The 54,345-nt window shown below is 57.1% G+C and carries 58 protein-coding genes and 2 tRNA genes (1 of these 60 only partly in view); 33 read left to right on the top strand and 27 right to left on the bottom strand.

The features are described from left to right. Positions 1–1,115, top strand: partial view of an NAD(P)/FAD-dependent oxidoreductase gene (locus ACR0AH_RS19280; protein WP_480593299.1) — the 3' portion only. It extends 217 nt beyond the left edge of the window; the window shows 1,115 of its 1,332 coding nt (coding positions 218–1,332); its start codon lies off the left edge, out of view; the stop codon is at positions 1,113–1,115. Between the two features lie 3 nt (positions 1,116–1,118). Here the strand turns inward: ACR0AH_RS19280 and ACR0AH_RS19275 are convergent, their stop codons facing one another. Next, complete coding sequence (locus ACR0AH_RS19275; protein WP_170733610.1) at positions 1,119–2,051, bottom strand: MBL fold metallo-hydrolase; 933 nt, start codon at positions 2,049–2,051, stop codon at positions 1,119–1,121. A 116-nt stretch (positions 2,052–2,167) separates the two neighbouring features. Here ACR0AH_RS19275 and ACR0AH_RS19270 point away from each other — a divergent pair, with 116 nt between their 5' ends. Both ACR0AH_RS19270 and gltX read left to right on the top strand, forming a co-directional pair. Further along, on the top strand, positions 2,168–2,602 hold the full coding sequence (locus tag ACR0AH_RS19270; protein ID WP_480593298.1) for a DUF1801 domain-containing protein: 435 nt from the start codon (positions 2,168–2,170) through the stop codon (positions 2,600–2,602). Positions 2,603–2,662: 60 nt separating this feature from the next. Beyond that, positions 2,663–3,988: a glutamate--tRNA ligase gene (gltX, locus tag ACR0AH_RS19265; protein ID WP_170733612.1), complete on the top strand. Its 1,326-nt coding sequence runs from the start codon at positions 2,663–2,665 to the stop codon at positions 3,986–3,988. Positions 3,989–4,003: 15 nt separating this feature from the next. Here the strand turns inward: gltX and ACR0AH_RS19260 are convergent, their stop codons facing one another. After that, a complete protein-coding gene (locus ACR0AH_RS19260) occupies positions 4,004–4,615 on the bottom strand; it encodes a gamma-glutamylcyclotransferase family protein (RefSeq protein WP_480593296.1) in 612 nt (203 codons plus the stop codon). Positions 4,616–4,709: 94 nt separating this feature from the next. Here ACR0AH_RS19260 and ACR0AH_RS19255 point away from each other — a divergent pair, with 94 nt between their 5' ends. Further along, entirely contained in the window at positions 4,710–5,156 is a 447-nt protein-coding gene (locus tag ACR0AH_RS19255; protein ID WP_170423813.1) for an Rrf2 family transcriptional regulator, read from the top strand. Positions 5,157–5,158: 2 nt separating this feature from the next. Here the strand turns inward: ACR0AH_RS19255 and ACR0AH_RS19250 are convergent, their stop codons facing one another. After that, positions 5,159–7,687, bottom strand: a complete 2,529-nt coding sequence (locus ACR0AH_RS19250; protein WP_480593295.1) for an ABC transporter permease — start codon at positions 7,685–7,687, stop codon at positions 5,159–5,161. Beyond that, complete coding sequence (locus tag ACR0AH_RS19245; protein ID WP_170395925.1) at positions 7,684–8,379, bottom strand: ATP-binding cassette domain-containing protein; 696 nt, start codon at positions 8,377–8,379, stop codon at positions 7,684–7,686. Before ACR0AH_RS19245 ends, ACR0AH_RS19250 begins: the two co-directional genes overlap by 4 nt. A 69-nt stretch (positions 8,380–8,448) precedes the next feature. On the opposite strand from ACR0AH_RS19245, the gene ACR0AH_RS19240 reads away from it, so the two are divergent. Next, the gene (locus ACR0AH_RS19240) at positions 8,449–9,069 is read left to right on the top strand and encodes an arylesterase (RefSeq protein WP_170733641.1); all 621 of its coding nucleotides are present in this window, start codon (positions 8,449–8,451) and stop codon (positions 9,067–9,069) included. 10 nt (positions 9,070–9,079) lie between these two features. Further along, positions 9,080–9,694 (top strand): SOS response-associated peptidase, encoded by a 615-nt coding sequence (locus tag ACR0AH_RS19235; protein ID WP_170733614.1) that lies wholly within the window; start codon positions 9,080–9,082, stop codon positions 9,692–9,694. Here the strand turns inward: ACR0AH_RS19235 and ACR0AH_RS19230 are convergent. Both ACR0AH_RS19230 and ACR0AH_RS19225 read right to left on the bottom strand, forming a co-directional pair. Continuing rightward, a complete protein-coding gene (locus tag ACR0AH_RS19230; protein WP_170395928.1) occupies positions 9,691–10,245 on the bottom strand; it encodes a L,D-transpeptidase in 555 nt (184 codons plus the stop codon). The two genes, ACR0AH_RS19235 and ACR0AH_RS19230, sit on opposite strands and share 4 nt — an antisense overlap. A gap of 167 nt (positions 10,246–10,412) precedes the next feature. Further along, on the bottom strand, positions 10,413–10,619 hold the full coding sequence (locus tag ACR0AH_RS19225) for a cold-shock protein (RefSeq protein ID WP_010442474.1): 207 nt from the start codon (positions 10,617–10,619) through the stop codon (positions 10,413–10,415). A 327-nt stretch (positions 10,620–10,946) separates the two neighbouring features. On the opposite strand from ACR0AH_RS19225, the gene ACR0AH_RS19220 reads away from it, so the two are divergent. Then, on the top strand, positions 10,947–11,495 hold the full coding sequence (locus ACR0AH_RS19220) for an REP-associated tyrosine transposase (protein WP_170512969.1): 549 nt from the start codon (positions 10,947–10,949) through the stop codon (positions 11,493–11,495). Between the two features lie 290 nt (positions 11,496–11,785). On the opposite strand, the gene ACR0AH_RS19215 is transcribed toward ACR0AH_RS19220, so the two are convergent. Further along, the gene (locus tag ACR0AH_RS19215) at positions 11,786–12,322 is read right to left on the bottom strand and encodes a hypothetical protein (RefSeq protein ID WP_170514035.1); all 537 of its coding nucleotides are present in this window, start codon (positions 12,320–12,322) and stop codon (positions 11,786–11,788) included. A gap of 52 nt (positions 12,323–12,374) precedes the next feature. After that, entirely contained in the window at positions 12,375–14,042 is a 1,668-nt protein-coding gene (ettA, locus tag ACR0AH_RS19210) for an energy-dependent translational throttle protein EttA (RefSeq protein WP_480593293.1), read from the bottom strand. 138 nt (positions 14,043–14,180) lie between these two features. Between ettA and ACR0AH_RS19205 the strand changes: the two genes are divergently transcribed. The 3 genes from ACR0AH_RS19205 to dacB all read left to right on the top strand — a co-directional run bounded on the left by ACR0AH_RS19205 (position 14,181) and on the right by dacB (position 16,850). After that, positions 14,181–14,651: an MOSC domain-containing protein gene (locus ACR0AH_RS19205; protein ID WP_170395935.1), complete on the top strand. Its 471-nt coding sequence runs from the start codon at positions 14,181–14,183 to the stop codon at positions 14,649–14,651. Positions 14,652–14,683: 32 nt separating this feature from the next. Then, positions 14,684–15,304, top strand: a complete 621-nt coding sequence (locus tag ACR0AH_RS19200) for a nicotinate-nucleotide adenylyltransferase (protein ID WP_480593292.1) — start codon at positions 14,684–14,686, stop codon at positions 15,302–15,304. A 67-nt stretch (positions 15,305–15,371) separates the two neighbouring features. After that, a complete protein-coding gene (gene dacB / locus ACR0AH_RS19195; RefSeq protein ID WP_480593290.1) occupies positions 15,372–16,850 on the top strand; it encodes a D-alanyl-D-alanine carboxypeptidase/D-alanyl-D-alanine endopeptidase in 1,479 nt (492 codons plus the stop codon). Here the strand turns inward: dacB and ACR0AH_RS19190 are convergent. Next, a complete protein-coding gene (locus ACR0AH_RS19190; protein WP_170395941.1) occupies positions 16,847–17,269 on the bottom strand; it encodes a tellurite resistance TerB family protein in 423 nt (140 codons plus the stop codon). The genes dacB and ACR0AH_RS19190 overlap by 4 nt on opposite strands. Before the next feature lie 239 nt (positions 17,270–17,508). Between ACR0AH_RS19190 and ACR0AH_RS19185 the strand changes: the two genes are divergently transcribed. The 4 genes from ACR0AH_RS19185 (at position 17,509) to ACR0AH_RS19170 (ending at position 23,051) form a co-directional block, all read left to right on the top strand. After that, the gene (locus ACR0AH_RS19185) at positions 17,509–18,417 is read left to right on the top strand and encodes an alpha/beta fold hydrolase (protein ID WP_480593289.1); all 909 of its coding nucleotides are present in this window, start codon (positions 17,509–17,511) and stop codon (positions 18,415–18,417) included. Between the two features lie 187 nt (positions 18,418–18,604). Continuing rightward, entirely contained in the window at positions 18,605–20,179 is a 1,575-nt protein-coding gene (locus ACR0AH_RS19180; RefSeq protein ID WP_480593287.1) for a lysine--tRNA ligase, read from the top strand. Between the two features lie 48 nt (positions 20,180–20,227). Continuing rightward, positions 20,228–20,629, top strand: coding sequence for a DUF4864 domain-containing protein (locus ACR0AH_RS19175; RefSeq protein ID WP_480593286.1), 402 nt, complete (start codon positions 20,228–20,230; stop codon positions 20,627–20,629). Positions 20,630–20,765: 136 nt separating this feature from the next. Further along, positions 20,766–23,051, top strand: a complete 2,286-nt coding sequence (locus ACR0AH_RS19170) for a glycosyl hydrolase family 28-related protein (protein ID WP_480593285.1) — start codon at positions 20,766–20,768, stop codon at positions 23,049–23,051. Between the two features lie 38 nt (positions 23,052–23,089). Here the strand turns inward: ACR0AH_RS19170 and ACR0AH_RS19165 are convergent, their stop codons facing one another. After that, positions 23,090–23,773: a hypothetical protein gene (locus ACR0AH_RS19165; protein WP_480593283.1), complete on the bottom strand. Its 684-nt coding sequence runs from the start codon at positions 23,771–23,773 to the stop codon at positions 23,090–23,092. Between the two features lie 134 nt (positions 23,774–23,907). Here ACR0AH_RS19165 and ACR0AH_RS19160 point away from each other — a divergent pair, with 134 nt between their 5' ends. From ACR0AH_RS19160 to ACR0AH_RS19150, 3 genes are all read left to right on the top strand, one after another. Continuing rightward, a complete protein-coding gene (locus tag ACR0AH_RS19160; protein WP_170395957.1) occupies positions 23,908–24,234 on the top strand; it encodes an antibiotic biosynthesis monooxygenase family protein in 327 nt (108 codons plus the stop codon). Between the two features lie 65 nt (positions 24,235–24,299). Next, on the top strand, positions 24,300–24,707 hold the full coding sequence (locus ACR0AH_RS19155) for a universal stress protein (RefSeq protein WP_480593282.1): 408 nt from the start codon (positions 24,300–24,302) through the stop codon (positions 24,705–24,707). 36 nt (positions 24,708–24,743) lie between these two features. Next, entirely contained in the window at positions 24,744–25,223 is a 480-nt protein-coding gene (locus ACR0AH_RS19150; protein WP_480593280.1) for an excalibur calcium-binding domain-containing protein, read from the top strand. Between the two features lie 66 nt (positions 25,224–25,289). Here the strand turns inward: ACR0AH_RS19150 and ACR0AH_RS19145 are convergent, their stop codons facing one another. Next, positions 25,290–25,520 carry an aspartate aminotransferase gene (locus tag ACR0AH_RS19145; RefSeq protein WP_170396104.1) on the bottom strand — a complete coding sequence of 77 codons (231 nt, stop codon included), beginning with the start codon at positions 25,518–25,520 and terminating at the stop codon, positions 25,290–25,292. A 100-nt stretch (positions 25,521–25,620) separates the two neighbouring features. Between ACR0AH_RS19145 and ACR0AH_RS19140 the strand changes: the two genes are divergently transcribed. After that, positions 25,621–25,974 (top strand): MmcQ/YjbR family DNA-binding protein, encoded by a 354-nt coding sequence (locus ACR0AH_RS19140; RefSeq protein ID WP_170423840.1) that lies wholly within the window; start codon positions 25,621–25,623, stop codon positions 25,972–25,974. 5 nt (positions 25,975–25,979) lie between these two features. Here ACR0AH_RS19140 and ACR0AH_RS19135 read toward each other — a convergent pair whose 3' ends face one another. Next, positions 25,980–26,687, bottom strand: a complete 708-nt coding sequence (locus ACR0AH_RS19135) for an ORF6N domain-containing protein (RefSeq protein ID WP_480593279.1) — start codon at positions 26,685–26,687, stop codon at positions 25,980–25,982. A gap of 214 nt (positions 26,688–26,901) precedes the next feature. Between ACR0AH_RS19135 and ACR0AH_RS19130 the strand changes: the two genes are divergently transcribed. Further along, positions 26,902–26,979: transfer RNA gene (locus ACR0AH_RS19130), tRNA-Arg, on the top strand. 102 nt (positions 26,980–27,081) lie between these two features. On the opposite strand, the gene ACR0AH_RS19125 is transcribed toward ACR0AH_RS19130, so the two are convergent. Then, a complete protein-coding gene (locus ACR0AH_RS19125; protein ID WP_480593277.1) occupies positions 27,082–27,564 on the bottom strand; it encodes a GNAT family N-acetyltransferase in 483 nt (160 codons plus the stop codon). Between the two features lie 13 nt (positions 27,565–27,577). Continuing rightward, a complete protein-coding gene (locus ACR0AH_RS19120; RefSeq protein WP_170395965.1) occupies positions 27,578–27,889 on the bottom strand; it encodes an ETC complex I subunit in 312 nt (103 codons plus the stop codon). Positions 27,890–28,043: 154 nt separating this feature from the next. On the opposite strand from ACR0AH_RS19120, the gene ACR0AH_RS19115 reads away from it, so the two are divergent. The 3 genes from ACR0AH_RS19115 to ACR0AH_RS19105 all read left to right on the top strand — a co-directional run bounded on the left by ACR0AH_RS19115 (position 28,044) and on the right by ACR0AH_RS19105 (position 31,650). Beyond that, a complete protein-coding gene (locus ACR0AH_RS19115) occupies positions 28,044–28,514 on the top strand; it encodes an SRPBCC family protein (RefSeq protein WP_170647074.1) in 471 nt (156 codons plus the stop codon). Positions 28,515–28,591: 77 nt separating this feature from the next. Beyond that, on the top strand, positions 28,592–30,778 hold the full coding sequence (uvrB, locus tag ACR0AH_RS19110; RefSeq protein WP_170733624.1) for an excinuclease ABC subunit UvrB: 2,187 nt from the start codon (positions 28,592–28,594) through the stop codon (positions 30,776–30,778). Between the two features lie 77 nt (positions 30,779–30,855). After that, positions 30,856–31,650 carry a hypothetical protein gene (locus ACR0AH_RS19105; RefSeq protein ID WP_480593275.1) on the top strand — a complete coding sequence of 265 codons (795 nt, stop codon included), beginning with the start codon at positions 30,856–30,858 and terminating at the stop codon, positions 31,648–31,650. 95 nt (positions 31,651–31,745) lie between these two features. Here the strand turns inward: ACR0AH_RS19105 and ACR0AH_RS19100 are convergent, their stop codons facing one another. Further along, a complete protein-coding gene (locus ACR0AH_RS19100) occupies positions 31,746–31,988 on the bottom strand; it encodes a TFIIB-type zinc ribbon-containing protein (RefSeq protein WP_170408258.1) in 243 nt (80 codons plus the stop codon). 440 nt (positions 31,989–32,428) lie between these two features. Between ACR0AH_RS19100 and ACR0AH_RS19095 the strand changes: the two genes are divergently transcribed. Further along, complete coding sequence (locus ACR0AH_RS19095) at positions 32,429–32,764, top strand: hypothetical protein (RefSeq protein ID WP_480593273.1); 336 nt, start codon at positions 32,429–32,431, stop codon at positions 32,762–32,764. A 111-nt stretch (positions 32,765–32,875) separates the two neighbouring features. On the opposite strand, the gene ACR0AH_RS19090 is transcribed toward ACR0AH_RS19095, so the two are convergent. Beyond that, complete coding sequence (locus ACR0AH_RS19090; RefSeq protein WP_480593271.1) at positions 32,876–33,943, bottom strand: AraC family transcriptional regulator; 1,068 nt, start codon at positions 33,941–33,943, stop codon at positions 32,876–32,878. Between the two features lie 76 nt (positions 33,944–34,019). On the opposite strand from ACR0AH_RS19090, the gene ACR0AH_RS19085 reads away from it, so the two are divergent. From ACR0AH_RS19085 to ACR0AH_RS19070, 4 genes are all read left to right on the top strand, one after another. After that, complete coding sequence (locus ACR0AH_RS19085) at positions 34,020–35,417, top strand: amidohydrolase family protein (protein WP_480593269.1); 1,398 nt, start codon at positions 34,020–34,022, stop codon at positions 35,415–35,417. An 86-nt stretch (positions 35,418–35,503) separates the two neighbouring features. Continuing rightward, entirely contained in the window at positions 35,504–36,208 is a 705-nt protein-coding gene (locus ACR0AH_RS19080) for a DUF3299 domain-containing protein (protein WP_480593267.1), read from the top strand. Further along, a complete protein-coding gene (locus ACR0AH_RS19075) occupies positions 36,205–37,383 on the top strand; it encodes a carbohydrate porin (RefSeq protein WP_480593265.1) in 1,179 nt (392 codons plus the stop codon). The genes ACR0AH_RS19080 and ACR0AH_RS19075 overlap by 4 nt, the downstream gene beginning before the upstream one ends. Positions 37,384–37,452: 69 nt before the next feature. Then, complete coding sequence (locus ACR0AH_RS19070; RefSeq protein WP_480593263.1) at positions 37,453–39,327, top strand: amidohydrolase family protein; 1,875 nt, start codon at positions 37,453–37,455, stop codon at positions 39,325–39,327. Positions 39,328–39,345: 18 nt separating this feature from the next. Here the strand turns inward: ACR0AH_RS19070 and ACR0AH_RS19065 are convergent. Beyond that, a tRNA-Val gene (locus tag ACR0AH_RS19065) sits at positions 39,346–39,421 on the bottom strand. A gap of 408 nt (positions 39,422–39,829) precedes the next feature. On the opposite strand from ACR0AH_RS19065, the gene modA reads away from it, so the two are divergent. Genes modA through modC form a run of 3 tightly spaced genes read left to right on the top strand, consistent with a single transcriptional unit; the run spans position 39,830 to position 42,379 of the window. Beyond that, positions 39,830–40,594, top strand: coding sequence for a molybdate ABC transporter substrate-binding protein (modA, locus tag ACR0AH_RS19060; RefSeq protein WP_170733630.1), 765 nt, complete (start codon positions 39,830–39,832; stop codon positions 40,592–40,594). A gap of 4 nt (positions 40,595–40,598) precedes the next feature. Further along, positions 40,599–41,291: a molybdate ABC transporter permease subunit gene (gene modB / locus ACR0AH_RS19055; protein ID WP_170423885.1), complete on the top strand. Its 693-nt coding sequence runs from the start codon at positions 40,599–40,601 to the stop codon at positions 41,289–41,291. Then, positions 41,288–42,379, top strand: a complete 1,092-nt coding sequence (modC, locus tag ACR0AH_RS19050; protein ID WP_480593261.1) for a molybdenum ABC transporter ATP-binding protein — start codon at positions 41,288–41,290, stop codon at positions 42,377–42,379. The genes modB and modC overlap by 4 nt, the downstream gene beginning before the upstream one ends. A gap of 3 nt (positions 42,380–42,382) precedes the next feature. Here modC and ACR0AH_RS19045 read toward each other — a convergent pair whose 3' ends face one another. Both ACR0AH_RS19045 and ACR0AH_RS19040 read right to left on the bottom strand, forming a co-directional pair. Beyond that, positions 42,383–43,306 (bottom strand): Hint domain-containing protein, encoded by a 924-nt coding sequence (locus tag ACR0AH_RS19045; RefSeq protein ID WP_480593259.1) that lies wholly within the window; start codon positions 43,304–43,306, stop codon positions 42,383–42,385. Next, entirely contained in the window at positions 43,303–43,815 is a 513-nt protein-coding gene (locus ACR0AH_RS19040; protein ID WP_170408881.1) for a toxin-activating lysine-acyltransferase, read from the bottom strand. The genes ACR0AH_RS19045 and ACR0AH_RS19040 overlap by 4 nt, the downstream gene beginning before the upstream one ends. A gap of 188 nt (positions 43,816–44,003) precedes the next feature. Between ACR0AH_RS19040 and ACR0AH_RS19035 the strand changes: the two genes are divergently transcribed. Next, positions 44,004–44,420 (top strand): hypothetical protein, encoded by a 417-nt coding sequence (locus ACR0AH_RS19035; RefSeq protein WP_170396038.1) that lies wholly within the window; start codon positions 44,004–44,006, stop codon positions 44,418–44,420. Between the two features lie 3 nt (positions 44,421–44,423). On the opposite strand, the gene hemF is transcribed toward ACR0AH_RS19035, so the two are convergent. The 4 genes from hemF to clpS are packed head-to-tail and all read right to left on the bottom strand — an operon-like array spanning position 44,424 to position 47,465. Beyond that, positions 44,424–45,308 carry an oxygen-dependent coproporphyrinogen oxidase gene (hemF, locus tag ACR0AH_RS19030; protein ID WP_480593257.1) on the bottom strand — a complete coding sequence of 295 codons (885 nt, stop codon included), beginning with the start codon at positions 45,306–45,308 and terminating at the stop codon, positions 44,424–44,426. Between the two features lie 5 nt (positions 45,309–45,313). After that, positions 45,314–46,114, bottom strand: a complete 801-nt coding sequence (locus ACR0AH_RS19025; RefSeq protein WP_170613015.1) for an SDR family oxidoreductase — start codon at positions 46,112–46,114, stop codon at positions 45,314–45,316. 37 nt (positions 46,115–46,151) lie between these two features. Beyond that, entirely contained in the window at positions 46,152–47,114 is a 963-nt protein-coding gene (locus tag ACR0AH_RS19020; RefSeq protein ID WP_480593255.1) for a class I SAM-dependent methyltransferase, read from the bottom strand. Positions 47,115–47,123: 9 nt separating this feature from the next. Continuing rightward, a complete protein-coding gene (gene clpS, locus ACR0AH_RS19015; protein WP_170396046.1) occupies positions 47,124–47,465 on the bottom strand; it encodes an ATP-dependent Clp protease adapter ClpS in 342 nt (113 codons plus the stop codon). 94 nt (positions 47,466–47,559) lie between these two features. Here clpS and ACR0AH_RS19010 point away from each other — a divergent pair, with 94 nt between their 5' ends. After that, a complete protein-coding gene (locus ACR0AH_RS19010; protein ID WP_170613019.1) occupies positions 47,560–48,261 on the top strand; it encodes an HAD family hydrolase in 702 nt (233 codons plus the stop codon). A gap of 281 nt (positions 48,262–48,542) precedes the next feature. After that, positions 48,543–49,913, top strand: coding sequence for a D-alanyl-D-alanine carboxypeptidase family protein (locus ACR0AH_RS19005; protein WP_170396050.1), 1,371 nt, complete (start codon positions 48,543–48,545; stop codon positions 49,911–49,913). Positions 49,914–49,979: 66 nt separating this feature from the next. Here the strand turns inward: ACR0AH_RS19005 and ACR0AH_RS19000 are convergent, their stop codons facing one another. From ACR0AH_RS19000 to ACR0AH_RS18985, 4 genes are all read right to left on the bottom strand, one after another. After that, complete coding sequence (locus ACR0AH_RS19000) at positions 49,980–51,227, bottom strand: hypothetical protein (protein WP_480593253.1); 1,248 nt, start codon at positions 51,225–51,227, stop codon at positions 49,980–49,982. A gap of 130 nt (positions 51,228–51,357) precedes the next feature. Beyond that, positions 51,358–52,119 carry a LamB/YcsF family protein gene (locus ACR0AH_RS18995; RefSeq protein ID WP_480593251.1) on the bottom strand — a complete coding sequence of 254 codons (762 nt, stop codon included), beginning with the start codon at positions 52,117–52,119 and terminating at the stop codon, positions 51,358–51,360. Between the two features lie 12 nt (positions 52,120–52,131). Then, positions 52,132–53,127, bottom strand: a complete 996-nt coding sequence (locus ACR0AH_RS18990) for a 5-oxoprolinase subunit C family protein (RefSeq protein WP_480593249.1) — start codon at positions 53,125–53,127, stop codon at positions 52,132–52,134. Continuing rightward, positions 53,124–53,873, bottom strand: a complete 750-nt coding sequence (locus ACR0AH_RS18985; protein WP_480593248.1) for a 5-oxoprolinase subunit B family protein — start codon at positions 53,871–53,873, stop codon at positions 53,124–53,126. The genes ACR0AH_RS18990 and ACR0AH_RS18985 overlap by 4 nt, the downstream gene beginning before the upstream one ends. Positions 53,874–54,345: the final 472 nt, after the last annotated feature.

Raw genomic sequence — 54,345 nt, 5'->3', positions numbered from 1 at the left:
AGATCCCCCTGATGCAAGAGGCACTTAGAATCTGGCAAGGGCTGGATGCGCGATTGGGACGCGCCACAGGCTATGTTCAATCAGGAATCGTGTTTGGCGCATCTGGCGCACGAGACGATGAAAACCTGACGCGATGGCTGGACCATGTTGAAGGGCTGCAAACAGGTGCTCGCATGGTATCCGGCCCTGAACTGGACGGGTTGCTGTCGGATAACAGTATGAAACTGCGCTCAGCGCTTTACATGCCGCAGGACGGGCGGGCCGAGCCGCAATGGGCGGCCCCCGCAATCGCCGAGGCGGCGCGCGACCGTGGGGCCGCGATCATGACGCAATGCGCGGTGCGAAGTGTCGATGTTGCTGCGGGCCGGATCGCAGGTGTTTTCACCGAACGCGGCCGCGTAAGGTGTAGTCAAGTTGTACTTGCAGGCGGAGCCTGGTCTCGGCTGTTTGCGGGGAACGCTGGAACCGCTCTGCCACAGCTCAAAGTGCTCAATACGGTAATGCGGACCTCTCCGGTTGCAGCAGGGCCAGAAGTGTCGCTTTGGAGTGATGATTTTGCCATTCGAAAGCGCTCGGACGGGGGATACACCATAGCTTCGGGTCACGAGAATACAGTGGATATCGTTCCTGACAGTTTCCGACTCGGGTTGCAGTTTCTGCCCGCATTCCGGCAAGAGTGGCGGTCCTTAAGGTTTCGCCTTTCGAGACGCTGGATGGTCGAGGCGAATGAGGATCGAAGCTGGCTGCCGACCGATGTGACACCGTTTGAACATTGCCGAGTACTCGACCCGGAACCTTCCCAGAAAGTGTTGCGAAGGGCGTGGGCCAACGCCCGCAAGGCGTTGCCTGCGCTTGATAGTGCGGAGATCGTGCAAAGCTGGGCCGGCCTGATCGATGTGACCCCGGATGCGATCCCGGTCATCTCGAAAGTGGACGCGGTGCAGGGCCTGCATATTGCGACCGGTTTCTCCGGCCACGGTTTTGGCATCGGTCCTGCCGCAGGTCGATTAGTGGCGGACCTTGTTACGGAAAGCACGCCTTGCGTTGATCCGACCGCCTTTCGCCTGTCCCGTTTCACGGATGAGTCAAAAGTGCGGCCGGATGCTGGTTTTTAGCCTCTAACCCATCATTTGATAGCTGACCGGCACGAACCGGAACCCGTCGCCACGGGATTCGACATACCCAGCGGCCGGGAAAGGCATGTGATAGCCGATCATAGGCACTTTGTCCGCAGCCAGCATGCCCAGCACATTCCTGCGCGATTCCGTTGCAGCGGCTTTGTCCATGTCGAATCGCACTTCCCATTCAGGATGTGCAAATGACCAGACATAGTGATTTGCAAGATCCGCCGTCAGGACCAGACGCTGACCGTTACTTTCTAGGTGATAGACCATATGGCCCGGAGTATGACCAAACGCTGCCATACCGGTGACGCCGGATGCGACTTCACCACCATCCCCGATAAAGGTCATCTTCTCTGCCATCGGGGTGACTTTGGCTGCAACCAAATCACCCACTCGGTTGCCCGCGTCTTGCGCTGACCAAAAGTCGTATTCGGGTGCTGCTGTTACATAACGCGCATTGGCAAAAGTCGCGGCATCATTGGTTGTCATACCACCGATATGATCGGGATGCATGTGGGTAATGACCACCACATCGATCTGATCAGGCGTTACGCCGGCGTCGGCCAACGCGGCCTGAATTCCACCTTGGCCAAGCCCAGTATCAAACAGGATCATCTCGGACCCCGTATTAACCAGCGTTGGTGTGAAGAAGAACTGTGCAACATCTGGCGAGATGAAGTTGTCAGCCGATACACGGGCGAAATCTTCATCCGAGGCGCCGCCGCCGAAAATGTCTTGCGCACCATCACGAGGCAGGCTGCCATCCAACAAGGTGGTGACGGTGAAATCGCCCAGTTGAAACGATTTTGCTATTGTAGAGTTGGCTTTGGTCTCGGTACCTGCGGCCAGAACAGGCGAAGTAGCTGCCGCAAGCGGCAGAGCCGCAACCGTTCCAAGCGCCGCCCGGCGAGTCAATCTGATGGTCATGGTCGTTCTCCCTGTCAGAGCATGTTTGACTGAATTAGGTCAGTCTGGGCCTGTGGCCATACTATGGCACTGTTATATGGGCTGCGTGGTTGAACATTACGTGTTAATTTTTGTTCATGCCGCGATCTGCGAATAAAACCGTACACACCGAGCAAAACGTTGCTGATTTTCTGGCGAGTATTCAGCCGACCCGCAAGGCGGAGGAGGCGCACGCGCTGGACAGGCTGTTTCGTGAAACCACAGGTTATGCGCCAGTAATGTGGGGGACGTCGATCATTGGCTATGGTCGATATCACTATCGCTATGCGTCAGGGCGCGAGGGCGACTTTCTCGCAACTGGGTTCTCTCCGCGCAAGGCGGCGCATTCCATCTATATCATGCCCGGGTATGCTGACTTCGGAGATGTCTTATCAAGACTGGGCAAGCACAAGCTGGGTAAATCCTGCCTCTATATGAATAAGCTACCGGATATCGATCTCGACGTGCTTCGTGAACTCATCAAAGCCGGGCTCGAACGCTTAGATGGCATTTGGCCGGTTGAACCAACCTGAAAGCCTCTTCTGGACAAAAACGCGCCCATGTGAGATGAGCCGCGCCAACAGGAGACTTCCATGACCACGACCCGTTTTGCCCCGTCGCCCACCGGTTACATCCATGTGGGCAACCTGCGCACCGCCCTGATGAACTATTTGATCGCCCGCAAAGCCGGCGGTACGTTCATCTTGCGTATCGATGACACCGATCCTGAGCGGTCGAAGGAAGAATATGTCGACGCGATCAAGCAGGATCTGGAGTGGTTGGGCCTGCATTGGGACCGGGTTGAGCGACAGTCGGAGCGTCTGGACCGCTACGCCGAGGCCGCCGACAAGCTGCGCGAGATGGGCCGGTTCTATGAGGCGTTCGAGACGCCCACCGAGCTCGACCTCAAGCGCAAGAAGCAACTGAACATGGGCAAGCCGCCGGTCTATGACCGTGCAGCGCTGAACCTCAGCGGCGCCGAGAAAGAAGCCCTGCGCGCTGAGCGTGGCAATGGCGTCTGGCGGTTCAAACTGAACCACGAGCGTATCGAATGGAACGATGGCATTTTGGGCGACATCTCGATCGATGCAGCTTCAGTATCCGACCCGGTGCTGATCCGGGGCGATGGTCAGGTTCTCTATACGATTGCCTCTGTGGTCGATGACACCGAGATGGGCGTAACCGATGTCGTGCGCGGCTCGGACCATGTCACCAACACCGCAACGCAGATTCAGATCATCGAGGCGTTGGGCGGCACCTGTCCGCGTTTTGCGCACCACTCGTTGCTGACTGGCCCGCAGGGAGAGGCGTTGTCGAAACGCTTGGGCACTCTGGCCTTGCGCGATCTGCGAGAGCAGGGCGTGCAGCCAATGGCCTTACTGAGCCTGATGGCGCGTCTGGGGTCGTCAGATCCGGTTGAGTTGCGCTCGGATATGTCAGAGTTGATCGACGGCTTTGATGTTACACGCTTCGGTGCGGCCCCAACCAAGTTCGACGTGCAGGACCTGTTCCCGCTGACCGCGAAGCACCTGCAATCGCTACCGCTGGCCGATGTGGCCGATGCCGTTGCTAAAGCAGGTGTACCTGCTGAACTGGCCGAGCCTTTCTGGACCATGGCGCGCGAAAACATCACGACGCTAAGCGATCTCGAGGGATGGTGGGAATTGTGTCGTGATGGGGCCGAACCCCTGATCGCTGACGAGGACCGTGAGTTCATCGCTCAGGCTGTCTCATTGCTGCCCGAAGGCCCATTCGATGGGGAAACTTGGGGCACATGGACCAAGGCCGTGAAAGAGGCCACAGGCCGCAAGGGCAAAGGCCTGTTCATGCCGCTGCGCAAAGCGCTAACGGGGATGGAGCGCGGGCCCGAAATGGCGACCTTGCTGCCGCTGTTGCAGGTGATCCGCGCTCGCGGCTGACTTCAGGGTCAGTGCTTAGAATACGAAGGAGGCAGGTAAATCACCTGCCTTTCTTTGTTCTCCGGGTCGCAAAACTTGCGCCGAAACGCGTTGCAGGCGGTCATCCACGAATTCGGTCTCGGCCTGCTTCAATTGTTGGTGACGGGGATAACGGGGCTCGGCGCGGTCGTTCAAAATCGGAGCATCCCAACCATCGGTTGTTGCAAAGAAGCGATCGGCGCTCTCTGGTCCAAAAGCCCGCAGATACCCTTGCACGACAACATCAATATAGCTGAGCAATAGGGGATGGTGATTGCTGGGCGGGGTGTGTCGATCATGCGGGACTGCGTAGACAGCGATTTCCACCTCTTGCGTCAGAGTGTGCGTGACCGACCGTGTGGCTGGAACGCGGTCATAAGCCCATTCTCTTTCATCCAACGCGGCCCAGTCGTTTTTAGGAACATGGGCGATCATACCATCGATCTCGGAATCAGCATCCGGCACAGCGGTCAAAAACGCCACCGGGCGCAGATCCGTGTGCCGCCATGCGCGTCGCCAACCTTTCAGTCGCGCTGGGCGCGGGTCGGGGAAATCATGCGTCGATAGGTTCACGAGGCTGCCATAGCCGAAGAAATAAGGGTCTGCCATGCGGGTCGCGTCCTTCTTTGACGATTGATGTATGTCAAACAGTCTTTTTACGAGACATGCAATAAAGCTTCACCTTGAGATTCGGGAGGCCCTAATGCGGATTACCAAACGGACGAATATCGCGGTGCGTGTTTTGATGTATTGCGCCGCACATCAGGAACGGCTGGTCACGAAGGCCGAGATCGCCGATGTCTGTAATATTTCAGAAAACCATCTGGCACAGGTGATCAACCAACTGAGCCAGCTAGACTATCTCAGCACACAACGCGGCCGCAATGGCGGCATGACGCTGGCGCGCCCGGCGGATCAGATCCGGGTCGGGTCCGTGTTTCGCCATGTCGAAGGCGGATTGCCGATTGCCGAGTGTTTTGCGGATGCTGACAACACCTGCCCACTGACCGATGCCTGCCGCCTCCGGTTGGCGCTGCGGGATGCGGCTGAGGTGTTTTATGCGTCGCTGGACGAAATCACGCTCGATGCGTTGGTGTGCGACAATGACCAATTGCTGAAAATATTGCAGCCTGTCGCTTGTATGCGCTGAACTCAGTCGCTGGCGCGCAGTATGCGCGCAGGGCGTACTGAAAGCGGGCGCAGGGCAAAGACCATCCCCGCGCCTAAGGTAACGCCAACACCGGCGATGACGATCCCAAGCGCGGATGGCCAGATGACCGCGAACTCTGTGTCGAATATATAAGTAGCCACGGCCCAACCGCCCAGAATTCCGGTCAGCAAAGCAACGCAACCTGCGGCTGCTCCCAAAAGGATTGCCCGCAGGGCAAAGCTGCGCAATATGCGCCCACGGTTGGCACCCAGAGTCTTGAGGATCGCTGCCTCGTACCTACGCGCCGGTTCGCCCGCTGCCGCCGCACCGATCAACACTAAAAACCCGGTCAACAGAGAAACCCCTGCGCCATATGACGTGGCTGCCGCAAGCCCTGCCAGCAGGCCTGATACCCGGTCGATGGCGTCTCTGACCCGGACTGCCGTGATGTTGGGGAATTGACCGGCCAAATCACGCAGAATGGCGGCCTCGGCCTGTTCTTCGGCATAGACGGTAGCGATGAAGCTATGCGGGGCACCAGCCAAGGCAGAGGGGTTCATCGACATGACAAAACCCATTCCTGCAGTGGAGAAATCAACTTCGCGCAGCGATGTGAGTTCAGCTGTGATATCGCGGCCCAGGATATTAACGGTCAGCTCATCGCCCAGTTTCAGGCCCATCTCGTCGGCCTCTTCTGCGGCAAAGCTGACTTGCGGTGGGCCGCTGTAGTCCTCTGGCCACCAAACCCCGTCAGTCACGCGGGCATTCCGTGGGGGGCGGGCAGAGTAGGTTACGCCCCGGTCGCCGTCCAGAACCCAGTGATCGCCTGCAATCTCGTGCGCGGGTCGCCCATTGATTTTGGTAATGATCCCACGCAGCATCGGAGCGCTTTCTACCCGACTGACGGCAGGGTCAGTGTCGAGACGTTCGCTGAACCCGGGCATCTGATCCTTCTGGATATCGACGAAGAAATACGAGGGTGCGACCTCAGGCAAGTTGCCCGAAATCGCATTGCGTAGCGTGCCGTCGATCTGCCCCACCGCCGCAAGGACCGAAAGGCCGAGCCCAAGGGACAGGACCACCGATGCTGCGCCTTCGCGTGGGTCAGAGATGGCGGACAACGCCCACCGCAGGGCTGGACGCCCTCTGGCCCAAGGAGCGCCCGCGCGGGCCAATTTGCGAATGGCAAAGGCAGAAAGGGTCAGCAAAGTGAGCGCCCCCGCCAGACCTGCGCTTGTCCAGAGAGTCAACCGGGTTGAACCGCTGAACCAAGCGGCGGCTCCGATCAGTACGGCCAGGCCAATTGCAGTCGCAATTACATAAATCAAGCGCGGGAAGCTGCTTGCCGAAGTCAGCGCATCCCGGAACAATGTTGCCGCACGCACCTCCTCGGTTCTGGCCAGAGGCCAAAGCGTAAACAGGAACGCGGTTAGCACACCATAAAGTGCGGCCTCGAACAGGGGCTGCGGATATAGCGAGAATACAGCAGGGATCGGCAGTTGGGTTTCGATAACCGGTGCCAGCAGCATTGGAAGCGCCGCGCCCAGGGTCAAACCCATGACGATACCAACGCCTGAAAGAACGGCGATCTGGATCATGTATGTCTGAAAGATTGTGGCCCGATCAGCGCCCAAAGTCCGCAATGTCGCAATGGTTTCCGTTTTCTGGGACAGATAGGCGCGCACGGCAGCCGATACGCCGATCCCCCCAACCGCCAATCCGGATAGACCAACCAGCACCAGAAACGCGCTGAGGCGCCCTACAAACTCGGATATCCCCGGCGCACCATTGCGGGCATCAGTCCAGCGCATGCCGGTTCCCTCGAAGGCCTGCCTGGCCTGCTGCGACAGCGCCTCCAACTCGGCGGTTTGCGGCAAGTTCATCCTGTATTTGGTGGAAAACAAAGTACCCGGAGCCAGCAGGCCCGATGATTGCAAATCCTCGGTTCGAACCAACGTGCGCGGTCCCAGCGAGAACCCATCTGCCGCACCATCCGGTTCGTGTTCCAGCGAGGCCATCAAAACGAACCTCTGCGTGCCGAGATCAAATTGGTCCCCAATCGCAAGGTTCAGGCGGTCAATCAGGGACGGAGCCATCACGGCGCCGGGCAGCCCATCGGCGCCCGCCAAGGCCTCGGGCAAAGAAACTGCGGGTTCCAGAGCCACCGATCCCAACAGCGGATAGGCCCCGTCCACGGCCTTCACCTGAGTTAACGCCCGTTGCGCGCCTGCGCCATCACCCGTGACGGCCATGGACCTGAAATCGACGACCTCCGACACTGCTTGCGCGGTGTCCGCCATCCAGTCACGTTCCTCATCATTTGCAAAGCGATAGGTGAACTCCAGCTGGGCATCGCCGCCTAAGAGCGACGCGCCCTCTTGTTGCAATCCGGTCTGAATGGCTTGGCGCACCATGCCAACCGCAGCAATTGCTGCAACACCCAAAGCCAGGCAGGCCAGAAACACCCGAAACCCGCGCAACCCACCGCGCAGTTCGCGCCGGGCCAGGCGACCGGCCAGACGCAGGCTCATTCGGCGGCCTCACGCTGGGATTCCTCGGCGATACGCCCATCGCGCAAGCGCACAACGCGGTCGCATTTCTGAGCCAGCGTATGGCTGTGCGTGACCAGAACCAGAGTTGCCCCGTGACGGTCCCGCAGTCCGAATAACAGATCAATGATTGCTGAACCGTTGGTTTCATCCAGATTTCCCGTTGGTTCATCTGCCAGTAATATATGCGGGCGCGGGGCCGAAGCGCGGGCCAGCGCCACACGCTGTTGCTCGCCGCCTGACAACTGCGCCGGGTAGTGATCGATACGATGTGAAAGGCCCACGGCCTCCAACTCGGCCGCGGCGCGCTGGAAAGCATCTTTGTGTCCCGCGAGTTCTAACGGGGTCGCCACGTTCTCAAGCGCGGTCATCGTCGGGATCAAGTGGAAATTCTGAAACACTACGCCCATGGCATCTCTTCTGAACCGTGCCAGCGCATCTTCGCTCATTTTCGTTAGATCTTGACCCAATGCGGTAACACGTCCGCCGGTTGCCTGTTCTAAGCCGCCCATCAGCATCAGTAGCGAAGACTTTCCGGAACCAGAGGGACCGATCAGCCCCAGAGTTTCACCCTTGCTCACAGTCAAAGTGATGTCGTGCAGGATATCCACTCTTCCGGCATTGCCATCCAGCGATAATGCGGCATCTTGGAGGGTGAGAACGGGTGTCGTCATCGATCAGGCCATCAAGAGGGGTACAGTCCATTGGGATATGGCGCGATACAGAAGCTGCGCAAGGGTTTGATGTCAGGCGTGTTCATCTGTTGCGGATTTGCCGCGACGGCTGAGCCGGTGGTGATTGCGGCGCTCGGAGATTCCCTGACACAAGGATATGGACTTCCGCAACAAGACGGGTTTGTGCCCCAACTGCAACGCTGGTTGCAGGAGGAAGGGGCGGATATTCAGCTTATCAACGCCGGTGTTTCCGGGGATACGACCGCAGGAGGAGCCTCCCGCGTTGATTGGACTCTGACGCCAGAGGTCGATGGCATGATTGTAGCCCTCGGCGGCAATGATCTGTTACGCGGTATCGATCCGGATGTGTCGCGCGCCAATCTTGAGGCAATCCTGAACACCGCTGAAGCTGCGAATGTCGAAGTTCTGCTGATCGGCATGCAAGCCCCCGGGAACTATGGGTCGGATTACAAGCAAAGTTTCGATGCCATGTATCCGGAACTGGCGCAGCAGTATGGCGCGATCTATGCGGAAAGCTTCTTTGACGGGCTCACGACCGAGGGCGATCCTGCAGTCGCGCGCCAGTTCATGCAATCTGATGGCATCCATCCAAATGCCCAAGGCGTTGCGCTGATCGTTGACGCGCTAGGACCTTTTGTACTGGCTTTAGCGGAGCGCGCTACCGATTAGGAGGGGTCCTATGCCAGGCCGGTTTTTTCTCACACGACCAATTGGCGAGATAGTTAAGTTCCTGAATGTGAAAGATAACGTAGGGCCTCAGCCCCCGCGCAGAAATATTCAACCGGGTCAGGAGGTGACGGTATTGACCGGTGAAGGCTTGAAGATGATGCGATGGGGGATGATCCCGGTCGGCAGGGTCAATGCGCGCGGACGTCCGGTGATGGAGACCATTATCAACGCTCGCTCTGAAACGGTTTTTGACAAAAGCGCATTCGAAGGTGTTGGGCGCGCAGTTATACCAGTTGATGGCTGGTACGAGTGGACCGGAGAGAAACGGCGCAAAACTGCATGGCGTATCGCAGCGAAGGATGGCATACCGCTGTTATTTGCTGCAATTACGGATAGTTGGGAGGCCCCTGGTGGGCAGCGTGTGGATCAGGTCGCCGCAGTCACCTGCGAGCCAAATGCCGATGTAAAGCCGATCCACCACCGTATGGGTGTGTTGCTGGGGTCGCAGGATGTGGATTGCTGGTTACATGGATCCGAAGAAGAGGCACAGAAGCTGATGCGCCCATGGCCAAAAGGTCGCCTGAGGATTGAACAAGCCGACGATGTGGATTGGTCGGCGGCTTAGACCACAGTCACCACGGTTCCAATCGGCACCCGGTTGTACAGATCGATTACATGCTCATTCAGCATCCGTATGCAGCCGTTCGAGGCCGCGCGACCGATGGTTTGCGGTTGTGTGGTGCCATGGATGCGGAAATAGGTGTCGACTCCGTTTTGGAACAGATACAAAGCGCGCGCGCCCAGTGGATTATCGCTCCCTCCGGGTTGGACATAGTCGTTGTCCTTGAACCGACCATAGGCCACCGGGTCGCGTTCGATCATCTCATCGGTCGGTCGCCAGGTGGGCCATTCCTTCTTTACGTCGATAGTTGCGGTTCCTGTAAACTCCAGTCCGGCTTTGCCGACGCCGCAGCCATAGCGGATCGCTTTGCGGGGTTCGGTTATGTAATAAAGGTAGAAGGAACGGGGAACGACCAGCAGCTGACCGGGTAGGAATTGCTTTTTGACCCGCACGAATTGTGGCGTGGGATCATACTCGACCGCTTTCTTGGCGCTGACAACGCCCGGAAGCAGGCTGACGGCAGTACCGGCCAGAAATACGCGGCGTGTGAACATGGTGACATCCCTCAAATGACCAAAGAAATCATAACGCTAGTTTTGAAATGATAGCGGATTTGGTCAATCACCGGGGAGGAATAACCCGATTGTGATGTATTCCCTATGCCACACACGGGGCGCGGGCATAGCGGAGAGGGCGGGAAAAATCCCGCCCTTTGAATGGCTTAGGCCAGTTCGATATTGTCGGCGCTTTCGCGGCCGTCACGACCAGCGCGCAGCTCGTACGTGACCTTCTGGTTGTCGGCCAGACCGGTGAGGCCCGAACGCTCGACAGCCGAGATGTGTACGAAGATGTCTTTGCCGCCATCTTCGGGTGCGATAAAGCCATAGCCTTTGGTGGTGTTGAACCATTTTACGGTGCCTGCGGGCATATCCGTTGTCTCCTGTTTAGTGCTGCCCACGTGGATGCGGCAGCCCGGCGTCGTTGTCTGTATCGATAGACTGAGCGCCGTAGAAGGAGACTGCAGGTCGAAATAGAAAAACGTAAGCCTCTTGGATATGGCATCGGTCAGACGGTGTGGCAAGGGCGGATTGTATGGATTGTACAAGGGTTTGAGGCGGAATCGTCCGTCTTGTACAAAAATCCGCCGATGGTTCTGGTTATTAGTTAGCAGAGCTTTGATAAGGTCCGGTTATTTATCTGGCGCGTCGGAGTGGCATTCAGAATCCGTTAACCCTCGTCATGATCAAGTTACAGCATGAGCGATTATCGACGCGTCCGCATTCCCGGGGCCAAGTATTTTTTCACCGTGTCTTTGGCCGACCGGTCGTCGGATTTGCTGGTGCGAGAGGTGGCGCATTTGCGGGCCGCCTTTGCAGTGACCCAGAGGGAGCGGCCGTTCTGGTGCGATGCGCTTGTGGTGTTGCCGGATCATTTGCACGCGGTGTGGACCTTGCCGCCGGGGGATGCGGATTATTCGACACGATGGGGTGCGATTAAGGCGCGGTTTACGCGTGGGGTGAAGGCGTCGGGAGTGGTGGGGTGGAACCCCACCTTACGCACAGATTCGAAAATTGCGAAAGGGGATGCCGGGATTTGGCAGCGCCGGTTTTGGGAGCATGCAATTCGGGATGAAACGGATTATCGCAATCATATGGCATATTGTCGGGGGAATCCGGTGAAGCACGGGTTGGTCGAGCGCCCCACCGATTGGCCGTATTCGTCAATCCATCGCGATATTCGTGCAGGTCGGGTTGATCCGGAGTGGAGCGGTGTGGTCACCGATGGCACGTTCGGAGAGCCGTAGGTTGGGGTCTTACCCCATCATTTGAGAGGTTGGAGTTTGCAAGTGGTTTGGTGCGCGGGAACAGATCGTGCGAGTTTTCGGGTATGATCGTTGAGTGAGAGATGGGGTGAAACCCCATCCTACGCTTGCGACGTATGCTTCAAACAGCGGTTGTGGTTTGTAGGCCGGGCTTCAGCCCGGCATTCATCTAGACCCGCAAGCCGATTATATGGGTTGGTGCAATGCGATGGCCGATATTGGCGAAGTCGCGGCTGTTGCGCGGCTTGCCGGGCTGAAGCCCGGCCTACTTGCTATTTTTCTAGAAGTTCCGCACATGTGTCACCGATTTTGCGATGGTTTGCATCTAGATTTCCTCGGCGATAAAAATCCTCGACCAAGCCAGCTGCGAAGCAGGAAACAAATGCACCCTTTTGAGCCTGCTCTATCGAAAATCCGTCCTCAACCAACTTGTCGTGCAATCTGGAAACAGACACAATGTAAACGTCAGAGTCCAACGTTTCGCCGAAAACCCTGCTCGATAACTGATAGAAATGCGTATCAACAATTGACAAGACAGTTTGGAATGAACTGTACAGTTTTGCCGGAACAAAATCGATGTCTTCGCGGTTTTCGATGAAAGCAACAATCACATCAGACATTTCTGGATCTACCCATTTGTCTGAGAAATCAAACTTTTCCTGCTCACCGTCGTGCTTCTGCAAGAAATAGGTGAAATCCGCTGGCGCGGCAAAGGTGGTGACCCTCTTTGGCGCTTCAGCCAATGCGCCACTTGCGCCGCAAACTAGGAAAGCAGAAATCTGTGCGCAGCGCGTCGCAAACCTAATCATTAAGAAAGCATCGCCATTTCTGCTGCTTCAACAATACGACCCGCATCCAGCCTTACCGCGCAAACTTCTTATGCTTCAAACGCTTGGGCTTCAGCGCGTCCGGTCCCAGACGGCGCTTCTTGTCCTCTTCGTAGTCTTCGAAGTTGCCCTCGAACCACTCCACATGCGCATCGCCCTCGAACGCCAGAATATGCGTGCAAATCCGGTCGAGGAAGAAGCGGTCGTGTGAGATGACGACGGCGCAGCCGGCGAAATCGACCAGTGCGTCTTCCAGCGCGCGCAGAGTTTCGACGTCGAGGTCGTTGGTTGGTTCGTCGAGCAGCAAGACGTTGCCGCCCTCTTTCAGCAGGCGGGCCATGTGGACGCGGTTGCGCTCACCGCCTGACAGCAAAGATACCTTTTTCTGCTGGTCGCCGCCCTTGAAGTTGAAAGACGAGCAATAGGCGCGGGAATTGACCTGCGCGTCGCCCAGTTGGATGATCTCGGCACCGCCGGTGATCGCCTCCCACACGGTATCGTTGTCGGCAAGGTCATCGCGGGACTGGTCGACATAGGACAGCTCGACCGTGTCGCCCAGCGTGATGGTGCCGCTGTCGGGTTGTTCCTGACCGGTGAGCATCTTGAACAGGGTCGATTTACCGGCACCGTTGGGGCCGATGACGCCGACGATGCCGCCGGGGGGCAGGGCAAAGTCCAGCCCTTCGATCAGTTGCTTGTCGCCCATATGTTTCGAAAGGCCCTCAACCTCGATCACCTTGCCGCCGAGGCGCTGGCCGTTGGGGATGACGATCTGGGCGCGGGTCAGCTTTTCGCGTTCGGACTGGTCTGCCAGTTCGTTATAGGCGTTGATCCGGGCCTTGGATTTGGCCTGACGGGCCTTTTGGCCCTGACGCATCCATTCCAGCTCGCGCTGCAGGGTCTTCTGCTTGGACTTGTCCTCACGGGCTTCCTGTTCGAGGCGTTTGGCCTTTTGTTCCAGCCATGCGGAATAGTTGCCTTCGTAGGGAATGCCGCGACCCCGGTCGAGTTCCAGAATCCAGCCGGTGATGTCGTCCAGGAAATAGCGGTCGTGGGTGACGATCAGGATGGTGCCCTTGTAGTCGATCAGGTGTTGTTGCAGCCAGGCGATGGTCTCGGCGTCCAGGTGGTTGGTCGGTTCGTCGAGCAGAAGCATATCGGGCGCTTCGAGCAGCAGCTTGCAGAGCGCCACGCGGCGTTTTTCACCGCCCGAGAGGTTGGCAATGTTGGCATCGTCCGGTGGGCAGCGCAGCGCTTCCATCGAGACATCGATCTGACTGTCGAGGTCCCACAGGTTTTCCGCGTCGATCGCGTCCTGCAGGGTGGTCATTTCTTCCATCAGCTCGTCCGAGTAGTTCTCGGCGATCTCCATGGCAATCTCGTTGAACCGGTCGACCTTGGCCTTTTTCGCGGCCACGCCCAGCATGACGTTCTCGCGGACGGTCAGCGATTCATCCAGCTGAGGTTCCTGCGGCAGATAGCCGACCTTGGCGCCTTCGGCCGCCCATGCCTCACCGGTGAAGTCCGTATCGAGGCCCGCCATGATCTTCATCAGCGTCGATTTACCCGCGCCGTTGACGCCGACGACACCGATTTTCACGCCGGGCAGGAAGCTCAGGTGGATGTTTTCAAAGCACTTTTTGCCACCGGGATAGGTCTTGGAGACACCCTGCATGTGGTAGACATATTGATAGGCAGCCATGTCGCGTCCTCTGGGTCGGGGAAATCAAGTTGGAACGCTGGATATCCGAGGCGAGCGGGCGGGGCAAGCTGGTGGTTTTGTGAATTTTCTGTGGTCGTTTGATCCGGTAGAACCAACACGACAAGGAGTGGTGGGGTTTTGGCAGAACTTGCGGAACTGATTGCCGGTTGGGCGCAACCGGGCCGGGTGACATGGATCGGTGTACGTCCTGGCCGCAGAGCGGAATTGGATGGGCGCAACGAGGTTTGGGTCTCAGCCGATGGGCTCGACGGCGACCGCAGCCGGGCGGGCAAGCGGGCGGTGACTTTGATCCAGCAGGAACATCTGGCGGCGATTGGCTCTTATCTGGGGCAAGGATCGGTTAAGCCTGAGATCCTGCGGCGCAATCTGGTGGTTTCGGGGATCAATCTGGCGGCGCTAAAGGGGCGGGAGGTGCAGGTCGGGGAGGCCGTTTTGCGCTTTACCGTGATATGCGCTCCGTGCAGTCGGATGGAGGAGGCGTTGGGCAAAGGCGGCTATTCTGCTGTGCGGGGGCATGGGGGATGGTGTGCCGAAGTAGTGCAACCGGGGCAAGTCAGGCTTGGCGATGTGGTGCAGCCGATTGATTGACAACACCTCTCAGTTCTGAACATCAGCAGAGGATGGAACGCAGTACCATTCCATATGCGGGGCCCGGGCAGGTCGTGGGGTTGTTCGGAGGGTCATTTGATCCTCCGCATCAAGGCCATGTGCATGTGACGCGTGAGGCGATGAAGGCGTTTGGGCTGGATCGGGTGTGGTGGCTGGTGTCGCCGGGCAATCCGTTGAAGGAGCGGGGGCCTGCGCCTTTGGCGCGGCGGATGGCGGCGGCGCGGGATGTGATGCAGCATCCGCGCGTTGAGGTCACGGATATTGAGGCGCTGACGGGGACGCGGGCGACGGCGGATACGCTGTCGGCGTTGCGGCGACTTTATCCGCAGGTTCGGTTTTTATGGCTGATGGGGGCCGACAATCTGGCGCAGTTTCACCGCTGGAAAGATTGGCGACAGATCATGGACAGCGTGCCGGTGGGCGTTGTGGCGCGGCCTGGGGACCGGATTTCTGCTCGGATGTCTCCGGCGGCTCGGCTTTATGCCAAGTACCGTATCGACGGGCAGGCGCGGCATTTGATGGGGCGGGCGGATGCTCCGGCGTGGTGTTTTGTGAACGTGCCGATGGTTGACGTCAGTTCGACCGAGTTGCGCAATCGCGGGAATTGGAGCGATGGGGTGTTGCCCGAATGACTCCACTTGGCGCATAATCTTAATCAAGTGATTGTCTGCGTTTAAGCTCTGGGATTCTAATAGACCCATGGTCGATCGAATTTCGCGTCGTTTGTTTCTGGGTGGATTAGGGGCGTCTCTGGTTCCGGGCACAGGTCTGGCCGAGGCGCCTTTGGTGTCTCTGCGCCCTGTGCTGCGTGGCCCGCAACCCAACGGGGCTGAGCGGCTGGTTAAGGCGGCGGGGCTGAAGGGCGAGGTTGTTTTTGCCGTGGCCGACGTGGAAACCGGAACGCCGCTGGAGGTGTTCGGCGAGGGCCAAAGCCTACCACCAGCCAGCGTCGCCAAGGCGCTGACCGCGCTTTATGCGCTGGATGTGCTGGGTCCGGAGTATCGGTTCGAAACGCGCTTGATCGCGGATGGAGCGGTGGAAAATGGTATTCTGAAAGGCGACCTGATCCTTGCGGGTGGCGGTGATCCGCTGCTGGATACAGACGCGCTGGCCACAATGGCAGCCAATCTGCGCAAGGCCGGGATCACCGAGGTGAAGGGCGCGTTCAAGGTCTATGATGGTGCGCTGCCCTACGTCTTCAGCATTGATCCGGGGCAGCCGGATCATCTGGGCTATAGCCCGTCGATCAGCGGGATTTCCCTGAATTTCAACCGTGTGCATTTCGAGTGGAAACGCGAGGGCATCGGCTATGATGTAACCATGGATGCGCGCAGCGCGAATTATACGCCTTCGGTAGATATGGCATCGATGCGAGTCGAGAGCCGCAGCCTGCCGATTTACACCTATCAGCCAAGCGCGCGACAGGATCGCTGGACCGTGGCCAAAGGCGCGCTAGGCAATGGCGGGGCACGCTGGCTGCCGGTACGCAAGCCTGCGCTTTATGCCGGAGATGTGTTCCGCACGCTGGCACGCGTGAATGGGATCGTGCTGGGCCGGGTGCAGGTGACGCGGCAAGCACCGCAAGGGACCGAACTGGTGGTGCATCAGAGCGATCCGTTGGAAAGCATCCTGAAGGGGATGCTGAGATATTCGACCAATATAACCGCCGAAATGGTGGGTTTGGCGGCCACCAAGGCGCGCGGGGTTGCGCCGCAGAGCCTTGAGGACTCGGCCGCAGAAATGAACCTATGGGCGGCAGAGCGTTTTGGCGCGGATGGGATCGCGATGGTCGATCATTCCGGACTTAGCGGTTCCTCACGTATGGCCCCCGCCGGTCTGGTCAATACGCTGGTGGCGGCGGGGCAGTCAGAGGAGCTGCGGCCGTTGCTTCGGTCCTTTACGCTGGCCGACAAAAACGGGCAGCCGGTCAAGGATCATCCGATCAAGGTCGATGCAAAAACGGGTACTTTGAACTTCGTCTCGGGTCTTGGCGGTTACATGACAACGGCAGATGGAGTGGATCTGGCCTTTGCGATCTTCACAGCCGACACCGCGCACCGCGCCACGATCCCGCGTGCGTCGCGCGAGCGCCCGGACGGCGCGCGGGCTTGGAACCGGCGGTCTCGCAAATTGCAACGCAATCTGATTGAGCGTTGGGGTACGCTCTACGGTAGCTAGGTTGTATGCCGCGCCCGTGCCCCGCGTTCGATAGCGGCAGCGTGCAGGCGGTCGATGCTGAGTTCGTACCGGATTTCTTCCAGCAGACGCAGTTCGGTTTCGGCCAGAGTGCCGTCAGCGGCGGCCACATCACAGGCCAGCGCGTAGGCGGTTTCGTTCAGGCGTTCGGGCAGGTTGTCACGGATCAGTCCGAACAGGGCATCCAGCCCGTCCACCTGCTCAAACAGATCAAACACGATCTGCGAGACGCGGCGGGTTCGGTCGATATCGTAACCCGCGAACACCGGCAGCATGTTGACCGCGCCTTCGATCTTGACCAGCTCTGCGGTTCGGATGTTCTCGTCCGAGGCGGAAATCGCCACCATGATCGCCACAAGGCAATCCTGCGGGGACATCGGATGTGGGGTTTGCTCGGTCATGGTGTCGTCCTGAATGAAACGTTTGTTGCCGCACGATAGGAGCGGGTGCGGGGAGGTTCAACTGGTAGTTTTGGGGTGCAATGAATGCGATCAATGAAGGTGGGTGATTTCGGCTTTGATGTAAACGTCCGTTGAAAACTCAATCTGACATCGGCGTTTCATTATGCGGACCAATAGTTATGGTGCAAAAGAGGTGAGATCGGCTCGTACTCTTGGATTAAATCTATGCCAGCAGTCCAATGAACTCACCACACAAAGTTATTTCGTTTTTGGAGAACAACTTGACCAATCATATAACTCTTAGAGATGGCAGAACGCTTGCATTCAGCACTTACGGCGACCCAGATGGAACTCCAGTGATTTTCAGCCATGGGTTTTCCGACTCTCACGTAATTCGTCATCCTGACGACAGTCTGACCGCTTCGCTCGGCGTACACTGGATTTCCGCCGACGAACCGGGTGTTGGAGGGTCGAGCCCGAAGAAGGATCGGAGAATGGTGGATTGGGGCGCTGATATGGAGGATCTGGCGGATCAACTTGGCCTCGATACATTCAATGTAGCGGGCCATTCCGGAGGCGGCCCCCACGCTTTGGCTGTAGCATTTCACATGCCTGAACGTGTGCGTAAAGTTGCGCTCGCTTCTCCTGTGGCACCATTCGATGAGCCCGGTGTCACCAAGATGCTGGTACTGAAGGATCTGAAAACCATCGCAAAATTGCGCCACCTGAGCTTACTGATCCGATGGGCAGAGCGTATTGGCGCTAATAGTGCTTTGAAAGACATCCCTTCATATGTGGAGTCTGTCGTTGACCAAATGCCCAATGAAGCCAAAACAATGCTCCGCAATCCAGAGCAGCAAGCCTTGTTCGAAGAAAACTTTCGTCTTGGTTATCTGCAACACGAGGAAGGAGTTTTCGAAATGACGATGGCTCTTTGGGACTGGGGCTTTTCGCCAGGTGACATCCAGCAACCGGTGGAAATGTATTATGGTACGGCGGACGACATTATCTCGCCGGATATGCCGCGACACCTTTGCTCCGAACTTCGCGACTGCACAGCGCATGAGTGGTCGGGTGCGGGACATTATGGCTTTGTGGATCGCGAGCGGTGGACCGAATTTGTCGGCGCGGTCGCTAGTTTGTCTTAGCAAGTCAAAGGCGGCAATCCCACGTTGCGGACATTCGTAATTCAGAGCAGATATTGATGGCATGGTATTCATGCTCATAGAGGCATGAAAATCACTACCCTTTATTGACTCATACTGCACCTGCACAATAACAGGGGCCGGTCCGGGCGCATGGGGTGTCTGGCACGTTTCCCGATGGAGTATCCAAATGTCTGACCTGCGTGAAACCGCGATGACGTCCAAGGCGTGGCCGTTTGAAGAGGCGCGGCGGTTGCTCAAACGGTACAAGCAGGGCGCTCCGGAAAAGGGATATGTGCTGTTTGAGACGGGCTATGGCCCCTCGGGTCTGCCGCATATTGGCACCTTTGGCGAGGTTGCGCGGACCACAATGGTCAAGCGCGCGTTTGAGGCGCTGTCGGATATTCCGACCAAGCTGATCTGTTTCTCGGACGACCTGGACGGGATGCGGAAGGTGCCGACCAATGTGCCGAATCCCGAAGCGCTGCAGGATTATTTGCAATGCCCGCTGACCTCGGTGCCGGACCCGTTTGGCACGCATGACAGCTTTGGAGAACATAACAACGCCATGCTGCGCCGGTTCCTCGATACCTTCGGGTTCGAGTACGAATTCTATTCGGCGCGTGAATTTTACCGCTCGGGCCAGTTTGACGAAATCCTCAAACGCGCCGTTGAAAAGTATGATGACGTGATGGCGATCATGCTGAAAAGCCTGCGTGAAGAGCGTCAACAGACCTACTCGATTTTCTTGCCGATTCATCCCGAGACGGGGCGGGTTCTGTATGTGCCGATGAAGAAGGTTTGCGCCGAGACCTTCACTGTCACTTTCGACGATGAGGATGGCAAGGAATGGACGCTGCCCGTGACCGGCGGAAACGTCAAGCTGCAGTGGAAGCCGGATTTCGGTGCGCGCTGGGCGGCGCTGGGCGTTGATTTCGAGATGTATGGCAAGGAACATGCCACCAACGAAAAGATCTATGACGCGATCTGCCGGGCCTTGGGTGGTCGTGCGCCCGAGCATTTCTCGTATGAGCTGTTCCTCGATGAGAACGGGCAGAAGATTTCGAAATCTTCGGGCAATGGTGTCTCGATTGATGAATGGCTGACCTATGCGCCGACCGAGTCGCTGGCCTATTTCATGTACCAGAAGCCCAAGACGGCGAAGCGGATGCATTTCGATGTGATCCCGAAAGCTTATGATGAGTATCATCAGCAATTGCGGGCCTACCCGGGGCAGGACCTGAAGGCGCAGTTGAACAATCCTGTGTGGCATATCCACGGTGGGAATGTACCTGAATCCACGCTGATGGTGCCCTTTGCGATGCTTCTTAACCTCGCGTCGGTTTCGGGAGCCGAGGATAAAGAGGCGCTGTGGGGTTTCATTCGCCGGTATGCGCCTGAGGCGACCGCCGAGACACATCCCGATCTGGATGAGGCGGCGGGCTTTGCGGTGCGTTACTTCAACGATTTTGTCAAACCGACGCGCCAGCACCGCGCGCCGACGGATCAGGAACGCGAAGCGCTGGAGGCGTTGAAGGCGGCGTTGGAGGCCTATGACGGGCCGATGGAAGACGAGGCACTGCAATCGGTGGTCTATTCCATCGGGCGCGAGCGGTTTGATCCGATGCGCGGCTGGTTCACGGCGCTTTATGAGGTGCTGCTGGGGGCGTCGCAGGGGCCTCGGTTCGGTGGGTTCATCGCGCTTTATGGCGTGCCGGAGACGATAGCCCTGATCGACAAGGCGCTGGCCGGAGAACTGGCCTGATTTGACCTGACCTCGCGTGGGGCTACTCTTGATTCAGGAGGTGGTCCCATGCGTCGATTATTGCTTGCCCTATCCCTGAGTGCCGGACTGGCATCCGGAGCTTTTGCTCAGAGTGACGAGATCGAGGCCAATATCTCGGCGCAGATACAGGCGTTCAAGGCGGATGACTTTGCCACCGCTTTCACTTTTGCCAGCCCCAATATCCAGCGCATGTTTGGCGATCCGGATAATTTCGGGGTCATGGTTCGGCGCGGTTATCCGATGGTCTGGCGGCCAGCGGATGTGCGGTTTCTGGAGCTGCGGGAGATTAACGGAGCCCTGTGGCAGAAGGTCATGATCACGGATGGTGACGGACGGGTGCATCTGCTGGATTACCAGATGATCCAGCAAGAGGGCCTTTGGAAGATCAATGGCGTGCAGTTGCTGGGTAATTCTGACCCGGCGGCTTAAGGCAACACCACCGTCACGGTGGTAAGAGCCGCGATTAATCCCTTTTCGATACTCAGACCCATGCGCTTGGGCTCATGGTCCGGGCGGTATCGGGTTTTGGCGCGCGTGCTTGGCGCGATTGGGAAAGGGATTTTACATGAACAAGGCAATCACCGACGGCATCGTGTTCATACCGCCCGCCTATGCGGCTGGTCTTGGTGTCTGGTCCAGCGGCGACGGCACGCCGGGCTCTCCGACCTATGAGGGGTCGGGTACGGGCGTATTTGTCCCGGCGGACGCGGATTTTGCGGGCTGTCTGGAGATTTACAAGACGGCAGAACCGCAGCGGCTGCGCTATATGGGGCAAACGCCTTTGTTGCCCGGCTGCTATCTGCAGATCAAGGCGCGGGTGAAGGCGATCAGTGGGCCGCTGCCCGAGGTGCGGATCGCGGGCTGGGCCGGTGGTGCCGGAGATGCGCATGTGGACGGGTTGGTCGAGCAGGGCCCCGCGGTGCAACTGACCGGCTATGGCACAGTGCATGAGGTGACGGCCATCGTGGGCACAGGGCTGCGCCCCGGTGTGGATATGCCGTGGGGCAATGCGGCGCTTTACGGTCACTTTGGTCTGGATATCGAAGGTATGAACGGTGCGGTGGTGCGGGTCGATGATATCGAGATCACAGATGTGACCTCGGTCTTCCTGCGGGACATGATCGGTTTGGTCGACGTGCGCGATTTTGGGGCGGTGGGCGACGGCGTTACCGATGACTCGGCGGCGTTTGAGGCGGCGGATCAGGCGGCGAACGGGCGCAAGGTTTATATTCCGCAAGGTGAGTTCCGGCTGGAAGAGAACACTAATATGGCATCCGAGGTCTCATTCGACGGCACCGTTACTATGCCGGTCGACAAGATGCTGCTGCTGACCAAGAATTTCGATCTGCCGACCTATATCACCGCCTTTGGTGACGAGATGCTGGCGTTTAAAAAGGCGTTTCAGGCGCTGTTAAATAGCTCGGACCATGAATCGCTGGATCTGGGCGGGCGCAAGATTGCGGTGACCGAACCCATCGATATGGCGGCGGCTGTGCCGAACCGGACGGGGTATGCCACCCGTCGGGTGGTGCGCAACGGGCAGTTTGACGTCAAAAGTAGCTCGAATTGGGATACCGAAACCTTCACCTCGGTCGCGACCTACAGCCCGTCTGATCCTGATACGCTGACCAACGTGGCCAATGTGGTGAATATACCGGTGGGTTCGCTGGTCACCGGCAGCGGGGTCGGGCGTGAGGTTTATGTGCGGTCGAAAAACGAAAGCACCGGTGAAATCACGCTGAGTGCGCCGACTTATGATGCCGCAGGGACGCAGACCTTCACCTTCACATCGTTCAAGTACCTGCTAGATTTCTGCGGTTTCAGTGCGCTGCAGAAGTTCAACATGGAAGGGATCGAGTTCCAGTGTAACGGTCGGTGCAGCGCGATCCGGCTGTCTCCGGGCGGGAACACTTTTGTACTGAAAGACTGTTTCATCAGTCGCCCGAAGGACCGGGGTATCACATCAATCGGGCGCGGATGTCAGGGGATGCTGATCGATGGCTGTCAGTTCCTATCGACCGAGGAAAGTCTGGACGTGCCGGACCGAAGCTCAATCGCGCTGAACGCCAATGCCAACGACGTCAAGCTGCGCCACAACCGGGCCACGCGATTCCATCATTTCGCGGTGCTGAGCGGCGACAACAATCTGGTGCTGGGCAACCACTTCTTCCAGGGCGACAACGTCGCGAACGGGGTGCGCAACGCCGGGTTGGTGATCATCGGCGGCTATAACAGTTCGTCCATCGCCGAGAACTATGTCGATAACTGTTTTATCGAATGGACCAACGAGCACGATGCCAACCCGGATTACTTCACCAGCTTCTCGTTCAGCGCGCTGAGCATCACGGATAACATCTTTTATGCCAGCGATGTTGCCCCCTGGTTCAGCTATCTGGTGATCCGCCCCCATGGCACGGGGCATTTCCTGAACGGGCTGACCGTGACCGGCAACAAGTTCCGCGTCAACAACGTGCGGATTGACCGAGTGGACCGGGTCGATACCAGTTTTGCCGATCTCGACCCGGAAAGGCACAAGAGGGTGTGTTTCGAGAACAATACGTTCCACGGCATCGATACGCCTTGCGCCAATCCATTGCGGCTGCAGCACACGCAAAGCTCACCGTCATCAGCCTGGACCGTCAGTTCGCAGGGCCAATTGCCGTTCGGGGGCAGGGCGCGCGGGTGTGATGCGGTTGTGGCTCTGGGAAGCCTCAGGACATCGTTGAATGCGGTGCGATATACCGCGCCATATGTCGAGCTGCGACAGGGATCGGGCCAGAGCGATATCCGCCTGCGCTGGTCCGAAGGCTTGCGTGGTGCGGTTTCGACCATTCTGCGGATTGATACCTGATTGATGTGGTGGGCCGCCTGAATGTAGGCGGCCCATCTCTAATAGCTGCGCCACAATCCAAATTTGATCCCGATGTTATCATCAGCCGAATTGCGCTCGGCACCCAGAACCCAGGTGAGTCTGCCCGTCTTTGGGCGATACATCAGCGAAGGTCGCACCCTCCAGTACCATGGTCGGTCCGAAACATAAGAAGTTTCGATCTGCAGGAGCGGGTCAAACCGTCGACCCGAGGACAGACCGGCCGTGAAATCCAATTTGCGGATCACTGCCTCATGGGTGCGGTTTTCGAGCGCTGCGTCGACATTGATCCATCCGCCTCCCAATCCGGTTTGAATGCTTTTGCCGTAGGAAAGTGTTGCTTTGTACATTGCCCAACTACTGTACTGGCGATGGTGTGCGCCAACGCCGAACTCGGCCGCCAGACGCCCTGCTGACCCCATGTCTGCAACCGGCACGCGGGCAAAGACCAGCGCGTGCCCATACAAATCCTGATACTCCTCGGCATCCAGTCCGATCGTGAGTTTCGGTCGCAATCCCCACTCGGTATAAAGCGAGGATTTGTACTTGTAGACGTCTTCCTCTTTGAAAGCGGTCACAGATAACGCGGTGAAGCTTGACCCCTTCTCGCGGAGCCACGCACCGGACCATGCCGGAGTGCACACCATAAAAAGCAGCGGAATGACGAGAACCAGACGAGCCATGGGGGCAGCATCGGCAGACATGGTTAACGGATGGTTAGTTTCTTGTTCATCTTCGAGAAAGATTTTTTGATCCAAAAACATTGTCTATGTGCAGGAAAAGGGTGGCGTTTTCAAAAGCTGTGCTAGGCTCGGGTCAGCTTTAAAGGAGGAGCCTTATGCCGCAGATTTCCAAAACCAACAGCTATCAGACTGTCATCACCACCTTCGAGATGACTCCCGGAACCTGCCAGGACCTTCTTGAGGCGCTGACCGATGCTTATGCCGAGTTCATTTCGAAACAGCCGGGTTTCATTTCAGCCGGATTGCATGTGAATGATGCCCAGACGCGGATTGCCAATTATTCACAATGGGAGCGCCGCGAGGATTTCCTGGCGATGTTGCGCACGCCGGAGATGCGAGAGCGGAATCGCAGGGTTAACGAGCTGTGCAAGAGCTTTGAACCAGTGATGTACGACGTCGCCGAGACATTCGGTGAGACCTGATCTGAGTCAATGCACGGCCGCCACCGGTCGCGCAGAATAGCGGCACAACTACGGAGGCGCGAGCCATGTATCATAACATTCTTGTTCCCATTTCCTTTGATGCTGAACGGGACAGCTCGGCAGCGTTGAAGCTAGCAGAACTACTGTCGACGCCCGAGGCTGCGGTTACGCTGCTGCATGTGGTAGAGCACATTCCGGATTATGCGATCTCGTACATGCCCGCCGAGTATCTGTCCGAAGCCCGCAAGGCCATCCAGACCGAGCTTGATGTTCTGGCGGCGCGCGTCCCGAATGCGAAGGGGCTGGTGGTTGAAGGCCATTCCGGGCGAACGATTCTGGACTGGGCCGAAGTGAATAAGCCTGACCTGATCATCTTGGCTTCGCACCGCCCGGGGATGCAGGACCTGTTGTTGGGTTCAACCGCGACCCATGTGGTGCGCCACGCCAAATGTGCCGTGCATGTGGTGCGATAAGGTCGAGCTTTTTCCAAGCCGACCCCGATTGCGGCCATGGCTTTGCCACATACCGCGTGTAAGACCTATGGCATGACAACCGGGAAACAAACGAAAGACACCGATCCGAACCCTCGTCTTACACGGCGGCAACGGCGGGCAGACGCGTTGCGCAGGCAGGCTCTGTCTCCGGTGCGTATTCTACTGATGGTGCTGGCCTTGCCCTTAACCACAGGAATGATCGCAATCGGTGTCTACCTGCGCGTTTCAGACTACGAACGTCATGAAGCGGTGATCCATCTGATGGCACTGGCCGGGTGTGATGCTGTGGAGATGCTGGGATTCGGGCCTTTTCGCGAAGGAAGGCCCGGATATCATAAGCGCAATGACCCCGATGGCGATGGTGTCGCCTGTGGCTCGTTTGCCTTGCAGAAACCACGCAATGTCGCGATGCCGGGAGATATCCAAGCCAATCCCCGGAATCTTCAGACCCCGAAACAGCGCACTGTCGGAACGGCAAAGTTTTTGAAGCCTTGAATCGGTGGGGGGCGAAATCTTGAAAAGATTTCGGGGCGCTTTCTTTTCAAGAAAGCGTTGCGTGGCTCAGGTGAGCCAACGCACGGGTGCGCGGTTGCAGAAGATTACGATCTGGCCCGAGTTTTCCGCCACTTGATAACCGCGACGATTGATTTCGGCCATAAAACGCTCCATCCCGGCAAATCGCTCTATATCGCGCGCCTTGCGACGGATTACGCCACCTTGCTGCACCGCCTTTGAGGCGAATAGATCACTGAGCCAAACCTCAGGCGAGAGGGGAGAATTGCAGTTATACATCACCTATGATTTGGCGCAGCTAGGTTAATGCCGGGTAAAGAAAGTTGCGCCCGCAAAGCGGGTCTTGCCTTGTCCTGACCAGAGCGCCACAGTCGCCGCGATGACTCGTGATGAATTCAATGCCTTTTGCTCGGACCTCAAAGCCACCAGCCATGTCGTGCAGTGGGGCAACGCAGATGTCTGGAAAGTAGGCGGCAAAGTCTTTGCCATCTGTGGTTGGAACGACGGAAAGGATGCGTTTACCTTCAAGGCTACCGATCTTGCCTTTGAGGTCCTCGGAGATGAGCCAGGTATCCGCCCAGCGCCCTATCTGGCATCGCGAGGTATGAAATGGCTGCAGGTTTACGATGAACGTGGCATGAGCGACGCGTCGCTGCGAGATCATATTGTAATCTCATACGATCTGGTCGTAGCTAAGCTGACCAGAAAGGCGCGGGCAGAGCTGGGCCTTTAAGGCGGTCAGTCTTTCATGGCGTGCAGCAGCTCAAGCAGTTTTTTCCGGTCATCATCGTCGGCATAGTCTCCGCTGGCCAGCCGTTCGGCGATGCTGAGGCGCAGACGGTCATGTTGTGTGCGAACCTCTTCGCCCGCCGTTTCCGCGAGGGTCTTCATGATCACTGCCACCGCCTGCTGCCGTTTGGTGGTGGGATTGGCGATGTAGTCCACAAGGCTTTGCTGTCCGGAATCAAGGATGTTTTCGGCCAGATCACGCAGTTGATCCCCATTTGGAAGCAACGGCGTAGGGGCATCTTGCGGTGGCAGAATCTCAGGCGGGTTGCGCGGGGTTTCCGCTAGCGCATTGGTGCCGTCAACAAAGGCTTCGGTGATCATCCGCGTGATCCTGATCGCGCGCGGATCTTTAAACAAAGTCGAGGCAATAGCTACGCCGTAGTCGGTATAGACCCAGGGATTGACCCGTCGGCCACCGCGGCCTTCGGGTTTTGAGATCACATTCTGTGATTGCAAATCCGCGACCTCAGCGTCGGAAAGCTGAAAGCGGTAGCCTTCGAACAGATCCTTATTGCGCGAGACGGCCTGATTGAAGGCGCTGACGGATTTTCCGTAAAACTGCGCCAGATCTTCTGCCAGAACCACGCGTACACCGCGCACCCGATGAATGGCGTTTTGGACCTCTTGAGGTCTGGGCAGGTGTTCCGGGTTCGTCATCATATCCGTTTGGAATCACAATTTGTGATTTCAAACGTGACGCAGGGCGCGCTGGGCTGCAAGTTTGAACTGCAGGTAGGTTCGATGTCTCTTGCCGAGAGGTCTGCCAGATTCGGCCAATACCCTGATGGAAATAACCTTTTTGAAAGAACAAGCTTGCCCCCTATCAAGTTGACAATCCTAATGGATTGACTGATACAAACGGAACAAGACCGGGCCGTTAGCTCAGCTGGATTAGAGCAGGGAACTTCTAATTCTCAGGTCGGGGGTTCGAGTCCTCCACGGCTCGCCATTTTTTCAGATGTTTTTCGAAACGGGGCAAGGGTACGGCCCTTATATCTGAATTCAAAGCGGTCGGTCAGACTGCACCAAGCGGGTGCATTCAGCTTTTCCCTCAGCGTTTTGGGCTGGACGTAAGGTCCAACCGCATAAACGCGCTGTTTGGATCAGCGTCATAGCCGTAGATCGGACCGCAATAGGAATATCCCAATGTTTCATATAGCTTGCGTGCTGCGCCATATTCCGAGAGATGATTTGCGCCAGTTTCCAGGACAAGTGCGGAAACGCCCTCGGCTCGGGCCAGATCGGCAAGATGGTTCATGATCACACGCGCCAATCCTCGGCCGCGCGCAGCAGCAACCACGTGCACCGATTTAACTTCGGCAGTGCCATCCGGCAGCGCCTTAAGCGCACCACAACCCAAGGGCTTACCCGCCTCATAAATAGCCCAAAAGCGAATGCCCGGCTCGCGCAGGGCATCAATGTCCAGCGTATGATTTGAGGTTTGCGGTGTCGCGTCCCAGCTATGGGCGAGATGCGCTTGAATGATCGGGCGCAGATCCTTGGCGCCGGGGTCTGCTTGGCGGATGTCGATCATTCACAGGGCCTTGTCAGTGGGTCCAGGGAGCGCGCCGGTCAGTGGCGAAATTCTCACCATAGCCGCGCGCCCGCAGGTTCGGCTTGCGCTTGTGCGGCTCGCATACCTGCGCGTCGATGCCGTTGTCTTTGGCATAGTCCAGCGCCTCTTCCTTGGTATCGAACTTCAGACGCACCTGCGTTTGGGTGTCATTGGACGAGGTCCAGCCCATCAGCGGATCGACCTCACGCGCAGAAGCCGGGGCGTATTCCAGAACCCATTTGCGGGTTTTGGCCATCCCCGAGGTCATCGCGTTTCGCGAAGGCTGGTAAATCCGTGCGCGCATGTCGCCTCTCCGTACTCACTTGGCTGAAGCTGTTTATGCGTCAGAGCGCGCGCCGGGACAAGATGACAATTGTCGCGGGTCGCATGGACTGCCTAATGACAGGTATTGTCATTAGTTCGGGGTAGAAAGCGCGCAGACATAAAAGGACAGCAGGATGCTTCATCAAGAACGCCACCTCGACATCAACGCCCGACCCAATGAGATTTGGGCTATCCTCCGCCGCTTTATGCATATCGATGAGTTTGCCCCGCAGGTGACATCGGTTGATGCTTTGACTGCCGGATCGGATGGTGTTGGGTCACAGCGCCGGTGTCACTTCGCGAACGGCACATCATTGGTCGAAGAGGTGACGGATTGGCAGGTTGACCGCGGCTACACCGTGCGGTTGTCGCAGATGGCGATGCCTCTGCGCGAAGCACAGGCGGCGATTGCCATCACACGGCTGTCCGACACGCGCAGCCGTGTTATCTGGAGTATGGATTTTCGTATGAAATATGGACCGTTGGGCTGGTTAATGGGACAAACCCTGTTGAAGATCATGATGGGCCGCGTGCTGGCCGAGAACCTGTCGGCCTTGGCGGCGAAGGTTCAAACGCACCCCGACGCCCAACCCCGGACCGCTTAGCTGAAAATGAATCCAGATCAGCCCTTGCAGATGGACAAAATAAGAACAAATGTAGGGGCCTGACCCGGAGCCCGCCCATGCCTTATGCCCATTCCGACAAGACTCAACTGACCGCAGACGACGTGCGCGCGCGTCTGAAACTGGAGGGCGGCAAGCAGTTCGTCATGCATACCGAGTTCGCACCGGCTGGCGACCAGCCGACGGCGATCAAAGAGCTGGCAGGCGGTGTGAATGATGGTGAGCGAGATCAGGTCCTGCTGGGTGCGACCGGGACGGGCAAGACCTTCACCATGGCCAAGGTGATTGAAGAAACGCAGCGGCCTGCGATCATCCTGGCGCCAAATAAGACGCTGGCGGCGCAGCTTTATGGAGAATTCAAAGGCTTCTTCCCTGAGAACTCGGTGGAATACTTCGTCTCGTACTATGACTACTACCAGCCCGAAGCCTATGTGCCGCGGTCCGATACCTACATAGAAAAAGAATCCCAGATCAACGAACAGATCGACCGAATGCGCCACTCGGCCACTCGGGCGCTGCTGGAACGCGATGACGTGATCATCGTCGCCTCGGTCTCGTGCATCTACGGTATCGGTTCGGTCGAGACCTATGGAGCGATGACACAGGATCTGAAGGTGGGTCATGAGTATGACCAGAGGCAGGTGATGGCTGATCTGGTCGCCCAACAGTACCGCCGCAACGATCAGGCTTTCCAGCGCGGGTCCTTCCGGGTGCGTGGCGATTCCCTGGAAATCTGGCCGGCCCACCTTGAGGACCGTGCTTGGAAATTCTCGTTCTTCGGCGAGGAACTGGAAACCATCACCGAGTTCGACCCGCTGACCGGCGAACGCGCGGCAACGATGGAGCAGGTGCGGGTCTATGCGAATTCGCACTACGTCACGCCGAAGCCAACGATGAATCAAGCGATCATTGGGATCAAAAAGGAACTCCGCATCCGGTTGGATCAGCTGGTCGGCGAGGGCAAGCTGCTGGAAGCTCAAAGGCTGGAACAGCGTACGAACTTCGATCTGGAAATGCTCGAGGCCACCGGCGTTTGTAACGGGATCGAGAACTACTCACGCTACCTCACGGGCCGTGCGCCGGGCGAACCGCCGCCAACCCTGTTCGAATTCATTCCGGACAACGCGATTGTCTTCGCGGATGAATCCCATGTCAGCGTCCCGCAGATCGGCGGCATGTACCGTGGCGACTATCGGCGCAAGTTCACGCTGGCGGAACACGGGTTCCGCCTGCCATCCTGCATGGACAATCGCCCGCTGAAGTTCGAGGAATGGGACGCCATGCGCCCGCAATCCGTCTTTGTCTCGGCCACCCCGGCGAAGTGGGAGATCGAACAGACCGGCGGTGTCTTCACCGAACAAGTGATCCGCCCCACGGGTCTACTGGACCCAGAGGTTGAAATCCGCCCGGTGTCGATGCAGGTGGACGACCTTCTGGACGAGGTGCGCAAGGTGGCCGCCAACGGATTCCGCACGCTGGTGACAACGCTGACCAAACGCATGGCCGAGGACCTGACCGAATACCTGCACGAACAGGGCATCAAAGTGCGCTACATGCACTCGGACATCGACACGCTGGAACGCATCGAAATCTTGCGCGACCTGCGGCTTGGCGCATTCGACGTGCTGGTCGGCATCAACCTGCTGCGCGAAGGGCTCGACATCCCAGAATGCGGGCTGGTCGCCATTCTGGACGCGGATAAAGAGGGTTTCCTGCGCTCGGAAACCTCGCTGATCCAAACCATCGGCCGCGCCGCCCGGAACGCTGACGGGCGGGTGATCATGTATGCCGACAAGATCACCGGCTCGATGGAGCGCGCCTTGGGCGAAACCAACCGCCGCCGCGCCAAGCAGCTCGCCTATAACGAGGAACACGGCATCACTCCCGAGACGGTGAAAAAGAATGTCGAGGACGTTCTGGCCGGTCTCTACGAAGGCGATGTCGACATGAACCGCGTCACCGCCACCATCGACAAACCGATGCACGGCGCGAATTTGGAAGCGCACTTGGACGGGCTGCGCGAGCAAATGCGCAAGGCCGCCGAGAATCTTGAATTCGAAGAAGCCGCCAACATCCGGGATGAGATCAAACGTCTGGAAGCGGTCGATCTGGCCGTCGCCGACGACCCCATGGCCCGCCAATGGGCAGTCGAGAAAGCCTCGGAAGACGCCGTGAAATCGCGCGGGCGGTCAACGGCTGGCAGGCCGGGGCAGCGGGGTGGGAATGTGAAGAGACGGAAGCGGTGAGAACTCCCTAGATGGTATTGACGCCATCCGATACAACTATATCTTGCGCATATTTTGTACGCGTTGGAGATTAAAATTTGGAGTTTTTTAAAGACTTGTCAGAAGCGTGGTCACAACGCCTGCGGATTCCCTTCATTGGATCAATTGCGCTTAGCTTTTTTGCAGTCAACTGGCAACCCGTCTGGTACCTCTTGTTTGCCGACCGACCGGTTCGACAAAAGTTTCTTTATTTTGACGCCAATACATCTCTAGTTTCCCTTGCCGTCATTCCCATTGTTGTAGGCGTAGCGCTAGCACTAGCGACGCCGTGGCTACGGACTCTCGGAACATGGTGGGCACAGGGTCCGAATGGAAAGATGAAAGAGATTCAACACAACGCCGCGCACAAATTGAAGATCTTAGAGATTTCAACAGAACTAGTACGAGTTGAGGCCGAAGCGAACCTTCAGGCAACTCAAGAGAGAGCAAAAATTGACGCAGCTAAACGTCTTGAGGAGGCTGCAACGGTCGGCGGACAGGAACTTAAGGCGGAGCTTGAAGAAGAACGGCGCGTGAACGAACCAGAACTGCCGACGACGACATCCATCGGGAGCGTCTCTAAGTCAGCGCTGGAGTTTTTGAAATATGTTAGTCGCGATAAAAGCGGGGCATTCCGTTTGAGTGATTATGAAGGTAAATACAAGGTAATTATGTCCGGTAACTCTTTTCAGATTCCCAACAGAAAGAAATTCTTAGAGTATAGTGCAGCAATTGCGGAACTGAGAGACATGGGGCTACTCGAGAAGAAAAAAGACGCAATTTCTAGTAAAGGGTATGAGTTGCTAACTGCGATAGATATCGGCGAAGAGCCTGATATCTCCGATTCCGAATAATATGATCAGCAAGCGTAGGATGGGTGCTCGCACCCATCTCCCACCGTGACCATACAACAACCGATAAAACCCTCTCAGATCACGGTGCCAACGTCTTAGAAGTCAAACAGCTCATCAAGAAAGCCGCCGCGTTTCTTCTTTTTACGGTATCCGTGATCTGATCGGTCATCATAACCCCGCTGCGGCGGTGGCGGCGGCGTATGGTCGGCAGAGCGATCGATGATTTTGTCCAGCTCTCCACGGTCCAGCCACACGCCACGACATTGCGGACAATAATCAATCTCGACCCCGCTCCGCTCGGTGATTACCAGCTGAGTTCCATCAATCGGACATTGCATCAGACGCTCTCCTTTTTCTGTCCTGAACAGATGGGAGCGCGCGCAGGGATTTTCACCCCGCTGCGACCGCACGTCCCGCTATGGGCAAAGCTATAGGGCAGAGTTGGCCCGGTCCCGCGCTGCCCCCTTCAGCATTGGAATTCACAAATTAAGGTTCCAAATGGTTGCCATGACGAACCCTAAGAAATTTCTCAGCAGCTGATGGGTGCATAGACCCATTGTCTCTGTCTTCGAGCCCTCAATGCTGGGTTGGATACTCCCCAAAACGCGATGGAAATGTGCTTAGGGCTCACCTCAAAACGCAGGCGAAACCCAAACGTGAATTGGTCTAACGAGATGCGTGCAACGAGACCGCAGAACGACCCGAGTTTGGACAAAATTCCGCCCAAAATCGTCAATAGCCGCCGCAGTGCAACAGATCGAATACAGATTGGAAATCAATGAAAAAGGCAGCTCTTCTTCTTGCCCTATTGCCCGCAGCCGCAGTCGCTGAGGAGCGGGTGTTTGAATGTGAGGCACCTGATGCGGAACACCCGGAAATGGCCGCTCGGCTTGTGAAGTATGATGGCCAGCAGAAGGGCCACATCACGATCGGGGATATCGACAAGGATGTGGATGTGTTTCCCGGTCTCGACACCCTGACCTATCTGTATGTCGGTGAGGATTACACGCTGAATTATAACGTTCACCCTGAGAAGGGCACGTTTGATTACTTTGCCTCTGGCAGCAAGTCAGGATGGGGCAAGGGAACGTGCGTAGAGACCACGGGCCAATAATGGCGTTCGAATAGAATGGTTTAAGGCGCGGTCGGGACGGCAGTCTGGTCGCGCCTTTGTTTTTGTTGCGAGGTCGAGTTCGCCCTGTCGATCCGCGCATTTGCAACATAATTACGAGCCAAGGCGGAACTTGGTCGGTGTCATTCCGGTCTGGCCCCTGAAAAAGCGTGTGAAATGGGATTTGTCGGAGTAGCCGAGCATCAGACCGATCTCAGCTATTGTCATTTTGTCTTCTCCGAGGTGTTCCTTGGCGACATCGACACGCAGCCGTTTGATTTCGCGGGGCAGCGTTGTGCCTTGCTGCTGAAGCGCCTTAAGAAACCGTTCCGGCTGTATTCCCAACAATCCAGCCACCACCTCTGGTCCCAAATCGGTTTCATCCAGCTTATCGCGTAAAACAGATCGCAAAGCAGCTACTACGGTTACTTCTTCATCTTGTCGCGGTGAGGCGATGGGCTTGGCAGAGCCCTCAGAGACATGGTGCAAAAACAACCATTCTACAGGGAAACTAATCTGCATTCCGGGATCGGTCCCAAGGCCGACCTCGATCCCTTTGTAATCGATAGGTAGTCCGTTGATGTATCTGCTTTCCCATCGCACACGAGAAGAATCCCAGGCATCTCCGACGACGGTCTGCAATAGGCGTACATAGATTGCGGCACCAAAACCGGTCACCTGAATCGGCGGTACAGTAGGCTCTTGTTGTCTTTCGATTCGATAAGTCGCTTTGTCCGCTTCTACGACAAGGCTGTGTCGCACAGAATTGGATTCCTGCGGTACAAGCCCCACGAAACGGGTAAAGAACTCGAACAGCGTCTTTGTCGATTGCAGGGCCTGAGCGAACGGAGGCCACTCTTGCAGGTCAAACGTCTCCCCTACTTTCAGTCCAAGGTATCGATCTCCTGACACATCTGAGAAGGCATTTACCAAACCGTAGACCAACTCTGAGTGCACGAACACGGCTGGGTCAGACAACAGTTCGGCTTTCAGGCCGACCTGATCCAATGCCGGTTGCGGATTGATCTTACGTTCGGTGAGATATTGCAGGAACGGAGCAGCTAAGGAGAGGCGAATAAAGCCCTCGCTATGCTCTTGAGAGGTGGAGTTGAAAGGCAAGCTCGTCACCCTCGTTTGGATTAGTTTTACAATGTGGCCATTTTTACGATCACTTTCGAACATTCTAATTCAAAAATGGCAACCGAGCCAAGATTTTCCGGACTACAGTTTGCAAAACACGAATATGAAGGGAGTGCTTATGTCCGGTCTACGAATGTCCCTTTGCTCGACGGTAATTGTCGCTGCAGCTCTTTCTTTTCCAACGTCCGCGCAGGCTCAGGATCAAGAAGAACCTCAAACGTTGTTTACCAACGTGCATGTCTTCGATGGCGTCAATGAACAGCGTATCGAGAATGCCAGCGTATTGGTCGAGGGTAATCTGATTAAGGCCGTATCAACCGAAGCGATCGATGCCCCCAATGCTACGGTCATTGACGGAGAGGGACGGACACTGACCCCCGGGTTTATTGAACTGCACGCGCACCTCATGCTGATGGGGCCAACGTTACCTGCGATGGAGGCCAACACAACGTGGGAGGATTTTGCCATACATGGTGCGCGGATGGCCGAGATGTATTTGATGCAGGGCTTCACCACAGTCAGGGATGCGGGTGGCGCCAATGGCGGGTTACGTCGCGCAATTGACGCAGGCCAAATTGACGGCCCGCGTTACTTTCCATCTGGTGCATTTATCGGAACGCGAGGTGGTCACGCTGACTTCGCGAATTTCACCGCACCGCCCGGGTCTGAAACAAACATGAGCAGGCTGAACTTGGCGCAGGAAATTAGCGGTGTTGATGACGTTTACAAGTTCGCACGCAACAATTTCCGCATGGGCGCGACGCAGTTGAAGTTCATGCAATCTGGTGGCGTCGTTTCGGCCTTCGATCCGTGGCAGTTGTTGGCTGGATCGCCTGAGGAAATCAAAGCTGCGGTACAGGTGGCAAACGAGTATGGCAGCTATGTCATGGCGCATTCCTATCGGAAGGAAGCAATCCTAAGCGCGCTAGACGCGGGTGTGATGTCGATCGAACACGGCTTCTCGTTTGACTGTGAAATTGCCCAAGTCATGAACGAAAAAGGGGCGTACATTACGACCAATCTGACGGCCTTCGATCCCGGATTGCTTGATATTCCGGCAGTGGCAAATGTCCCGTCGAGCCTTGCCAAAGCAAAGTCCGCCTCGGCCACATTTGCAGGCTACATCGACAATATGAAGGAATGCCCGGTGAAGCGAGGATTCCAGACCGACTGTGTTGGTTCGGTCGAGGCATGCAATATCCAGATTGCCTACGAGAAGCACCTGAACAATGAGTTTTTTGGACCCTACACGTCGATGGTGACGCTGACATCGACGGGTGGTGAGGTGGTCGCTTTGTCAGGTGACTTTATGAACCCGTACACCGCCGGAAAACTGGGCGTTATCGAGGAAGGAGCTTATGCGGATATCCTGCTCATCGATGGTAACCCACTTGAAGACTTCACGGTTGTTGGCACGGGTGATCAATGGTTCGGTGCCGACCCGAGGCCTGAAAGCCCAGATACGATCCGCCTGATCATGAAGGACGGCGTCATCTACAAAAACACACTGGATTGACCTGTCTGAACAGCCGGAGAGTATTTATGCGACATTGCTTCCGCTCCGTAGTATTCGCAGGGTTGGTTTGGTGTGCTCTTCCTGTCATGGCGACGCCAGGAACCGCGTTAGACTGGTCTGACCTGCCTGACCCGTCCGCGCAGGTCTTTGAAGACCCCTATCGCGAACTTAGCGCCGAACAATTCGACGATGTCCTTTACGTCGTACGACTGCGCGGCAGATTGCAGCGGGACTTTGGTAGCAATGAAGAAAGGCAGAAATGGCAAGAGCTTCTGACCGAGACTGAGGATGCCTTGGTGGCAGATGGGATTGATGTCGACTGGCTGCTGGATCAGCGAGAGGTCGTGACGGAACGTCGAAGAAAAGCAGGTACAAACGGAAATCCGCAATTCGACGGTCAAACAATCACACTCGCGGGCTTTGCCATTCCCGCTCCGAGTGATCCGGACGGGCGACCTGTCGCGTATCTGGTGCCGGAACGCGGGATGTGTAGTCACATGCCTCCTCCTCCGCCCAACCAGATGATCCGTGTGCGGTTGAATGGAGACTGGACGCCCAGCTATTTCCACGAACCCGTTCGGCTAACGGGCACTTTGACCATCAATCCTTCTGTTCAGAACATGATGGTTGTGGACGGCCTTATGCCTATGAATGCGACGTTCCAGTTGGAGACGGAACGTGTCGAAACTCTGGAGACTGAAGCAGACAGGCTTGAATGGAGGCAGCGCGCCGCCGATCGTATCCGTGCGGCGGGCAATCGCAAGACCGGTGGGGCAAGGGCGTCTGAATGATAAGACTTCTGTTTGCCGCATTGAGTATTGCCTTTGCTGGCGCAGCGTCGGCTCAGGGACTATCCGGGCCATCTTCGGTTGAAGCTGATCTAGAGCCCGGCGATGGGCTAACCGATCCGCAATACCGTACCGATTTTCCACGCAATATCGCACCAGGTTGGTTTCAGTGGAAAGACCGACTGGCCGAGGAAGGTTTTCGCTTCAATATTGATTACCTGGCATTGGGCCAATCCACGAATGCTGATCTGGGAACTGGCGAAGCGGCAAGCGGAATTGCACGTTTTTACGGCAGTTGGCAGGCAACTGAACGCGGCTCTTTGACATTCAAGATCGAAGACCGGCACAGCTACACCGATGTTGCCCCGCAATTCCTAGGACTGGATGGCGGAGCGCTTTCGATCACTGGGACAGCCTTCAACGATAATGGTTTGCTGCTGACCAATCTGTTCTGGACGCAAAGGGCCGAGAACGGCGCGTGGACACTGCAAGTCGGGCAGATTGATGTAACGGACTTTGTGGACATTTATGGGTTGGTCAGCCCATACAGTGGTTTCCAAAACCTGTCTTTCAATACCAACCCGACTATTAACACACCCAATCAAGGCCTTGGCATTGCCGGTGGGGTAAAGCTGAGCGAAAACTTCTACGCTGTTGCGAGCATCTCAGACGCAAACGCCGACCCGTCTGATCCAAACTTTGATGTGTTTAGCGATGGTAATCTCTTCAAGTCACTCGAGCTTGGTTACACCTCCGGCTTTGATCGCATCTACTTTGACAATATCCACCTGACCCTTTGGCACGCGGATGCAGCCGACGATGGCAGCCGTCCAGAAGACTACGGGGCCGCGTTTTCAGCGGCGTGGTTTGTTGGCAATAAATGGATGCCATTCGTCAGGGCAGGGGCCTCAAAAGGGACAGCGGCGCTTTATGATCGGTCCGTTTCTGCAGGTCTGGGATATTACGGTCGCAATACCGATCTGGCCGGGCTGGGACTGAACTGGGCCGAGGTAAGGGGCATAGACGGTGATCAGTTCACGCTCGAAGCATTCTATCGTTTTTCAATATCACCCGGGCTGCAGATCACGCCATCACTGCAGTTCATTTCTGACCCGCTGCTGAACCCCACGCAGGATAGCATTATGCTGTTCGGTCTAAGAACTCGGATCGTTTTCTGAGGTGGGGCGAAAGCAGACTCCAAAAACAACAAAACATTCAGTTTTGTCGATAAAAGGGAGGATTCATCCATGCGTACCTTGTTTCTGGCGGGCACGTTGTCTGTTTTTTCGACACTAGGCGCCGCGCAGACTTACGACATCGTCATTCTCAACGGTCGGGTCATGGACCCGGAAACCGGGTTCGACCAGATTGCTAACGTTGGAATAAGCAACGGATGGATCACTGCGATCACCGACGAAGATATTAACGGCAGCCAGTCCATCGATGCGACAGGGCACGTTGTGGCACCCGGATTTATCGACCTTGAGCAACACGGGTTGGACCCTTGGGGTATCAAAGTAAACCTTAGGGATGGCGTCACAACTCAAATGGATTTTGAGGTCGGAGCCGCTAACATTGATGAATGGTATGAAGCACGAGAGGGCTCAACGCAGGCAAATTATGGCACGGTGGTTGGACAAGAATTCGCACGGATGCGGGTCCATGACGGCCTCGTGCTTGAAGGTGGGGATATAGACTTCCGGAACTTCTTCGCACTGAGGGCACAATCCGTGGAAGACGGCGTCGAGGGGTGGTCTTCTGTACCAAGCAACCGTGAGCAGATGAACGAAATCACTGCCCAGCTGGATGAGGGGCTACGTCTTGGAGCTATCGGTGTGGGATCGACCATCGGCTACGCCCGCGAAGGTATTACAACCTATGAGATGTTCGAAGCACAGCGGGCTGCGGCGCGTTACGGTAGACTGACTTCCGTCCATCACCGATTTCATCCAAGTGCTTCGACACCGACAGAAACACAGACGGGTGTTAATGAAATCTTGGTGAATGCGATGGTGCTTGGCGCTCCGCTGCACATACATCATGACAATGACTATGGGTGGTGGGAAAACCAGGAAAAGCTCCAGATGGCCCGCGACCAAGGCTATAACGTCTGGTCCAGTTACTATCCCTGGACTGCCGGATCGGGAAACTACGGCGCTTCGATCATCGCCCCAGAAAACTGGGAAGGTTCGATGGGGTACAAATACGAAAACACCATCTTTGATCCCCAGCTCGATCGCTTCGTGACAAAAGACGAGTTTTTGAGCTTCGCTGAGAATGAACCGGGACGGACAGCCATAGTTTTTAGCCCTCCAAGAGAGCAATGGCTGAATGATTGGATCACCATCGCAGGCTATGGCATCTCGGGCGACGGTATGGCCGGGCTAGACATCGAGGGCAACTTGATGAGTTGGGATGCTCCCTACGAAGACTATGCCGGGCATCCTCGATCAGCAGGCAGCCACGCGCTTGTCTTGAGACTGGCTCGCGAAGCGAATGTGCCGCTTATGCTAACACTGACTCAGCTAAGTTACATCCACGCAAAGCGATTAGGTGACACAGGGTTGCGAGCAATGCAGGTGCGTGGGCGTATGCAAGAAGGCATGGTCGCGGACATTACGATTTTTGATCCGGAGACTGTGACCGAAAAAGCGAACTATACTCTCGGTCAGCAAGGTCTTCCGTCAGAAGGTTTTCCGTACGTGCTTGTTAACGGAACCGTTGTTGTAAAGAACAGTGAAGTTCAGCGAGATATTTATGCCGGACAGCCGATCCGGTTTCCAGTCGAGGAGAGCGGGCGTTTCGTCCCGGCTGGTCGTGAGCAGATTATGGGTATTCTCACACCGGATACCGGCACGGCCCGTCCAACGCTGCTCGATGATATCACAAATAGTGAAGCTAATGTCGCACCTGTTGATCCACCAACCAATCAGTTTGCATCGATAGAGCCCACCGACCCATTTGATTGGTTTACTCCTCGCAACGGTCTAGATGACGGTGCCCTGTTCTTTTGCGTCGTGCATGCTCGCTTCGAGGACCGTGCAACGGTAAATCGTGATTATGCGAAGGCCATGATGTCCAAAACGGGCGGATTTAGAGGTACTAGTCGCGTAAGACCTTGATCCGTTGTGGGGAAAGGATGGTGGGTGATGAGAGACTCGAACTCCCGACATCTTCGGTGTAAACGAAGCGCTCTACCAACTGAGCTAATCACCCGTGAGGGCTCATGTAGCCAAGCCAGTGCGTGGGTGCAAGAGGGTATGGCACAATTTCTTTTGCAAAATCGCGCAAGGTTTCAGATCAGCGTTTAGGCAACTGGGCGCGGTTACCAATCGAGCAAACTCATGTGTCATATCGTGGTTGAATAGCGAAATGCGGATATCGCTGTTCAGGCGAGGCGGATCAGACACGTTGTTTAGCGATTGAGCGCTCTACCTCGGGAGTTTCCGGTTTTAGAGAAGCGCGACAGCATATTGATCTTGGGTTGGGCGATTCTCGTTTTCCACCGAATTCTGAGTTCAATATGGGCCGTAGCTTTGGTTGTAAGGCCAAAGGGCCTTGCCTGCCACGTGTTGCCTCCGATATGCCCAGAGGGATTGCAACCCTCTGATCCGGAGGCAAAGAATGACGGGCGCCTGTCGCTGTCTGATCGCAGCTTTGGCCTTCTGCGCGATACTCGCTGTCCCGGTTCGGGCCGAGGGCGTGCTGGTTTTTGCCGCCGCCAGCCTCAAAACCGCACTGGACGTGATTGCCAGAAGTTATGAGGCTGAGACCGGGCAAGAGGTGACGGTGTCGTACGCGGCCTCCTCGGTGCTGGCACGGCAGATACAAGCGGGGGCGCCCGCCGATCTGTTCATTTCCGCCAACGAGGATTGGATGGACGTGCTGCAGGATCAGGGCCTGATCGATACCGCTTCACGTATTGAGTTGCTGGGTAACGGGCTGGTTTTGATTGGTGCGCCGGGGGCTGACACGGCCGAGATTGAGGCGGGGTTTGACCTGAGCACCCGTCTAGGCAGTGGGTATCTGGCCATGGCTTTGGTCGATGCGGTGCCTGCGGGCATCTATGGCAAGGCCGCGTTACAGGGTCTGGGACTTTGGGGCGATGTTCAGGACCAGATCGCCCAGACGGACAATGTACGCGCCGCGCTGGCGCTGGTTGCGACGGGGGCGGCGCCTTTGGGCATTGTCTATCGCTCGGACGCTGTGGCTGATGAGCGGGTCGGGGTCATCGGTGTCATCCCGGCAGATATCCACCCAAAAATTGTGTATCCAGCAGCCCTGACTTCTACTGCAGAACCTACGGCGCACGCGCTTTTGACCTATTTGCAAGGCAATTCCGCACGGGCCGAATTTGTGAGGCAGGGGTTCTCCCTGCCCGAAGGTTAGTACGATGGGATGGTTGGGCCCGGCAGAGATGGAGGCATTGCGCCTGTCGCTGCGCGTATCGTTCTGGGCAACGCTGATCACGTTGCCCTTTGGGATTTTCATTGCCTATGCGCTTGCGCGCTGGCGGTTTCCGGGGCGCCAGTTGCTGAATGGTCTGGTTCATCTGCCTCTGATCCTGCCGCCGGTGGTGACCGGCTATCTGCTGCTGCTGACCTTTGGGATTCAGGGGCCGTTGGGCGCGCCTTTGGCCGAGCTTGGGATCGTTTTTGCTTTCCGTTGGACCGGCGCTGCGCTGGCTGCCGGGATCATGGCTTTTCCGCTGATGGTGCGCGCGATCCGGCTGTCGATCGAGGCAGTAGACCCAAAACTGGAACAGGCAGGCGCCACTTTGGGGGCGTCGCGTCTGCTGGTCTTTGGAACGGTGACGCTGCCAATGATCCTGCCTGGGGTCATTGCGGGCGCGATCCTGGCGTTTGCCAAGGCGATGGGAGAGTTCGGGGCCACGATCACCTTTGTTTCGAATATACCCGGTCAGACGCAGACGTTGCCCTCGGCAGTCTATGCGTTTTTGCAGGTTCCAGGGGGTGAGGCGGCGGCGACTCGGTTGGTGATCATCTCGATCATCGTCGCTATGGGCGCGCTTTTGCTGTCGGAATATGTGGGCCGTCGTGTGGCCAAACGCGTGGCCGGATCATGAGCCTGTCCGTCCGCCTGCAACACCAGCTGCCCGGGATGAAGCTGGACCTCGATTTCGACGCACCTTCCGGTGTAACGGTTCTGTTTGGGCGTTCTGGTTCGGGAAAGACGACGGTGGTGAATGCAGTCGCGGGGCTACTGAGGTCCGAGGCCGGGCGGGTCGCGGTCGGCGATTGGGTGTTATTCGACACGGATCGTGGGGCATGGCTGCCGCCGCATCGGCGGCGTCTGGGCTATATCTTTCAGGAAGGCCGTCTGTTCCCGCATCTGACCGTACGCCAGAACCTGAATTATGGTCGCTGGTTTGCACCGCGCGGGGCACGACGCGAAAACCCGGATCGGGTGATCGAGATGTTGGGTGTTGGCCATCTGCTGGACCGCCGCCCAGCGATGCTATCGGGGGGTGAGAAACAGCGCGTCGCCATTGGCCGCGCCCTGCTGGCCAGCCCGCGCCTGATCCTTGCGGATGAGCCTCTGGCCGCGCTCGACGACGCGCGAAAGGCTGAAATCCTGCCCTATTTCGAACGGTTGCGGGACGAGGTATCGGTCCCGATACTTTATGTGACCCATTCGGCGGCCGAGGTTGCCCGGCTTGCAACGTCCGTGGTCGCGCTGCAGGACGGGCGTGTCGTGCGGCATGGTCCCGCGTCCGATGTTCTGTCGGACCCATCCGTGGCCCCTGCAGGCGTGCGCGCGGTGGGGGCCGTTCTGCGGGTCCGTGTTACGGCGCATCACGACGATGGCCTGTCCGAACTTGATGCCGGTGGCGCTCGTCTTTACCTGCCTCGGATTGCCCATCAAATCGGCGAAGAGCTGCGTATTCGTATTCCGGCGCAAGAGGTGATCCTGTCCAATAGACCACCCGAGGGTCTTTCAGCCTTGAATGTGTTGTCGGGGCAGGTCGAGGCGATCCGGGCAGGTGAGGGGCCCGGTGCAATCGTGTCGGTCAAAACAACTGCGGGTGTTGTGCTGGCGCGCGTGACCCGACGCTCGGTCGCGGCGCTGGGTTTGCAGCAGGGCAGTACATGCTATGCGGTGATCAAGACCGTCGCGCTGGCTCCACAGGATGTCGGTGGGCGGGTTGTCTAGGACCTAGGCAAGCGCACGCGCCTCATGTTCGCGCAGGATCAGCCGCGCAGCAAGGCCGAAGCCGATATGTTCGTCCGAGGCGCGCTCGGGGAATATCTCGGCGAGTTCCTGGAGCGCGTCAGAAGACAGCGTGTGGAGGGTTTCTTCACCCAGAAACAGGCTTTCGGCCTGAGCTCCTTCGGCAAACAAAATCTCGTGCCTGTCAAGCAGGATATGCAGGTATTCGACCGGCTCATCACCGGTATCAATATCTATTCCCGGCCACGAGCACAGATGTTTGGCGGCGACCAACACTTCGGGCGCGCCAAACAGCATCTCGACCTTGGGGCCGCTGATCAGGAGGCGATGCTGTTGAGACACCAGCAAATCGCGGGATGGAACACCGGGTCCCAGACTGCCTGCGGTCACACGCACCGGGCGCATCGCAGGATTTGCGCGCAACCGCTCGGGCGACATGGGGCTGCTTTCGATCCAGCGGATCGGCTGTATTCCGTGATCGGCAGTCAACACGTCGTCATCCACGCGCAGGGTCTCAATGGCGCGCTGGCCTTCCGCCGTTTCAATCAGAGTGCCTGCGGTATAGCAAACGCCCTCGATAGTGATATCAATGATCTGGGTCTGGGTTCCACTGAAGGTGAAGAAACCATTGGCGAAATTGGCGGTGACCGTCACCTCGAACGAGTCCAATTGGATTTCTCCGTCATCGAGGCTATCGAAGAAGGCCGGGTCGACGGTGTAGGTCCACCTACCGTTCGCATCTATTGAGGCGGTGCCGAAATCCGGTTGATCGGAGATTGCCCAGGTGGCCCCGGTGAAGGTCCCGAAATCCGATGTTGCGGTGACATCGAGGTCACCCGAGGCGACATTCGGAGGAAAGCCGGTCACGTCGCCCGTGATATCGCCCGATATGGTTACAACCGAAGTCATCCGTTTTCCTGCTCGAGCGTTCTGGCGAATTCGGCATCGCGGTAAAGGCGCATATGCACCTGTTGCTGGTCATCGCGTGTCCATTCGACGATACGTTTTGTGGATAGGTCGCTGCTGAGGCGATTGGTGCGCACGCGTGGGTGCGGGATGTCCCGTTTCAGCATGTCGACGATCTGACGAGTTTGGCCGAAGGGTGCCACCATATCGATGATCCAGAAGGATGAGCCACTGGCGAAATCGACATCTCTCAGCGGCTCTTCCTTCACCGCATAGCGATATTCGGCTTCCGGGCTGAGACCGGCAAATGTCACGAATCCGCGCGGAAAGCCGTTTTGGCGGAAGATGTGATACTGGCCCAATCTCAGCGGCGTTTCGAACGCATAGAGAACCTGTGCCAAACTGCGGTTACGATGCGTTTTGGTCAGGGCAGCCAGATAAAATAGCGCACCGAAGTCGGCGTATTTTTCACCGGAAAGATCGAACCAGTCTTTGGGAAATGACTTTTCCACGGGCCACTCTGGAAACTGCTGATGCAGAGATCATAGCGCACCACATATTCAAAGAAAGAATTTTCACTCAAGTTGATGTGTTACGGGTTGAGTTAGACCTGAGGCCCGGTTTGACTATATTGATTCGTATAGGCTGGTTGGTCCCACGTCGTCTCAGCCGTGATCGCGTTTTTCATAGGGTGTTTTATATGCGTTTTCTTACATGCCTCTCTTTGACAGCCATCATACTGGCCCCCACCATTGCGCAGTCTCAGGGCGTTGGTTTTGGCTATAAACTAAGACCGCAGTTCAGAACCCAGATCACGCCGCTTAAGGATGGAACCTATGAAGTGAAGCCCGTCGGTGGATCCTCGGCCGCGGTCACCTATTGGTGTGGAATTGGGGATTATGCAGTTCGCACATTGGGAGTTTCAAACTCGCAGCGGATTTATGTTTCCAAAGCTTACGAGAAAGGTGTTCGCACAGTGCAGTTTTCGCTAACTCCACCGCCCGGCGCGGATACCAATCCGGGATATTCTTTGACCGTCAACAGGGTGGGTGAGAACCTGTCCGCCGCTTCGGCGCAAAACTACTGCTTTGATAATTCCATCGATATGGGGTTTTAGCGGTCAGACCCATTTGGCCAAGGGCGGCAGACTCATCAGAACAGCATCGGGGTCGTGCCCGGTTTCCAGACCAAACTTGGTGCCCCGGTCATAGACCAGATTGTATTCGGCATAGAGCCCACGATGCACCAGCTGGGTGTTTTTGTCCGCGTCGTCAAAGCTTTGCACCCGGCGTTTTTCGACCAGAGGCAGAAAGGCGGGCAGGAAGGCGCGACCGATGTCCTGCGTCAGCGCAAAATCCGCCTGCCAGTCGCCGGTGCAATAGTCATCCATGAAGATCCCGCCGACACCCCGAGCGCGCTTTCGGTGGGGGATATAAAAATACTCGTCAGCCCAATCTTTGAGGCGCGGGTAGTGGCCGGGTCCGTGCGGGTCGAGATGCGCTTTTTGGGTGGCGTGGAAATGGGCGGTGTCGTCGTCATATTCGATGCAGGGATTCAGGTCGGAGCCGCCGCCGAACCACCAGGCATGTGGGGTCCAGAACATCCGGGTGTTCATATGGACCGCAGGCACATGCGGGTTCTGCATATGGGCCACAAGGCTGATGCCCGAAGCCCAGAACCGGGGGTCGTCCTTCATCCCCGGAATACCCTTGCGTGCGGCCATCGCGTTTTGCGCGCGCTCACCCAGCGTACCAAAGACGGTTGAGACATTGACGCCCACCTTCTCGAACACGCGGCCCCCGCGCATCACCGACATCTGCCCGCCGCCCGCGTCGGAGCCATCGTCAGACTGCCGTTTAGTTTCTTTGACTTCGAACCTTCCCGGCTGAGAATCCGAGAAGGGGCCTGAGGTGTGGCTGTCTTCCAACGCTTCGAAGGCGGTTACGATGTCATCTCGCAACTGGCGGAACCAGGCAGAGGCGGTGGCTTTTTCTTTATCGAACATTGGGATCAGTGGGCCGGGGCTGCGACAGGGTCCAGCAGGGTGCGGCCTCCGTCAATGGTTAGAATTTGGCCTGTCATGAAGCCCGCAGCGTCCGACGCGAGAAATTGCGCGGTTTCGACCAGTTCGTTCGGAGCGGCAATCCGGGAAAGCGGAGTATGTTTTTCGATGTCGTCCCGGAAATCTCGGTTTTCTTTCAGCGTTGACTGCAATGAAGCGCTCATGACCGATCCTAGTGCGATGGAGTTTACGCGAATGCGGCTGGGCGCAAGTGCAACCGCCAACGAACGGGTCATCTGATCCAGCGCAGCGGTCGAAACGGAATAGGCCATCAGATCGGGATGGGTGCGGCGTGCGGCAATCGAGGACAGGTTGATGATTGACCCGGCAGGGTTCTCATCGTCTCCATCAGCCTGTTTGATAAATCGCTTAGCCACTAGTTGGCTCAGTCGCAGCGCGGGCATCAGGTTCTGGTTCAGCAATGTGCGCACGGAATCGTCATCGGTGTCCAGCGGGTCCGACGGGATCACCTGCCGCGCACCATTGATCAGGATATCAACCTGATCAAACGCATCCAGCGTGGCCGAAAGCAGATTGGCGATGGTCAACTTTTCACGCAGGTCACCGGCGAAATAACGGATGTTGCTGTCATCCGCCTGTTCGCCCAGCTCATCGGACAGGCGCCTTTCATCCATATCGGCGAACATGACATTGGCGCCTGCATCGGCAAAATGCCGTCCGATGGCCAGTCCGATGCCGTTGGCACCCCCGGTGACGATTGCGGTCTTGCCCGCGATGGAAAAGGACATGCGAATCCTCCTGAGTTCTGGCGCAGGTTAGCGGGCCTCAGCCCCGAGGGCGAGAGGCATGGAAAACCTTGAAGCGGTTGTCTCCTGCCACTTCGTCAACACGGGCGAAAGCCTCGGCCAGCGTTGCCTCGTAAGGCAGGTGGCGATTGGCGACCATCCAGAGTTGACCGTTGCGGGTGAGGTTGCGTGCCGCACTGGTGATAAAGCCCTGGCCCAATGTCGGGTCGGCGCTGCGCGAGGTGTGAAAGGGCGGATTCATGATCACCATGTCCAGCGGCTCGGGCGTGCTCCATTTGGTGGCGTCGGCCCAGTGGAACTGCGCACGGGGGTCGGTGACGTTGGCGCGGGCACAAGTAAGGGCGGTGTGGTCGGCCTCAACCAGATGCAGGCTGCGCAAGGTGTCGTCGATCAGCTTTGCGGACAGAAAGCCCCAACCTGCACCCAGATCAGCGATGCGCGTGCCGCGCTTGGTTGGCAGAGACTTCAGCAGCAGGGCCGAGGCAGGATCGATACCATCGGCGGAAAACACACCGGGCGCGGTATGGAAGCCGTCAACCATTTGGTTTTCAGGCGCAGCCCAGTCGGCAAAGGCGTCCGCATCAGACTGAAACCAGAAAATCTTGCCATGTGCCTTCGAGATTGGACCCTCGATCGCGACCCGCTTGCGGATGTCTTTCAGCAAACTGTCGACGCCATCGGTTATGGCCCCGTCCACCACGATGACCCCGCTGGCGCGGCTGCAGGCCTGATGGATCAGCGCCCGGGCCAGCGCCTTGGCGCGCGGTAGAAACACGACCGCATCCTGGCAAGGCGCGTCACTATTGGGCGTTGCGACAAAGCCCTGCGTGGCAAAGTGATCGTGGAACGGTTTGAACGGCTGCACCATCTGCGCCTCGCGCGGAAGGTCCGACAAATCGTGGTCCGGGGTAGGCGCCAAAACAGTCAGCGGTTGCGACAGGCTGAGCCCGCTGTTCAAGGCTAGATCAAGGCGAGAGGACATGGCCGTGCGTTATTCTTCGCGTTCCATGGTGCATTGCAGCGGGTGCTGATGCCTGCGCGCGAAATCCATGACTTGCCCGACCTTTGTCTCGGCAATCTCATGGCTGAACACGCCAACCACGGCGACACCTTTCTTGTGGACGGTCAGCATGATTTCAAACGCTTGCGCATGGGTCATGCCGAAGAACCGTTCCAGCACATGCACCACGAACTCCATCGGCGTGTAATCGTCATTCAGCAACAACACCTTATACAGCGGCGGCCGCTTGGTCTTGGGGCGCGTTTGCACCAGGACCGACGTGTCGTCGTCTTCGTCGTCCTTTTCAGACATGATCCACTGGTGTTTGCGCATTGCTGTAAGAGAATCTCGATTAACACTACGAATTGTTTCCCGGCTTATATAACGTCACGGTGGCCAGAGAAAAGAGCAACCGGACGGAAATGCGATGCGGGACAAGCTGACAACAATCGGGTTCGATGCAGACGATACCCTTTGGCATAACGAGCGTTTCTTCCAGCTGACTCAGGCATATTTTGCCGAATTGCTGGCCGATCACGCCGATCACGATCACCTGATGGAACGTCTACTTGCCGCCGAAAAGCGCAACATCCAGCACTATGGGTATGGCATCAAGGGCTTTACCCTGTCGATGATCGAGACAGCGATTGAGGTGACGGAAGATCGCGTACCGGCGCGCGTCATCCGCCAACTTGTTGAAGCGGGGCAGGAGATGCTGGCACATCCCATCGAACTGCTCCCCCATGCGCGCGAGGCCATCGAGGCGGTGGCCAAGACGCATAAGGTTCTGCTGATCACCAAGGGCGACCTGATCGACCAGGAGCGCAAGCTGGCGCAATCCGGATTGGGTGAGCTGTTCGATGGCGTCGAGATCGTGAGCGAAAAAACGGCGGCGACCTATGCGATGATTTTTGACCAGTACGGTGATGGACCCGACGCTTCGATGATGATCGGAAACTCGATGCGTTCTGACGTGGTGGCCCCAATCGAAGCCGGGTGCTGGGGCGTGCATGTCCCGCACGGGTTGGTATGGGAGGTCGAGCAGGCCGAGGTCCCAACTTCCAACCCACGGTTCCGCGAGTTGAAGGATTTGGGTGATCTTTCAGCTTTGATTGATCGGATTTCCTGACCTGTTGCCGTTTGACATCAGTCACAAAAAATTCGACGACACGGCTTGCCTGAAATTCGGCACAATCGCCGGTATGGTGTCCGGGCGCGCATGAAACACCATATGTAGCGTGAATCTGATCGTGTATATGATCCACTCAAACGCAGCTTTCAGTTTCTTTAAACCCGTCCCTGTGTTAGCCTGAAGAATATCAAAATAAAAATTGCTGACCGGGAAAACCCGGCGGCGCGAGGCAGACAGAGGCAAAGATCGTGCAGATTCGGCGGACAGTTCCGGCCCGAATGGGCTTATTACTTATAGCATTTCTGTGGCTGCTTTCATTTGCACCACTTCAGGGCATGGCGGCCCCTTACGCGGCCATGGTGATCGACGCACGCACCGGAGAAGTGCTGCATTCCCGCAATGCCGACACGCGGTTGCATCCGGCATCTCTGACCAAGATGATGACGCTGTATATTGCGTTTGAGGCCGTGCGGAATGGTGAGATCACGTTGGACACTCAGGTGCGCATCACCAAGGCTGCAGCGGCTGAGCCGCCCTCGAAGCTGGGTTTGCGCACTGGGCAGCGAATCGCGTTTCGCTATCTGATCCGGGCGGCGGCGGTGAAATCCGCCAATGACGCGGCAACCGCGATCGGCATCGCCCTCAGCGGGTCCGAGGCGGCGTTTGCTCGTCGCATGACCCGCACCGCCAAGGCGATGGGGATGAGCCGGACCACCTTCAAGAATGCCCATGGTCTGACCGAGTCGGGGCATTTGTCGACCGCGCGGGATATGACCACGCTGGGCCGTCACCTGCTGTATGACTATCCGCAGTACTACAACCTGTTCTCGCGCCAATCGACGAATGCCGGGATCAAGACTGTACCGAACACCAACCGCCGCCTTTTGGCAGCCTATCGAGGCGCCGATGGGATCAAGACCGGCTATACCCGCGCTGCAGGGTTTAATCTGGTTGCTTCGGCCAAGCGCAAGGATGAACGTATTATCGCGACCGTCTTCGGTGGCAAATCAGGTGCATCGCGCAACGCCCGGGTGGCCGAGCTTTTGGATATGGGTTTCCGCCGTGCCCCCTCGCGTGCGCCAATCCGTAAGCCCGCCCGCCCGGCCTATGCAGGGAATGCAGGTCTGGGTAGCGCACAAGTGGTCGCCCAAGCGGGCCCGCCGAAAAAGAGCCTGCGCCCGGTGTTGCGCCCAGTGGCGAGCGAAACGGTTCAGGTCGCGGGGTCGGTCGCCGCAACGGCTGAAAAAGACAACACCCGGATTCAGGACGGTATCGCTGCTGCGATTGCAGCAGCAGACATAGCACCGTCGGATGGCGCCAAGCCTTCCGAAAACGTTGTGCTGGCCTCGGTCGAACCGGCCAAACAGCCCGAGCCTGAACCCGAAGTTGTGACCCGCTTGTCCACTTCCGGCGGTCACCTTTGGGGCGTCAATGTTGGCCGCTACACCACACGGTATGAGGCCGAGAAGGTTCTGTTGAAAACTGCGCTGTCGGAAATGACCACTTTGGAAGGCACTTTGCGTAAGGTGAACCAAAGCTCGCGTGGGTTTGACGCGACATTTCAGGGCATGACCCGCGAGCAGGCTGATCTGGCCTGTCGTCGGTTACAGGCGCGCAATGTCACGTGTTTCATGATCGGGCCGTCATAAGACCCGGCATTCTCTCCTGGATGGGCCTGGGCTGCGATGACCTCGCAGCCCATTTTTTATGGCAAATCAATCGAAGACGTGGCCGTGCTTGTACTGTTCATCTTGCCCGGCCGCCGCAGTTAAGGCTGCAACGTTATCCTTGGTGAAGAAACCGTCGTAGTGATGACAACGTTCGATGTATTCGGTGATCAGCAGCGTGTGTTTCGAGTGCTTTGAGAAGATCTGTTTCAGGTTCGGATCATCTTTGCATTCCCCGACCACATGGGCCAGGAACGGAACGCCCTTGTCTTTAAGAGTGTTGACCACGAAATCGACATTTTTCTCACCCGCGCCATGGTCGCCGTCCTGAATTTCAACCGCCATGTGGTGCAAGCGTCGTCCGAAATTACGCACGAAATCCTCGGTTGGCATCGGCAATTGCTCGAAAGAGTTCACGAACGACGGCGTGTTGTTAGCAGTAAAGACCTTGGCAGGGGATTTCTTGTCGTCATCCACACTGGCATTGCGATTCACATTGGTCGACGAGTTCATGTCGAAGATGTTGTAGGCCCCCCAGAAGTAATAAGGCACCATGGTCAGAAACTCGAGGATCGCGTCCTCACGTTCCCCGGCCAGAATGCGTGTCGCCAGATGGTCGATCCCCAGCATCAGGGGTGCGATTTTGCTATCCATCCCAAACGCAGCGGCCTGATCCAGCTTGGCTTGTTCCACATCGCTCAGCAAAACACGATCGCCTAACCCCAGACTGTCTGTGTCGTTGAAATCCAGCGTGGAATAGCCGACGCGATTGCACGTGAAATCCGATGGCGTCGTAAAGCGGTATCCTTCCAGCGTGTAGAACGGATTTTCGGTGTCCCCAGAATATTCGAACCGAATATTCTGATCCTCCAGCGTTCCAGTCAGCGCCTTCAGGTCGGTGGCACCGTAAATCTCACCTACATATCGCGTCTGCGGCTTACCGCGCGCCAGCGGGTACATACGATTGATACGCGGGATGAAATCCTCGAATGCCGGGCTGAGCGGAGCCATCAGGATCAGCGCCGGATAATCGGCATGTGAATGCATCACCGAGAACTTGTGTGTCTGTCCCAAATAGCTGGCGGTGTGGCGATAGGGGGTCATCACATAAAGCTCGACCAGCGTGTCAAACAGCGCATCTGTCTCGACCTGAATGACAATGGCCCGCATCGCACCGACTTGATCCGCAATGCCCGAGCTGATGCGGCGCTCGTAAATCCTGGGAAGATATTCGGTGAAGAAGTCCGAGTTCTTCTTGTCGCCCCTTGGCTGGTAGGACATCAGATCAAAAGACATAGGCTCACCTCCTTGCGGCGCGTTGCTTGGATTTGTGGTAGTCAGATCATGCACTTGCCATGCATGCTAGGCGCTAAGGCCTGCATGGGCAACAGTTTGGAGATGGGGTGCCAAAGTTACGTTGTTGTAACTAACGGATGAATTTTGTGACCTCGACTCCGCCCGCGATCAGGTTCTCGCGCACCGAGTGCGCGATCTGAACTGCCGTCGGGCCATCACCATGCAGGCAGATCGTATCGATTGAGGTCTCAAGGCGTTTGCCGGATTCGGTGATGATGGCGCCTTCCTTCACCATGTTCAGAATGCGCGGTCCGGCCAGCGCCGGATCATGGATCACGGCTCCCGGCAGTGACCGATCCACCAAAGTGCCATCGTCGTTATAGGCACGGTCGGCGAAGATTTCGCCCACCCATTTGCAGTCCAGCTTGCGCACCGCTTCTTCTTGTTTGGTTACCGCCAGCACCATGATGATGATGTCCGGGTCCACGTCCAATGCGCCCTGATAACAGGCCCGCGCCATATCGATATCGACCGAGCACATATTGGCCAGCGCTCCATGTAGCTTTAGATGGCGCACTTCAGTGCCCACCGCCTTGGCCATGCCGATTGCCGATCCCAGTTGATAACGCACCAGATTGCGCAAGCTCTCATGGGGCACTTTCATGTTTCGACGCCCGAATCCCTGCAGGTCAGGAAAACCGGGATGCGCACCGATGCCCACACCGTTCTGGGCTGCCAGAGCCATGGTCTTGGCCATCACATCCGGGTCACCCGCATGAAAGCCACAGGCGATATTGGCTGATGTGATGATCTTCAGAAGGCTTTCATCGTCACCCATCTTCCACGGGCCAAAGCTTTCGCCCATATCGGCATTCAGATCGACGCTCGGCATCGCAATAACTCCTTATTCGGTGGCAGAGATCATTCCGCTGATCAGTTGGTAGGACAGGAGGTCCGGGATGTCATGCGGATCGCGGACCAATGGTTCAACACGGGCGGGCAGGCGGGCAAGGTCGGCCTTAAATGCGGCTTGCAGCGCGATGGCTTGTTCTAGTGTTACGAATTCGAAGCGCACCTCGCCTCCCGCCGGGGTCTGTGCAGCGCGGGGCAGATCACAGGGCAGAACGGTTGCGATGCGCGGGTAACCTCCGGTGGTCTGGCACTCGGGCAGTAGGATGAAGGGCGCACCGGTGCCGGTCATCTGTATATCGCCGGGAGTTATGACTTCGGACAGTATGTTCAACTGACCCTTTGCCGCGAAGCCGTTACCGTCGCTATCCAGCTGCATGCCCATCCGGTTGGCTCGGGTACCGCGGCGGAATTTCGTTTGCGTAAACCGTGCCAGCGTCTCGTCATCGAACAGTGCGGTTTGAAAGCTGGCCACAACCCGCAACGTCCCACCCGAAAACCGATCCTCCGAACGCAGTTTCAGGCCGGTCTTGCCGGTTTCCGTCGCTGGCAGGTGATCACCCGCTTGAACAGCGCGCCCGATCCTTGCGGTCAGATGGGCCGCGCGTGAGCCCAGCGTCATGTCGGTCCCGATCCCGCCACCCAGATTCAGATACCCGTAACTGCCCTGCAGCACCGACCCGACTACCAGCCGCTGCCCAGCCTCCATCTGATGCGAGGCATTCCACAAGACGGGGCTGCCATCGATACTGGCCTGCATCGGTGCGCCGGTCAGCGCGATGGCGGTTGGTGCGGTTGCCTCAAACTCACCACCCATCCCCGCCATTTCGAGGGCGGCGCTCGTTGGGGTGTTACCAAGCAACGCGGCCCCTTCATAAAGCGCCGCTATATCTGCGGCACCCGAACGCGACAGGCCTTGATCCAGATACCCGGTGCGCCCTTGATCCTGAACCGTGCAAGCTGGGCCGATGCGATGGACGATCAGCGTCATGTCGTGATCTCCTCGCAACTCGCACCACCAGAGCCATCAGTGCAGGTTGTACGGATATCCTCAAGCTCCTCGCGCGAGACTGAGATGAACTGCATCTCATCACCGGGGTTGAGGGCAAAACTTTGCTCCATGTCCGGACGAAAGCAACGAAACGCGGTTTGTCCAACATGACGCCATCCGGTTGGGGTTGGCCCCGAGAACAGGACAAATTGCGAAATTGCCAAAACCAACGCCCCTTCAGGTACCATCGGCGTCAGCTCTTTCAGGCGTGGAATGTTGAATTCGGGTCCGAGTGGCCCGAGATAAGGTTGGCCCGGCGCAAATCCGATGGTTAAAACCCGCACACGCGATTGGCTGAGACGATCAATGGCGTCCGCTGGTGACAACCCTGCTGCCAATGCCGCGTCTTCTAGCTGTGGCGCAAGATCGGAACCGTAGACCGTCGGCACTTTCCAAAGTCGTCGCCCCGCAGGCAAAGGTGCAGCGTACCAATCGCGACTGACCAGCATAGCCCGCAGCAACTCTTCGATGTCATGATGCGACAGGCTTAATGGATCAAACCTTATAAATGCAGATGCCAGCGAGGCCGAAGTCTCAAGCACGCCGTCAATCTGCTGCGCCTCGACTGCGCCCCGAAACGCCAGGGCGGCGCGGTTCGACGGCTCGGACATGGTTTGCGCAAAGGTCACCAAGAGACCGTCAAATCCAACGGTTCGCAGCAAGGGAAACTTAATGTCATTCGTCATATCAAGGTCACAGGCGTATCGGGTTTGCTTTGAAAAGACCTGAGCCTATCCATAGACAATGCGCAAGGCCCTGTAAGACCAACTTGCATTGCGCCTGGCGGCGCCGATATCGGGCGCGATTCCGGGATTGGAAATGAATCGCTGATTGCCGTCGAGTCGGTATAGTCTTGTGGGTGACTGTAATGTTCTCACTATATGTTGGGTTTGAACCAACAAGCACTGAAACCTAGGCGGTATATCTGATGTGCTTGAAGGATGATTTTCGCCGATTTCCATGAGGTGAGTTCCGCTCAAACAATTGAAATTATTGTATAAAAAATGAATTTGAAGTTTTTTGCGATATTCTTGAATTTTCCACTTGCGCGTTGAATGCGTAAGGCATAGAACGCCCTTCACCGGCGCTGCTGAGGTGCTGGGACGCGGTGGAAGCTGCGGAGACGCTCGGGAGAGACTGGGGGCATCTGAGGTTTTT

Source organism: Ruegeria sp. AM5 (assembly GCF_056540645.1).
This window is presented reverse-complemented; position numbering and strand designations above follow the sequence as displayed.

Excerpts from the sequence above, each read along its gene's own strand:
- ACR0AH_RS19275 (WP_170733610.1), bottom strand. The coding sequence starts at position 2,051 with ATGACCATCAGATTGACTCGCCGGGCGGCGCTTGGAACGGTTGCGGCT.
- ACR0AH_RS19270 (WP_480593298.1), top strand. The coding sequence starts at position 2,168 with ATGCCGCGATCTGCGAATAAAACCGTACACACCGAGCAAAACGTTGCT.
- gltX (WP_170733612.1), top strand. The coding sequence starts at position 2,663 with ATGACCACGACCCGTTTTGCCCCGTCGCCCACCGGTTACATCCATGTG.
- ACR0AH_RS19260 (WP_480593296.1), bottom strand. The coding sequence starts at position 4,615 with ATGGCAGACCCTTATTTCTTCGGCTATGGCAGCCTCGTGAACCTATCG.
- ACR0AH_RS19255 (WP_170423813.1), top strand. The coding sequence starts at position 4,710 with ATGCGGATTACCAAACGGACGAATATCGCGGTGCGTGTTTTGATGTAT.
- ACR0AH_RS19250 (WP_480593295.1), bottom strand. The coding sequence starts at position 7,687 with ATGAGCCTGCGTCTGGCCGGTCGCCTGGCCCGGCGCGAACTGCGCGGT.
- ACR0AH_RS19245 (WP_170395925.1), bottom strand. The coding sequence starts at position 8,379 with ATGACGACACCCGTTCTCACCCTCCAAGATGCCGCATTATCGCTGGAT.
- ACR0AH_RS19240 (WP_170733641.1), top strand. The coding sequence starts at position 8,449 with ATGTCAGGCGTGTTCATCTGTTGCGGATTTGCCGCGACGGCTGAGCCG.
- ACR0AH_RS19235 (WP_170733614.1), top strand. The coding sequence starts at position 9,080 with ATGCCAGGCCGGTTTTTTCTCACACGACCAATTGGCGAGATAGTTAAG.
- ACR0AH_RS19230 (WP_170395928.1), bottom strand. The coding sequence starts at position 10,245 with ATGTTCACACGCCGCGTATTTCTGGCCGGTACTGCCGTCAGCCTGCTT.
- ACR0AH_RS19225 (WP_010442474.1), bottom strand. The coding sequence starts at position 10,619 with ATGCCCGCAGGCACCGTAAAATGGTTCAACACCACCAAAGGCTATGGC.
- ACR0AH_RS19220 (WP_170512969.1), top strand. The coding sequence starts at position 10,947 with ATGAGCGATTATCGACGCGTCCGCATTCCCGGGGCCAAGTATTTTTTC.
- ACR0AH_RS19215 (WP_170514035.1), bottom strand. The coding sequence starts at position 12,322 with ATGATTAGGTTTGCGACGCGCTGCGCACAGATTTCTGCTTTCCTAGTT.
- ettA (WP_480593293.1), bottom strand. The coding sequence starts at position 14,042 with ATGGCTGCCTATCAATATGTCTACCACATGCAGGGTGTCTCCAAGACC.
- ACR0AH_RS19200 (WP_480593292.1), top strand. The coding sequence starts at position 14,684 with ATGGAACGCAGTACCATTCCATATGCGGGGCCCGGGCAGGTCGTGGGG.
- dacB (WP_480593290.1), top strand. The coding sequence starts at position 15,372 with ATGGTCGATCGAATTTCGCGTCGTTTGTTTCTGGGTGGATTAGGGGCG.
- ACR0AH_RS19190 (WP_170395941.1), bottom strand. The coding sequence starts at position 17,269 with ATGACCGAGCAAACCCCACATCCGATGTCCCCGCAGGATTGCCTTGTG.
- ACR0AH_RS19185 (WP_480593289.1), top strand. The coding sequence starts at position 17,509 with ATGAACTCACCACACAAAGTTATTTCGTTTTTGGAGAACAACTTGACC.
- ACR0AH_RS19180 (WP_480593287.1), top strand. The coding sequence starts at position 18,605 with ATGTCTGACCTGCGTGAAACCGCGATGACGTCCAAGGCGTGGCCGTTT.
- ACR0AH_RS19175 (WP_480593286.1), top strand. The coding sequence starts at position 20,228 with ATGCGTCGATTATTGCTTGCCCTATCCCTGAGTGCCGGACTGGCATCC.
- ACR0AH_RS19170 (WP_480593285.1), top strand. The coding sequence starts at position 20,766 with ATGAACAAGGCAATCACCGACGGCATCGTGTTCATACCGCCCGCCTAT.
- ACR0AH_RS19165 (WP_480593283.1), bottom strand. The coding sequence starts at position 23,773 with ATGTCTGCCGATGCTGCCCCCATGGCTCGTCTGGTTCTCGTCATTCCG.
- ACR0AH_RS19160 (WP_170395957.1), top strand. The coding sequence starts at position 23,908 with ATGCCGCAGATTTCCAAAACCAACAGCTATCAGACTGTCATCACCACC.
- ACR0AH_RS19155 (WP_480593282.1), top strand. The coding sequence starts at position 24,300 with ATGTATCATAACATTCTTGTTCCCATTTCCTTTGATGCTGAACGGGAC.
- ACR0AH_RS19150 (WP_480593280.1), top strand. The coding sequence starts at position 24,744 with ATGGCTTTGCCACATACCGCGTGTAAGACCTATGGCATGACAACCGGG.
- ACR0AH_RS19145 (WP_170396104.1), bottom strand. The coding sequence starts at position 25,520 with ATGTATAACTGCAATTCTCCCCTCTCGCCTGAGGTTTGGCTCAGTGAT.
- ACR0AH_RS19140 (WP_170423840.1), top strand. The coding sequence starts at position 25,621 with ATGACTCGTGATGAATTCAATGCCTTTTGCTCGGACCTCAAAGCCACC.
- ACR0AH_RS19135 (WP_480593279.1), bottom strand. The coding sequence starts at position 26,687 with ATGACGAACCCGGAACACCTGCCCAGACCTCAAGAGGTCCAAAACGCC.
- ACR0AH_RS19125 (WP_480593277.1), bottom strand. The coding sequence starts at position 27,564 with ATGATCGACATCCGCCAAGCAGACCCCGGCGCCAAGGATCTGCGCCCG.
- ACR0AH_RS19120 (WP_170395965.1), bottom strand. The coding sequence starts at position 27,889 with ATGCGCGCACGGATTTACCAGCCTTCGCGAAACGCGATGACCTCGGGG.
- ACR0AH_RS19115 (WP_170647074.1), top strand. The coding sequence starts at position 28,044 with ATGCTTCATCAAGAACGCCACCTCGACATCAACGCCCGACCCAATGAG.
- uvrB (WP_170733624.1), top strand. The coding sequence starts at position 28,592 with ATGCCTTATGCCCATTCCGACAAGACTCAACTGACCGCAGACGACGTG.
- ACR0AH_RS19100 (WP_170408258.1), bottom strand. The coding sequence starts at position 31,988 with ATGCAATGTCCGATTGATGGAACTCAGCTGGTAATCACCGAGCGGAGC.
- ACR0AH_RS19095 (WP_480593273.1), top strand. The coding sequence starts at position 32,429 with ATGAAAAAGGCAGCTCTTCTTCTTGCCCTATTGCCCGCAGCCGCAGTC.
- ACR0AH_RS19090 (WP_480593271.1), bottom strand. The coding sequence starts at position 33,943 with ATGTTCGAAAGTGATCGTAAAAATGGCCACATTGTAAAACTAATCCAA.
- ACR0AH_RS19085 (WP_480593269.1), top strand. The coding sequence starts at position 34,020 with ATGTCCGGTCTACGAATGTCCCTTTGCTCGACGGTAATTGTCGCTGCA.
- ACR0AH_RS19080 (WP_480593267.1), top strand. The coding sequence starts at position 35,504 with ATGGCGACGCCAGGAACCGCGTTAGACTGGTCTGACCTGCCTGACCCG.
- ACR0AH_RS19075 (WP_480593265.1), top strand. The coding sequence starts at position 36,205 with ATGATAAGACTTCTGTTTGCCGCATTGAGTATTGCCTTTGCTGGCGCA.
- ACR0AH_RS19070 (WP_480593263.1), top strand. The coding sequence starts at position 37,453 with ATGCGTACCTTGTTTCTGGCGGGCACGTTGTCTGTTTTTTCGACACTA.
- modA (WP_170733630.1), top strand. The coding sequence starts at position 39,830 with ATGACGGGCGCCTGTCGCTGTCTGATCGCAGCTTTGGCCTTCTGCGCG.
- modB (WP_170423885.1), top strand. The coding sequence starts at position 40,599 with ATGGGATGGTTGGGCCCGGCAGAGATGGAGGCATTGCGCCTGTCGCTG.
- modC (WP_480593261.1), top strand. The coding sequence starts at position 41,288 with ATGAGCCTGTCCGTCCGCCTGCAACACCAGCTGCCCGGGATGAAGCTG.
- ACR0AH_RS19045 (WP_480593259.1), bottom strand. The coding sequence starts at position 43,306 with ATGACTTCGGTTGTAACCATATCGGGCGATATCACGGGCGACGTGACC.
- ACR0AH_RS19035 (WP_170396038.1), top strand. The coding sequence starts at position 44,004 with ATGCGTTTTCTTACATGCCTCTCTTTGACAGCCATCATACTGGCCCCC.
- hemF (WP_480593257.1), bottom strand. The coding sequence starts at position 45,308 with ATGTTCGATAAAGAAAAAGCCACCGCCTCTGCCTGGTTCCGCCAGTTG.
- ACR0AH_RS19025 (WP_170613015.1), bottom strand. The coding sequence starts at position 46,114 with ATGTCCTTTTCCATCGCGGGCAAGACCGCAATCGTCACCGGGGGTGCC.
- ACR0AH_RS19020 (WP_480593255.1), bottom strand. The coding sequence starts at position 47,114 with ATGTCCTCTCGCCTTGATCTAGCCTTGAACAGCGGGCTCAGCCTGTCG.
- clpS (WP_170396046.1), bottom strand. The coding sequence starts at position 47,465 with ATGCGCAAACACCAGTGGATCATGTCTGAAAAGGACGACGAAGACGAC.
- ACR0AH_RS19010 (WP_170613019.1), top strand. The coding sequence starts at position 47,560 with ATGCGGGACAAGCTGACAACAATCGGGTTCGATGCAGACGATACCCTT.
- ACR0AH_RS19005 (WP_170396050.1), top strand. The coding sequence starts at position 48,543 with ATGGGCTTATTACTTATAGCATTTCTGTGGCTGCTTTCATTTGCACCA.
- ACR0AH_RS19000 (WP_480593253.1), bottom strand. The coding sequence starts at position 51,227 with ATGTCTTTTGATCTGATGTCCTACCAGCCAAGGGGCGACAAGAAGAAC.
- ACR0AH_RS18995 (WP_480593251.1), bottom strand. The coding sequence starts at position 52,119 with ATGCCGAGCGTCGATCTGAATGCCGATATGGGCGAAAGCTTTGGCCCG.
- ACR0AH_RS18990 (WP_480593249.1), bottom strand. The coding sequence starts at position 53,127 with ATGACGCTGATCGTCCATCGCATCGGCCCAGCTTGCACGGTTCAGGAT.
- ACR0AH_RS18985 (WP_480593248.1), bottom strand. The coding sequence starts at position 53,873 with ATGACGAATGACATTAAGTTTCCCTTGCTGCGAACCGTTGGATTTGAC.